General features: G+C 56.5%; 32 protein-coding genes, 2 tRNA genes and 2 rRNA genes. 11 read left to right on the top strand and 25 right to left on the bottom strand.

Annotated features, from left to right (window positions below):
• On the top strand, window positions 1-249 hold a 249-nt coding region (locus tag VI215_05260), incomplete at its 5' end, for a type II toxin-antitoxin system prevent-host-death family antitoxin (protein ID HEY6191722.1).
• 1,535 nt (window positions 250-1,784) lie between these two features.
• Here the strand turns inward: VI215_05260 and thrC are convergent.
• The 15 genes from thrC to VI215_05335 all read right to left on the bottom strand — a co-directional run bounded on the left by thrC (window position 1,785) and on the right by VI215_05335 (window position 19,323).
• Entirely contained in the window at window positions 1,785-3,095 is a 1,311-nt protein-coding gene (gene thrC / locus VI215_05265; GenBank protein HEY6191723.1) for a threonine synthase, read from the bottom strand.
• Window positions 3,096-3,161: 66 nt separating this feature from the next.
• The gene (locus tag VI215_05270) at window positions 3,162-4,103 is read right to left on the bottom strand and encodes a homoserine kinase (GenBank protein HEY6191724.1); all 942 of its coding nucleotides are present in this window, start codon (window positions 4,101-4,103) and stop codon (window positions 3,162-3,164) included.
• 128 nt (window positions 4,104-4,231) lie between these two features.
• Window positions 4,232-6,685 carry a bifunctional aspartate kinase/homoserine dehydrogenase I gene (gene thrA, locus VI215_05275; GenBank protein ID HEY6191725.1) on the bottom strand — a complete coding sequence of 818 codons (2,454 nt, stop codon included), beginning with the start codon at window positions 6,683-6,685 and terminating at the stop codon, window positions 4,232-4,234.
• A gap of 4 nt (window positions 6,686-6,689) precedes the next feature.
• The gene (locus tag VI215_05280; protein ID HEY6191726.1) at window positions 6,690-9,119 is read right to left on the bottom strand and encodes an ATP-binding protein; all 2,430 of its coding nucleotides are present in this window, start codon (window positions 9,117-9,119) and stop codon (window positions 6,690-6,692) included.
• A gap of 3 nt (window positions 9,120-9,122) precedes the next feature.
• Window positions 9,123-10,340, bottom strand: a complete 1,218-nt coding sequence (rodA, locus tag VI215_05285) for a rod shape-determining protein RodA (GenBank protein ID HEY6191727.1) — start codon at window positions 10,338-10,340, stop codon at window positions 9,123-9,125.
• 1 nt (window position 10,341) lies between these two features.
• Complete coding sequence (mrdA, locus tag VI215_05290) at window positions 10,342-12,165, bottom strand: penicillin-binding protein 2 (protein HEY6191728.1); 1,824 nt, start codon at window positions 12,163-12,165, stop codon at window positions 10,342-10,344.
• A gap of 1 nt (window position 12,166) precedes the next feature.
• On the bottom strand, window positions 12,167-12,655 hold the full coding sequence (mreD, locus tag VI215_05295) for a rod shape-determining protein MreD (protein ID HEY6191729.1): 489 nt from the start codon (window positions 12,653-12,655) through the stop codon (window positions 12,167-12,169).
• Window positions 12,652-13,485 carry a rod shape-determining protein MreC gene (gene mreC / locus VI215_05300; protein HEY6191730.1) on the bottom strand — a complete coding sequence of 278 codons (834 nt, stop codon included), beginning with the start codon at window positions 13,483-13,485 and terminating at the stop codon, window positions 12,652-12,654. Before mreC ends, mreD begins: the two co-directional genes overlap by 4 nt.
• 27 nt (window positions 13,486-13,512) lie before the next feature.
• On the bottom strand, window positions 13,513-14,538 hold the full coding sequence (locus VI215_05305; protein HEY6191731.1) for a rod shape-determining protein: 1,026 nt from the start codon (window positions 14,536-14,538) through the stop codon (window positions 13,513-13,515).
• 27 nt (window positions 14,539-14,565) lie between these two features.
• The gene (purH, locus tag VI215_05310) at window positions 14,566-16,119 is read right to left on the bottom strand and encodes a bifunctional phosphoribosylaminoimidazolecarboxamide formyltransferase/IMP cyclohydrolase (GenBank protein ID HEY6191732.1); all 1,554 of its coding nucleotides are present in this window, start codon (window positions 16,117-16,119) and stop codon (window positions 14,566-14,568) included.
• Complete coding sequence (gene purN / locus VI215_05315) at window positions 16,116-16,754, bottom strand: phosphoribosylglycinamide formyltransferase (GenBank protein HEY6191733.1); 639 nt, start codon at window positions 16,752-16,754, stop codon at window positions 16,116-16,118. The genes purH and purN overlap by 4 nt, the downstream gene beginning before the upstream one ends.
• Before the next feature lie 84 nt (window positions 16,755-16,838).
• Window positions 16,839-17,777: an LD-carboxypeptidase gene (locus tag VI215_05320; protein ID HEY6191734.1), complete on the bottom strand. Its 939-nt coding sequence runs from the start codon at window positions 17,775-17,777 to the stop codon at window positions 16,839-16,841.
• A gap of 167 nt (window positions 17,778-17,944) precedes the next feature.
• Window positions 17,945-18,520: a TMEM175 family protein gene (locus VI215_05325; GenBank protein HEY6191735.1), complete on the bottom strand. Its 576-nt coding sequence runs from the start codon at window positions 18,518-18,520 to the stop codon at window positions 17,945-17,947.
• A gap of 324 nt (window positions 18,521-18,844) precedes the next feature.
• Window positions 18,845-18,994 carry a hypothetical protein gene (locus VI215_05330; protein HEY6191736.1) on the bottom strand — a complete coding sequence of 50 codons (150 nt, stop codon included), beginning with the start codon at window positions 18,992-18,994 and terminating at the stop codon, window positions 18,845-18,847.
• A 137-nt stretch (window positions 18,995-19,131) separates the two neighbouring features.
• Window positions 19,132-19,323, bottom strand: coding sequence for a CPXCG motif-containing cysteine-rich protein (locus tag VI215_05335; GenBank protein ID HEY6191737.1), 192 nt, complete (start codon window positions 19,321-19,323; stop codon window positions 19,132-19,134).
• An 18-nt stretch (window positions 19,324-19,341) separates the two neighbouring features.
• On the opposite strand from VI215_05335, the gene VI215_05340 reads away from it, so the two are divergent.
• Entirely contained in the window at window positions 19,342-19,926 is a 585-nt protein-coding gene (locus tag VI215_05340) for a pseudouridine synthase (protein ID HEY6191738.1), read from the top strand.
• A gap of 21 nt (window positions 19,927-19,947) precedes the next feature.
• Here VI215_05340 and VI215_05345 read toward each other — a convergent pair whose 3' ends face one another.
• Together VI215_05345 and VI215_05350 are read right to left on the bottom strand one after the other, a co-directional pair.
• Window positions 19,948-20,457, bottom strand: a complete 510-nt coding sequence (locus tag VI215_05345; protein HEY6191739.1) for a DUF1572 family protein — start codon at window positions 20,455-20,457, stop codon at window positions 19,948-19,950.
• Between the two features lie 6 nt (window positions 20,458-20,463).
• Complete coding sequence (locus VI215_05350) at window positions 20,464-21,768, bottom strand: YCF48-related protein (protein ID HEY6191740.1); 1,305 nt, start codon at window positions 21,766-21,768, stop codon at window positions 20,464-20,466.
• A gap of 48 nt (window positions 21,769-21,816) precedes the next feature.
• On the opposite strand from VI215_05350, the gene pdxH reads away from it, so the two are divergent.
• Window positions 21,817-22,440 (top strand): pyridoxamine 5'-phosphate oxidase, encoded by a 624-nt coding sequence (gene pdxH / locus VI215_05355; GenBank protein ID HEY6191741.1) that lies wholly within the window; start codon window positions 21,817-21,819, stop codon window positions 22,438-22,440.
• A 58-nt stretch (window positions 22,441-22,498) separates the two neighbouring features.
• Here the strand turns inward: pdxH and VI215_05360 are convergent, their stop codons facing one another.
• The 8 genes from VI215_05360 to VI215_05395 all read right to left on the bottom strand — a co-directional run bounded on the left by VI215_05360 (window position 22,499) and on the right by VI215_05395 (window position 31,098).
• On the bottom strand, window positions 22,499-23,374 hold the full coding sequence (locus VI215_05360; GenBank protein ID HEY6191742.1) for a DUF1259 domain-containing protein: 876 nt from the start codon (window positions 23,372-23,374) through the stop codon (window positions 22,499-22,501).
• Window positions 23,375-23,416: 42 nt separating this feature from the next.
• Complete coding sequence (locus tag VI215_05365) at window positions 23,417-24,625, bottom strand: MFS transporter (protein ID HEY6191743.1); 1,209 nt, start codon at window positions 24,623-24,625, stop codon at window positions 23,417-23,419.
• Between the two features lie 37 nt (window positions 24,626-24,662).
• A complete protein-coding gene (thiL, locus tag VI215_05370) occupies window positions 24,663-25,727 on the bottom strand; it encodes a thiamine-phosphate kinase (protein ID HEY6191744.1) in 1,065 nt (354 codons plus the stop codon).
• 73 nt (window positions 25,728-25,800) lie between these two features.
• A complete protein-coding gene (locus VI215_05375) occupies window positions 25,801-26,373 on the bottom strand; it encodes a TlpA disulfide reductase family protein (GenBank protein ID HEY6191745.1) in 573 nt (190 codons plus the stop codon).
• Entirely contained in the window at window positions 26,370-27,209 is an 840-nt protein-coding gene (locus VI215_05380) for a zf-HC2 domain-containing protein (GenBank protein HEY6191746.1), read from the bottom strand. Before VI215_05380 ends, VI215_05375 begins: the two co-directional genes overlap by 4 nt.
• 51 nt (window positions 27,210-27,260) lie before the next feature.
• Window positions 27,261-27,773 carry a sigma-70 family RNA polymerase sigma factor gene (locus VI215_05385; GenBank protein HEY6191747.1) on the bottom strand — a complete coding sequence of 171 codons (513 nt, stop codon included), beginning with the start codon at window positions 27,771-27,773 and terminating at the stop codon, window positions 27,261-27,263.
• Between the two features lie 176 nt (window positions 27,774-27,949).
• Complete coding sequence (locus tag VI215_05390) at window positions 27,950-29,017, bottom strand: N(4)-(beta-N-acetylglucosaminyl)-L-asparaginase (protein HEY6191748.1); 1,068 nt, start codon at window positions 29,015-29,017, stop codon at window positions 27,950-27,952.
• A gap of 251 nt (window positions 29,018-29,268) precedes the next feature.
• Window positions 29,269-31,098 (bottom strand): hypothetical protein, encoded by a 1,830-nt coding sequence (locus VI215_05395; protein HEY6191749.1) that lies wholly within the window; start codon window positions 31,096-31,098, stop codon window positions 29,269-29,271.
• Window positions 31,099-31,302: 204 nt separating this feature from the next.
• Here VI215_05395 and VI215_05400 point away from each other — a divergent pair, with 204 nt between their 5' ends.
• From VI215_05400 to VI215_05435, 8 genes are all read left to right on the top strand, one after another.
• Window positions 31,303-32,958, top strand: coding sequence for an ATP-binding protein (locus tag VI215_05400; GenBank protein HEY6191750.1), 1,656 nt, complete (start codon window positions 31,303-31,305; stop codon window positions 32,956-32,958).
• A 226-nt stretch (window positions 32,959-33,184) separates the two neighbouring features.
• Window positions 33,185-34,255 carry a glycosyltransferase family 9 protein gene (locus VI215_05405; protein HEY6191751.1) on the top strand — a complete coding sequence of 357 codons (1,071 nt, stop codon included), beginning with the start codon at window positions 33,185-33,187 and terminating at the stop codon, window positions 34,253-34,255.
• A 6-nt stretch (window positions 34,256-34,261) separates the two neighbouring features.
• Complete coding sequence (locus tag VI215_05410; GenBank protein HEY6191752.1) at window positions 34,262-35,536, top strand: glycosyltransferase N-terminal domain-containing protein; 1,275 nt, start codon at window positions 34,262-34,264, stop codon at window positions 35,534-35,536.
• 51 nt (window positions 35,537-35,587) lie between these two features.
• Window positions 35,588-36,757, top strand: a complete 1,170-nt coding sequence (gene larC, locus VI215_05415; protein HEY6191753.1) for a nickel pincer cofactor biosynthesis protein LarC — start codon at window positions 35,588-35,590, stop codon at window positions 36,755-36,757.
• 312 nt (window positions 36,758-37,069) lie between these two features.
• Window positions 37,070-38,648: ribosomal RNA gene (locus tag VI215_05420) — 16S ribosomal RNA — on the top strand.
• Between the two features lie 130 nt (window positions 38,649-38,778).
• A tRNA-Ile gene (locus VI215_05425) sits at window positions 38,779-38,852 on the top strand.
• Window positions 38,853-38,886: 34 nt separating this feature from the next.
• Window positions 38,887-38,959 (top strand) — tRNA-Ala (locus VI215_05430).
• Window positions 38,960-39,237: 278 nt separating this feature from the next.
• Window positions 39,238-43,449, top strand: a 23S ribosomal RNA gene (locus VI215_05435).
• The 16S and 23S rRNA genes sit together here with 2 tRNA genes alongside, the layout of an rRNA operon.
• The last annotated feature ends 310 nt before the right edge of the window (window positions 43,450-43,759 follow it).

The raw sequence follows: 43,759 nt of genomic DNA on the forward strand, positions 1-43,759 counted from the left end.
TCAAGCCTTCGAAACCGGACGCGAGAGATTGCTATGATCTGCCACGATCAAGACCAACCCGTCTACTTGACCACTAACGGCGAGGGTGATCTGGTTGTCATGAGTATTGATCATTATGAACGTCTCAAAGCTCAGGTTGAAGTCTTCGAGAAATTGGGTGTAGCGCAGTCGCAATCACGGTCGCGGAAGAAAGGCGTCACACACAAAAAGATGATGGCGAAGCTCCGGGCTCGCATTGATGAGCACTAGGCACGTCCTCCGTTATCTTCCTGCCGCTCAAGATGACCCGCTCGCAATCCTCGACTACATAGCTGAAGATAGTTCCGTTCGGGCAGAAGAGTTCGTTGCGGACCTTGACGATCGCATCGGACTCTTGGAGAAAAGCCCACTGCTGGGCCGAATTCCGCGCCACCCGAGACTTCGAGAATACGGTTACCGTGTACTGATCGTTCAGTCTCACCTGGTCTTCTACATGATACGTGGAAATACCATCGAGATACACAGAGTCGTTCATGGGTCCCGTAATCTCGATCAGCTCATTTGATCGGTCGGCTATTCAGATTCCTGATGGCGCATTTCAGATAACGTGTCGGCAAACAACGCAATACTTTTGTGAGCCTATATTTCTCATTTTAGCGAACAAAAGTATTAAGCGATCTCGATTGCATTCTCGAGTTTCTTTCACCGGCGCCGTTGTTTACAGTGTTAGGCGCTGGCCCGCGGCCAAGTTCGCAACCGACGCCAGAGAGAACTAAGACCCCGGCCGCCGACAAAGAGGCCAACTCCCAAAAGAAGCTGTATCAGACTCAAGATAATCGTGACCCAAGCGTCTCGAACCACTTTTGGGGGAAATAAGCCTTTCTGATTTTCAGCTATTAGGTTAACTAAATATGAAACTCCTAGAAACGAACGTTGAATTCCACCCGCAACTATCAAAGCACCAACAGCCGAAAAAAGTATTGGCTGCAAATCCGGAAGTGTCTCCGACGATTCGATGTGATCCGTCTGAGACGTCCCTAGCATGTAAGTTGAAATCTTAGCCGCGAAAAGGATTAATGAAGTGCCGGAAATCAATAGAATTAAGGTTGCTGAGAGGGATGCCAATAAGAACATAGGATGTTCCTTGCCAGTTATGTCAGTTTCTGCAAATATGGGCGCCAGGTTCTGAAGGGACAGTACCGACTCAACGAGGAAGTAAATGCCTAGAATCCGTAACGAAACCATCGCGAAGGCTCTTGATTGCGTCAATGGTCGCTCCGTTATTTGTCGAACTTAAGTAAGTTAATGATTGAATGTGGCTTGGGACAAGCCGAGACTGCGGGCTTGCCCCTGGACTTCGATCAGATACAGAAGGTATTTCCGAACATCGTCGCTGGTTAAGTCTCGGGGATGCTTCGGATGGAAGTATCTGACGAACGATCGCAGGCAGCTGATGTATGCCTTGATCGTTTTATGGCTGTAGTTTCTTAGCAACAACTCCCGTCGGACCGCCTCAAAAAATCCGACTGCTTTTGTTGTTGTCCCGTCAACTCCTGGCATTGCCGCCTCCCCAAAAAAACAAAAACCCGCAGTTAAGACCCCCCGAGGTCTGATCTTACGGGTTCGTCGATTCTTATAGCTTCAACAGATCGTGACCGAAAGCCCTCCACGCGGGTCCTCTCTGAGGCAGTTCTTAATTCAATTTAATATACACTAAAATCCTCCATTAGGTCAAATGCTATGGAACTTCAAGAGGTGAAGGGATATACGACGTGGCATGGGGAGGCGCAGGTGCTAATCGCCCACTAACCGGCGAGCAAGAGGTCCTTCAAATCGCCGTAATTGGCGCGGATCGGGGTGCTTTGCTTGGGCCGCGCGAGTGCTTCCTTGAGGGCAGCGGGAAGAGGAACGGCTTCCTTTATCGCGCCTTCGACGATCTCGGGAAACTTCGCCGGGTGTGCCGTCGCGGCGACAATGATGGGATTTTGGTTGCCCCCGCGAGCCATTACTTTCCGTGCGGCGGCGACACCGACTGCAGTGTGAGGATCAAGGATATACTTGCTGGATCGGTATGTGGCGCGTATTTCTTCGAGCGTTTCGGGGTCGGAGACCGGAATCGCTTCGATATCCTCGCGCATTCGATCGATGTTATCGTCATAGAGATTCTGAAGTCTCGCGAAGTTGCTTGGGTTGCCGACATCCATCGCGTTCGAGAGTGTACGCAGTGAGGGCTTTGGAGTAAAGACTCCGCTCTGCAGATACTTTGGAACAACGTCATTCGCATTTGTGGCAGCGACAAGTTTACCGATTGGAGCGCCCATCCGTTTCGCATAGGCAGCCGCGGTGAGGTTTCCAAAATTTCCACTAGGTACGACGAGCGTCGGTCTCGCGGCGGAACCATGCTGATTCTGTGCAAGCTGGCTGAGAGCCGAGACATAGTAAACGATCTGTGGCAGAAGGCGCCCCATGTTCATCGAGTTCGCAGTTGTAAGTCCGTGAGCTGCGAGCAGATCCTCATCCACAAGGGCTTGCTTGACGAGGGCCTGGCAGTCGTCGAAGGTCCCCTTGACTTCAAGCGCCCGGATATTCCCGCCAAGGGTTGTCATCTGCTGCTCTTGCAGTTTACTGATCTGGCCCGAAGGGTAAAGGATGTATACTGTGACGTGAGGGACGTTGTGGAAACCATGCGCCACCGCGCTTCCGGTGTCGCCGGAGGTCGCGACGAGGATCGTCAGTTCTTTCTTTTCCTGGGAGAGGAAGTACGATGACGCGTTTGCCATGAACCGCGCGCCGACATCCTTGAATGCGAGTGTCGGGCCATGGAAAAGCTCGAGGAGATAAATCCCGTCCTGAAGCTGCACGAGTGGAATCGGGAAATTCAGGGCCTTGCTTACTATAGTACGGAGATTCGCCGGAGGGATGTCGTCGATATACGGGGTAAGGACCTTTTCGCCGACGGAGTGGAGAGACTCGTCGGCGATCCGATCGAGCAACGTCCTGGGGAGAAAGGGGATCGATTCCGGGACATAGAGTCCGCCGTCGGGTGCGATCCCGCGAAAAAGGGAGTCGCGAAAACTTACAGGCGGGCTTTTCTTCCTAACGCTTTGGAATTTCATAAGGATTCGCTCAGAACGGGGATCGTATGAAGATTACGTCTTGTATCGCCCCCGCGTCGCGTGCAATCACTTCATCCAGATCGCTTTGGTCCCGGCAAGATTTACTTTCGAGATGTACACCTCACTGCGAACATGCGCCGAGCGCCGGAAGGCGGAGGCCATTGCGAGGCCGATCTTCTTCGCCGCCGTCATGGAAGGAGCGACGGCAAAGATCGAAGGTCCGGAACCGGAAATCGAACAACCGAACGCCCCGGCTTTCAAGGCCGCGGTCTTGACATCGCCGAATCCCCGGATCAGGCGAGCGCGGGCCGGCTCAACAATCACGTCCTCGATGCATGTTCCGACGAGATCGAGATTGCCGGCAATCAACCCGGCGGTGAGTCCGCTGACATTTCCCCATTGGCGGACGGCCTTACGCAGGCTGACAGATTCAGGGAGGATATTTCGCGCGTCGCGCGTCTTCACCATAAGGTGGGGATGAACGACCACCCATACGATTGAATTCCTGATAGGGATCGAGACGGCGTCGAGCGGATCATAACTTCTGATCAGCCAGAGGCCGCCCAGAAGGGAGGGTGCGGCATTGTCGGCGTGGGGTGATCCGGCAGCCATTCGCTCTCCCTCGACAACGAATCGAAGCAGTCCGTACTTTTCGAGCGGTTTCGGAAGAAGTTTGTTCACGGCGAAAACCGCCGCCGCGCTGCTCGCCGCGGAACTGCCGAGGCCGGAGCCTACCGGCATTTTCTTGTCCAAAACAAGATCGATTCCAAACGGGGGTTTCGCTTCGTCGAGAAGGAGGGAGGAAACATATGCGGCGACGTTTTTTCCTGGATCCAATGGTATGCCGGGCTGCTCGGTCTTTACGGAGAACTTGAGGCCGGGTTCCTTACGCCGTTTTGCAGTGACGAAGTCACCCGGCCTGTCGATGGCAAGGCCGAGGACGTCGTAGCCGGGTCCAAGGTTTGAGATGGAGGCCGGGGCGAAGGCTCTGATGGATTTAGGGTGCATGCGTAATCATTTGTCGGTGAAGAGAATTAAGATCCCGACCAAAAGCATGTCGGGATGACGAGCGGGGGAGATCCTTCGTTCGCTTCGCTCTCTCAGGATGACACATCGAGAAGGGATGACGACCCAAATTAGTAAGGTAAGTAATGCAACAGCTTCAGGATATCCGAGAACACGCCCATCGCGGTGACGTCTGCGCCGGCCCCGGGGCCCTGAACCACGAGGGGGGTCTGGGAGTATCGGTGCGTCGTGAAGGCGATGACGTTGTCGCTCCCCTTGGTGGCGGCGAGGGGATGATGAGCCGGGATCTCCTTGAGGCCGGCGCTGGCGATTCCGCCTTCCAGTGTTCCGACGTAGCGCACGACCGCGCCGTTCGCCTTCGCTCGCTTCACGCGGCGCTCGAGGAGCCGGTCGAACCGGGTGTACCGTTCGAAAAACTTTTCAGAGAACGAGCCCTTGCGTAGCGGTGGCGGCACAAGATTTTCGACCTGGATCTCCTTGAGTTCCACCTTGAATCCGAGCTGGCGGGCGAGGATGAGGAGTTTTCGGGCGACGTCTTTTCCCGAGAGGTCCTCGCGCGGATCGGGTTCGGTGAATCCCCGTTCGAGTGCCTTGCGGACAAGCGCGCTGAAGGAGCCGCTTCCGTCGTACGTATTAAACAAATAGCTGAGCGTCCCTGATAAAATGCCGTCGATCCTGACGATCGTATCTCCGCTCGCCACCAGATCCTGCAAGGTCGAGATGACCGGCAATCCCGCGCCGACATTTGCTTCATAAAGAAAATGCTTCTGCCTCTGCTGCAGGAGATCTACAAGCGTCGTGTATTGCTTCCAGGGGAGGACGTTCGCTTTCTTGTTCGGCGTGATGACATGCATGTTCGCCCGGACAAAATCGGGGTACGCATCCACGAGGTCGGAACTCGCGGTGCAATCGACAAGCGCGACGTTGACCATTTCCAGATCCGCGATCCGTTGGGCGGCATCGAGAGGGTCGAACCGCTCCTTCGCCCGCTGGAGCGCCTCTTCCCAGCGCTCGAGATCGAGGCCATTCTGTTTCAGGAGGAGGTGCCTGCTATTGGCGATACCGCAGACGCGGAGGTCAAAACCCTTCTTGAGCAAAAATGGCCGCTGCTGCCGGACCTGGCGAAGAAGCGCGCTGCCGATGTTTCCGACGCCGACCACAAAGAGCGAAAGCTGTTTCCGCTTCTCGAAGAACGCCTGATGAATGACGTTGACGGCCCTGACGCCCTGAACGGAGTCGATCACGAAGGAAATGTTGCGCTCGGACGCTCCCTGGGCGATCGCATTGATGTTGATATTGTTCTGGCCGAGCGACTGGAAGACCTTGCCGGAAATTCCGGGAACGCCCTTCATTCCGTCCCCGATGATCGCGACGATCGTTTGTCCCTTCTTATGATCCAGCGATGTGAGCGAATGCTGGAACTCGTACCGGAACTCGTGGGCGATCGCCCTCGATGCGGTCGCGCCGTCCGAGGCTTTGATGGCGAAACAGATCGTATGTTCGGACGACGCCTGGGAGATCAGGATGACGTTCACTTGGTGCGACGCGAGCGCGCGGAAGAGGCGCTCCGCCGTTCCGGGAACGCCGACCATGCTGATTCCCCGGAGGGTCATGAGGCTGATGCCGTCGACGGAGGTGATTCCCTTTGCCACGCGGTCGTCTTCTTTTGGACGCTTGGTGACGAAGCTTCCCGGCGCGGCGGGATTCATGGTATTTTTGATCAGGATCGGTATATTTTTGGCCACTGCGGGGCCGATCGTCGCAGAATGAAGCACCTTCGCCCCGAAGTAGGAGAGTTCCATCGCCTCTTCGTACGAGATGTTCGGAACGACAAACGCAGTCGGGACCACGCCCGGATCGGCGCTGTAGATTCCGTCGACGTCGGTCCATATCTCGATCACCGATGCGCCGAGTGCGGCCCCGAAGATTGCGGCGGAGTAGTCCGAGCCGTTCCTCCCAATTGTCGTTGTCCGGCCGTCTTCCGTCGAGCCGATGAATCCGGTGACGACAGGAATGACCGACTTGGGCCGAAGCTTTTTGAAATGCGCCCGGATGGCGGCATTCGTCCGGTCGAAGATCACACTTGCCTGCGTGAATTGATCGTCCGTCACGACAAGGCCGCGCGCATCGACGAACTCGGCGCGGTGGGTGCGGTTCAGATAGGAAGCCAGGATGAGGGCGGACATCCGTTCGCCGAAACTCCCCGCGACGTCGAACGCCCTCGGGGGGCAATCGCGTAGCAGATAGATTCCGTGGAGAAGATCCCGGAGTTCGCGGAACCATCCGTCCAGGATCTGCGAGGTTCGCCGGTCGACGCGGCCGCCCCGCAACTTCTTCAGCGTGTCGCGGTGACGGTGCTCGATCTGCCGGAGAACACTCCGGTGAGCCGGGTTTCCGGCGGCGGCGAGGCGCGCCGATTCCAGCAACTGGTTCGTGATTCCCTGAAACGCGGAAACGATTACGGCGACGCGCTCTTTCTTCGAAGCCGAAAGGACGATGCGCGCGACATCGCGCATCCGCTCGGGGGTAGAAAGGGAGGAGCCTCCGAACTTAAGAACCTTCATCGGATCAGTCCCTCATCGCGTTCCAGTGGCTCGAGAACTCGGAGAGCTTCCGGTCGACAATTTCGTGGAGGGTGCCTTTTTCGAACGAGCCCCCCTTAAGCTGTCTGCCGGCCCGGTGTCCGGTGAGGATTTCGAGGCCCTCGTCGATGGTGCTGATCGAATGGACATGGAACTTTCCGCGGCGGACCGCGTCGACGACCTCGTGCCTCAACATGAGATCCCTCTCGTTCTGCTTCGGGATGATCACGCCCTGCTTCCCCGTCAGCCCGCGCGCCTTGCAGATCGTAAAGAAGCCTTCAATTTTCTGGTTCACGCCGCCGATAGGCTGAATCTCCCCTTTTTGATTCACCGAACCGGTGACGGCGATATCCTGCCGGAGCGGAACATCCGCGAGACTCGAAAGGATCGCATAAATCTCGGTCGACGAGGCGCTGTCTCCGTCGACTCCCCCGTACGATTGCTCGAACGTAATGCTCGCGTTCATGGTAAGGGGCCGACGCTGGGCGTACATCCCGTGCAGATATCCGCTAATGATCATCACACCCTTGCTGTGGGAGGGGCCGCTCAGGCCGGACTCGCGTTCGATGTTGATAATGCCGCGTCTTCCGATCGACGTCTTGGCAGTGATCCGGGAGGGAATCCCGAACATGTACTCGTGCATGTCGTAGATGGTGAGGCCGTTCACCTGGCCGACGACCGAGTCCGAAGAATCGATCATGATCATTCCTTCCATGATCAGCTCATGCATCTTTTCTTCGGCGAGCTTGATACGTTCGACGCGCTCCTCGATTGCCTTCCGGACGTGCGCATGCGTAACCGGCGTCTTGTTTTCCTTCCCGGCCCAATAATTGGATTCGCGCATCAGGTCGGCAATCAGATTAAACCGCGTCGAAATCTTGTTTTGTCGCCCGGCGAGACGCACGCCGTGTTCGATCACCGCCGCGATCCCCGACCGGTCGAACGGCTTGAGCTTCTCATCGTCGCAGATCATCTTCATGAACGAGACATACCGGTCGATGGAGTCGCGGATCTGGGGCATTTCGGTGTCAAAATCGGACCGCACCTTGAAGATCTTTTTGAAATCGTCGTCCTGCTCGTACAGAAGGAAGTAGATCGACGCGTCGCCGAGCATCACGACTTTCACGTCGATCTCGACGGGCTCGGGCTTGAACGCGGAGCTCGCGCCGAAGAGTCCGGTCTCGAGAGGCTGAATCTCCAACAGCCCGTTCCTCAGCGTCCGTTTGAGGTTCTGCCAGACGCCCTGCTCGATGAGCGCGTCGAGCGCGTTGATGACAAGATACCCTCCGTCGGCTTTCAGGAGCGATCCGGGCTTGATGAGAGTGAAATCCGTTCTCCAGACTCCGTTCCGGTCGACTTCCCGCTCGATCGTGCCGAAAATATTCCTGAACCTGGGGTTGGTCTCGATCACGATCGGGACCCCTTTGGTCTCCGAATTATCCACGACGACATTCACCTGGTATTCCAGAAACGAATCGGGCTCCTGAGGCATTCCCGGCAATCCCATCATGGCGCCCGGCTGTTCGTCCTGGGGCCGGAAACGGTTGAGATCTTCCATGATATGGCGCTGCACATCTTCCAGATACTGGAGCACTTTCTGGTCGGTATAGACCTCCCTGATTTCGTCGATACTCTCCTTCACCAGGGGAAGTATGAAACGTTCGGAGAGCTCGTTCAGAGACTCTTTTAGTTTGCGCTCGATGTTCCGGAGCTCGCGAAGAACCAGCTCCATCTGGCCCTCAAGAACGCCGCGGTCCTTCGTCATCTGCTCGATCTGTTCCTTGGTGATCTGACCCTGCGTCATCAAATTTTCGAGTTGGTCAAAACTCACCGGCTGGCTGTTGACCACGGGTGTGATGTCGGGCCTCATCGCTGGTCCGACCTGCACCTGCACCACCTCGAACCCCTTTTCTTTTACTTTCTTTTCAAAGTCGCTCAGGACGCTATGTTGCCTTTCCTGGAAGTGTTCCATCATCCGCTTCCGTTCCTCTTTATAGCGCTTCCGCTCGAACGCGGCCGGGATGTTCTTCGCAAGGTCCTGGATGAGGTCGGTCATCGTTTGCCGGAACTTCGAACCTTCCCCGGCTTTCAGCGTAATGAGGACCGGCTGATCGTTATTCTTGAAGTTGTGCACGTAACAGCGGTCTCTGAGGGACGCCGATTTCCCCTTGAAGTCGGCGAGCAGGCGCTTGATGGTCGTCATCCTCCCGGTGCCCGAAAAGCCGGTGACGAACACGTTGTAGCCGGGGTACTTCATCTCGAGGCCGAGCTTGAGGGCGCGCAGCGCGCGTTCCTGTCCGATAATCTCTTTCGTCGGCGTCGCGTCGTCGGTGGTCTTCACCCGGATGCTCGAGGGCTTGCAGTGCCACCGGAGACGGTCTGCCGGGAGTTCTTTCGGTTGGGGGCGTTTGGCCATGCCTTAGTACTCTTTTCTGTTCGTATACATGTTCAGGAGCAAACCAGCCATGATCATGTTCGTGAGGAGATTCGAGCCGCCGTAGCTCATGAAGGGGAGCGGGACGCCGATCACCGGCATCACGCCCATCGCCATCCCGATATTGATCAGGATGTGTATCATGAGCGCGCCGACGATTCCGATCGCGACGATGCTCGCGTACCGGCTCTTGACGATCGACGCGGTGCGCACACCCCGGAAGAGAAGGAGAATCAGAAGACTGAGGATGAAAAACGCTCCGACAAATCCGAACTCTTCGGCGGGCACGCAATAAATAAAATCCGTCCATTGCGCGGGGAGGAAATTCAGCTGTGTCTGGGATCCCTGCAGGTATCCCTTTCCGAACAACCCGCCCGATCCGATCGCGATCTTGGACTGGATCACGTTGTAGCCCGATCCGAGGGGGTCGGAGTCGGGGTTGAGGAACGTGATGAGCCGTTTCTGCTGGTATTGGTGGAGTTTCCCGACCACGTACTGAACGGAGACGCCGATCAGCACCGTGCCGGAGAAGACCGTCGCCGATGCGAGACGGTTCTCGCGCAGGTAGAGGAGTACGAGGATCGTCAAGACGAGAACCGAGACGAAGGCGGTGGTTCCAAAGAGACTGGCGATCGCGGATGCGACTGGCGCAAGGAGGGTCAGCATCATGAAATTCGAAGCGCCCGCCCAGTAGACGACGACCAGCAACACGCCGAGGTAGATGAGCGCCGTTCCCATATCGGGTTGAAGGAGGATCAACGCGACGGGAACGAGCACGATACCGAACGTGACCACGACATCTCCCAGCCGCTGCAGGCTCACGTGCCTCTGGGACAGGTACGACGCGAGGGCGAGGATGGTCGTCACTTTGACGATCTCGGAGGGCTGCAGGCCGAATCCCCCCACGCCGAACCAGCTCTTCGACCCGGCAACGACCTTTCCCATGACGAGCACAACCACCAGGATGGCAAGCGATATGCCGTAGAGCGGGTAGGAAAGGAATTGCAGCACCCTGAACGGGATCAGCATGATCGAGAACATGATCAGAAACCCCATCAGCGCCCAGATGAGCTGCCGGTGAAAGTACACCGACGCGCCGGCGTCGTAGGTCGCGCTGTACACAGACGCGATGCTGATCAGGAGGAGGAGGACGACGATCCCGATCGTCTGATAATCGATATGTTCCTTGAACCAGGTTTCCATTCTAGTGCGTGACCGCCTCGCGGGCGCTGCTTTTCGCCGCCATCAGCGACGGGGACTTGGGTAGATTCCGGATCAGCTTTCCGTAGAGGTACTGCTCGATGCACATCCCGGCGATCGGAGCGGCGACCGTTCCCCCGAACCCCGCGTTTTCCGCGAGGACGCAAATCGCTATCTTGGGGTGGTCTACGGGCGCAAAGCCGATAAACCAGGCATGGTCGGCACCGTGAGGGTTCTGCGCGGTGCCGGTCTTGCCGGCGACCGCAACCCCGGCAACTTTTGCGGCAGCGCCCGTTCCGCCTTCTTCGCTGACACACTTGTACATGCCCTCGCGGATCACCTTCCACGCCCGGTCCGATAATTCGATCTTTCTGGTGGCGAACGGAACCGCGCTCATCTCCCCGGTCGCCTTGTCGCGAATTCTCTGAACGACGTGCGGAGTGCGGTAATATCCCATGTTGCCGAGGGCCGCCGCATACGCCGCCATCTGGACAGGCGAGACGCCGACTTCACCCTGCCCGATCGCGAGACTGACGAGATATCCCTGCGTCCAGCGTCCTTCACCGTAAATCCGGTCGAAGTATGCTCCTGAAGGGAGGAGGCCGGAAGTCTCTTCCAGGATGTCGATGCCGGTGGGGGACCCGAAGCCGAATTCCTCGCCGTAATGGGTCCATGCTTCAAATCCGACTTTGAGCATGACCTGGTAGAAATACACATTGCACGACCGCTGGATCGCCTCCATCATGTTGGTGGAGCCGTGGGTCCCGTGGTCCTTGAAGACCCTGGTGCCGAAGCGGAATCCGCCCGTGCAGAAAATCCTCGAGGCGGGGTCGACCACGTTGCCTTCAATTGCCGCGGCGGCAAGAACCATTTTGAACGTCGATCCGGGAGGGTAGCGCGTCATCGTAGCCCGGTTGAAGAGCGGTTTGGTGGAATCGGTGTTGAGGGCGTTCCAGACGTCCGGCGGCGTCACTCCCCCGAAGGAGTTGAGGTCATAGTCGGGCTTGCTGACGAGCGCGATCACTCCGCCGTCATCCGGGTCGATCGCAACCACCGCCCCGCGCCTGTTCGCCAGGAGCGACTCCGCGAGCGCCTGAACGGAGCCGTCGATCGCGAGAAAGAGATCGTTTCCTTCCTGCGCCGCGATATCGTTTCTTCCGTCGTTGTAGGGGCCGAGCATCTGCCCCTTTGCATTGACCGTGATGAATTCGTACCCTTTCTGCCCTCGCAGGAACTCTTCGTATGCCGCTTCCAGTCCGGTCGCTCCGACCAGGTCGCCGGGATGATATTCTTCTCCCCTCGTCGTGAGTTGCTGGTCGGTGATCTCCTTCGTGTAGCCGAACAGGTGAGCCGCCTTCGCGCCGGTGGGATAGTACCGCTTCGATTCGATCTGGTAATCCACGCCGGGTAGCTTGTCCCTGTTTTCTTCAATGGCGGATAGTGTGGGAAAATCGATGTCGCGCTTGATCTTCGCCGGTGCGAACCGGTTGTACATCCTTCCTTTTTGCACGCGTTCCATGATGAATTCGGAATCGACGGCCAGGATCCGGGAGAGCAACGGTATTGCGCTCTGCCGGAATTCCGAGGGGGTGATTGTCACGGAATAGGAGGGACGGTTGTCGACCAGCAGCCGGGCGTTTCGATCGAACATGAATCCGCGGATCGGATCATGGGCGATCGGGCGGATGCTGTTCTCCTCCGATTTTTTTCCGTACACATCCGAATACAACAACTGCAGCTGGACCAGCCTTCCGAGGAGCAGCAGGAAGAGGACTCCCACGAGAATGAAAAACTGGTTTGACCGCTGGGACGGTTCGAATGCTTCCATGCTACCTCAAGGCCTTTCGCGCAAAAGCGAACATCGGGAGGAGGGTCCAGGTCGTGGTGTAGAACGCCGTCGCGAGGCCCACCTGAAGCACCGCGCGCAGGAGGCCGATCTCGCTCCCCTGGGCATAAATGATAAAGTAGAAGGTATTCTGAAGGACGGACACAAGGAGGACGATCAGCAGGAAACGATAACTCGCGAGAGTGGTTGTCGTCTTGTTCTCGTTATAAAAGTATCCCGAGCTGAACCCCGCGATCGTTTTCGTCAGCGCGGAAAGGCCGACGAAACTTCCGGTGGCAAGATCGAAGACCAGCCCGATTGCGAATCCCCAAATTGTGGCGGGGAGCTGTCCCTCCTTGAGGGCGATGTAGACGACCCAGATTGTCAGGATGTCGGGCGAGATTCCTTCGACGGACAGGAGCCGCATCGCCTTCGTCTGAAGGAGGATGAGGACGACCGAGATCAGGCCGTATCGGATGTAGCGGAAGATCATTTGGTCCGCGTCGCCTTCTTCTCGAGGTCCTTGCGTTCCGGATCCTGCGCGGCGGCCACGACGAACACCTGTTCCAGCGACGGGAAATCGACGGTCGAAGTCACCTCGACCTCCTTGAACAGGCTTCCCGGCTTTTCCGAGAGCCTGGAGACGATTCCGATTTTCACCTCGCTCGGGAAGACGCTCGAGTACTCCGAGGTGATGACGAGATCGCCCTCTTTCACGTCCTGGGTCTTGGATACGTTTTTCAGATGAAGGACCTCCCCGCCGTCCCATGCGAGGATCCCGTCGATCCGGGTCCGCTGGATCTTTGCGCTTGCGCGGAAATCCTTGTTCAGCACAAGCTGTGCGATCGAATATTTTTCGCTGGTCGCGATGATCTTTCCGACGAGCCCCGACTCGGAGATGACCGCCATGTCGGTCTTGACGCCCTCGGCCTCGCCGATATCGAGGGTGATCGTGTTTCGCATCAGGAGCAGGCTCTTCCCGACCACGTTGCCGGCCACGAGCTTGAAGGGGCTGTGCTGTTTCAGCCCCGCCAGGCCGCGGAGTTTCAGATTCTCAAGACGGGCCTCGCGAAGCAGGCTCACCTCGTTGGAGAGATTCACGTTGAGTTGCCGCAGTACTTCGTTCTCCCGCTTCAGCTCGACGACATTCGGAATGATCGTCAGCGCATTCTGGAGGAACCCGATCGCTCCGACCGTGTAGGAGCGGATCGCGCGGATCTGGGTGTTGTCGTTGAAACTGAGGAGAACGATTGAAATGATGATAAGGAGAGCGAGGACGACGTACTCTTTGAAATAGAGGACTATGTTGATGAGTCGGTCCATGCGCAGGTTACCACCGGATGGGTGGAATCAATATCTCCTGCTCTTCATGAGGACCTTGGAGTAGTGGCTCAGATGTTCGAGCACCTTCCCGGTGCCGCGCACGACGGCCGTCAACGGATCGTCGGCGACATAGACCGGCAGGCTCGTCTCAAGCCGGAGGCGTTCGTCGAGCTGCTTCAGGAGCGCTCCCCCGCCCGAGAGCATGATCCCCCGGTCGAGGATATCCGCGGAGAGTTCCGGAGGCGTTCGCTCGAGCGTCAGCTTCACGGCGTCGACGATCTGCTGGACCGATTCGTTCAGCGATTCACGGATTTCAACGGAGCTCGCCTCGGTGGTTTTCGGTATGCCGTTGACCAGGTCGCGACCTTTCACCTGGATGGTAATCTCCTCCTTGAGCGGCATCGCCGAGCCGACTTCGCACTTGATCGCTTCCGCGGTCCGTTCGCCGATGAGGATGTTATGGTTCTTTTTGAAAAACTGGATGATCGCATTGTTCATCTCGTCGCCGGCGATGCGGATCGATTCCTCGTTCACGATGCCGGAGAGGGCGATGACTGCGATCTCCGTCGTTCCTCCGCCGATATCGACGATCATGTTCCCCGCGGGGGCGTCGACGTCGAGGCCGATCCCGATGGCGGCGGCCATCGGTTCCGCGATGAGATGGACCTCCTTCGCGCCGGCATGCTCTGCGGAATCGCGCACCGCGCGCTTCTCAACCTCCGTGACACCGCTCGGCACGCAAACGACAATCCGCCGGCTGGGGAGCCAGTTCGAGTGGATCTTTTTGATGAACTCGCGCAGCATCCCTTCCGCGATCTCGAAATCGGCGATGACCCCGTCTTTCATGGGACGGATCGTCCGGATGTCGCGATGCGTCCTGCCCAGCATCTCGCGGGCCTCGTTGCCGATGGCGACGATCTTTTTCGTGTTCCGGTCGAACGCCACGATCGAAGGCTCGTTGAGAACGATCCCCTTGCCCTTCATATGGATAAGGGTGTTCGCCGTGCCGAGATCGATCGCCAGATCAGCCGAGAAGAGTGAAAGAAGGCTCATTGTGCCTCAAATGTTGAATGAATGATATTAATGTTTGAAGTGCCTGATCCCGGTGAAGAGCATCGCGATCCCGTTCGCGTCCGCGGCCGAGATGACCTCCTCGTCGCGAACCGAGCCTCCGGGCTGAATCACGGCCGTGGCGCCCGCCTTGACCGCTTCGATCAACCCGTCTGCAAAGGGGAAAAAGGCGTCGGATGCGACGGAGCTGTTCCGGAGGTCGAGGCCGGCCTCGCCCGCCTTCATGGCGGCAAGGCGCGAGGAATCGAAGCGCGACATCTGACCCGCTCCGATACCGAGTGTCCGGTCCTTCCGGGCGTAGACGATGGCGTTCGACTTCACGTGCTTTGCGACGCGCCAGGCGAATTGCAATCCGCTCTCCTCATCCGGTGTCGGCGCGCGTTTCGTGACAACCTTCAACTTTTCGGGCGCAAGCGTCATGTCGTCGGATGTCTGCACAAGCACTCCACCGGCGACGCTCCTGATCATCCATTCCTTCCCGGATCCGAGCTTCCCCGTTTGCCGGATCAAACGCCGGTCCCGCTTTTTCTTTAATACCTCGAGAACGTCGGCGGGAAAGTCGGGCGCGACAATCACTTCCGTGAAGACTTTGTCGATCAGGAGAGCGGTCGCCATGTCGAGCGGCTTGTTGACGGCGACGATTCCCCCAAACGCCGATTTTGAGTCGGTCGCAAGGGCTTTCTCGTACGCCGCGGCGAGGTTTTCGCCCGAGCCCGCGCCGCAGGGATTCGTGTGCTTGATGATCGCGACGGTGGGCTCGGAGAACTCTTCAGTCAGCCGTGCAGCCGCCTCGATATCGACGATATTATTGTAGGAAAGCTCTTTCCCGTGAAGCTGCCGGAAGAAATTCCTGAACTCTCCATAGAGTGCGGCGGCTTGGTGAGGGTTTTCTCCGTACCGCAACTCTTCGGATTTGGGGAGGACCATGGAAAGAAGCTCGGGGAGCGTATTCTCGCCCGCTCCGCCGGTGCGGTGGCCGAGGTATTCGGCGATCACGCTATCGTACCGGGCGGTATGCCTGAAAACTTCCCGGGCCAGTTCGAACCGGAGTGTTTCAGGGAGCGCGCCGTCGTTTTTTTCCATCTCCGCGATGAGTTCTCCGTACCGGGCCGGGTTCACGAGGGCGGCCTTATACTTGAAATTCTTCGCAGCCGCGCGCAATATCGTCGGGCCGCCGATATCGATCTGCTCGATCGCCTGATCGAGCGAGATGCCGTTATGGGCGACAGTTTTCTCGAAAGGGTAGAGGTTGACGACGACGAGATCGATCGGTGTGATGTCGAGCTCCGCGAGTTGCTCCTGATGGGCCGGATTTTCGGTGACCGCAAGAAGGGCGGCATGGATGGCGGGGTGAAGGGTTTTCACCCGGCCGTCCAGAATCTCGGGGAAACCGGTGACCTCAGAGACGGACCGCGCCGGGATCCCGGCATCCCGGAGGGTTTTCAGAGTCCCCCCAGTGGAGATGATTTCGACCCCGCGGCGGCTCAGGCTCGAGGCTAATTCAACGATGCCGCTCTTGTCCGAAACGCTGATGAGCGCGCGTTTGATCTGGACAAGATTCATGCTTCGCTTTCGGTCAGGGCGTGTCCTTTTCCGATGATGACCTTCCCCTCGGCAATCAACCGGATCGCTTCGGGATAGAGTTCATGCTCGATCGACGAGATCTTCGCGGCGAGCGTGTCGGGGGTTTCGCCAGGATCGAGGGAGATCGATCGCTGCAAGATGATTCTCCCGCGGTCGTATTCTTCGTCGACGACGTGCACCGTGGCACCCGAGAAGCTTACCCCGCTTCTGATCACCGCTTCGTGCACGAACCGCCCGTACATGCCGGGTCCTCCGAATGAGGGAAGAAGGGCGGGGTGAATGTTGATGATGCGGTCCCGGAAGGCCTGGACGATCGCGGCGGGAATCCTTTTCATGTAGCCGGCAAGGACGATGAAATTGACCCGGTGCTCCTCGAGCCGGGAGAGGAGCGTTCGAACGAACGAATCGTCGGAGTCGAACTGCTTTCGGCTGAGGTGGAGGCCGGCTATGGAACGTGACCGGGCGATTTGGAGAGCGCCGGAATCCGAGTTGTTGCTGATTACGAGCGCAATTTGGGCATCCGGAATGAATCCCGAGTCGATTGCGTCCAGAATTGCCTTCAAATTCGATCCTCTTCCCGATGCAAAAACTGCAATGCGTAACTTCCCGGTCAACGTCCGACTCTCTGCCGATTTTTGGACAATTTAACGATATTCCCCTGAAGAGTCAATCAATCCTGAGAGGAGGATCACAAAAATTTACGAAACCGCAGATTCTAAGAACACGATTCTGCCCCTCCCTGCGTCCGCCCTGACCCGGATCCCGACGGGCATCGTGAGGAAGTTTTTCACGTGCCCGTACCGTAATCCCCGGACCACCGGACATCCGCTCTCGCCGAAGGTTTCGTCGAAAATCTGCTGCAGGGTGAGGGACGGCTTCCCCGGGTCCGGCTTGCAGCCGGTGAACCCGCCGAGCACGATCCCTTTTACCTTCGAAAGAATCCCGGCGAGACGGATCTGACGCAACATCCGGTCGACCCGGTAGGGGCGCTCATCGATTTCTTCGAGGAGAAGAAGAGAGGGGGAGATATCCGGAAAGTAGGGGGTCCCGACCGACGCAGCTACCATGGTCAGATTGCCGCCGATCAAGCGGCCTTCGCCCGTCGTGCGACCGCCCCTCCCGGGTTTGCCCGCCTTCCCGGTGCGAATCGACGGAAGCCGTTTCGCGGAAGTCAGACAGCGCCAAAACCAATCTTCGGAATCTCCGCGGAATCCTGATGAGAGCTCCGACGCCACCATGGGTCCTGAAAACGTGAGGAGGCCGGTTCGGGTCAGGAGGGCAAGTTGCAGTGCGGTGAGATCGCTGTACCCGACAAAAATCTTGGGATGTTTTCTGATGAGGCGGTATTCCAGGTATGGCAGGATGCGTTGCGAGCCATACCCGCCCCGCGCCGCTATAATCGCCTTGACCTTCCTGTTTCCGAAGAGCTCGTTTACATCCGCGGCCCGTTGTGTGTCGGTTCCCGCGAGATAGCCGCGCTTGAGGGAAACGTTCTTTCCCAGTTCGACGCGGTAGCCGTTGCCTTCAAGGTATCGTATCCCGCGCGCGAGGGCGTCGTCAGTAGCAGGGGCGCTTGCCGGCGAACAAATGCCGATGACATCCCCCCGTCGCAACGCTCGTGGCTTGATCGTTTTCATGAACGTGCGGAAAGATAGAGAGATTTCGGACGAATATCAACGGAATAGGGTCGCGGGCGGCGGCTGAATTCCAACGGCCGAGCCAAAAAAACGCAGCCTCAAGGCTGCGGCTACCAGGCCCGAGTGACCGGTAGCCGCGACCTTCAGGTCGCGGGGGTGTCCGGGGGTCAATCGACCAGGTTTTTTTCGATCCTCCTGTCCGGGATCAGCCACATAATCGAAACCAGGGAGTACAATGCGAACCCGAACCACGCGTTCACGAAAGTGAGCACGATTCCGGCCGCATAAAACAGAATCGAGATCTTCCCTTTAAAGTCGCTGCCGAGAGCAGTCGCCAGGACGGACTCGCGGCCGTGCAGATGAACCAGAGTTTTTGCCAGGATGAAGTAGGCCACGGCCGCACAGAGAAGGACGACGCCATACAATGCGACGGGCCAGGGTGCAAAGCTATTTTCACCCATCCACGCGGTCACGAACGGAGTCAGCGATAGCCAGAACAGAAGGTGCGCATTAGCCCAGAGAACGCGGCCGTTGACGTGCTTGACCGCCTGGAGCATATGATGGTGGTTGTTCCAATAGATCCCGAGGAAAAGAAAGCTGAAGGCATAGCAGAGAAAGGGAGGTATCAGGGGGCGGAGCACGGAAAGAGTCGCATCCTGGGGCACTTTGAATTCAAGGACCATGATGGTAATGATGATGGCGATGACTCCATCGCTGAACGCCTCCATCCGGCCTTTGGACATGATTACTCCCTCTCACTGAATCTTGATGGCAAAATATACAGAGGAAGGTGCTCCGATGCAACCCGAGGGGAAGGAGGTCAGAGGGGGTTACTTCCGGGGGAAAATAAAAAAGGGCGGCCTGAGCCGCCCCCAGTCGCCCCCAAGAAAATGGCGTTAAATCAAACTTTCCTGATCCGAGATAAAATCGTCGATGGTGTACCGCTGATCCGAGCTCAGGGTCTCAATCGCCGCGTGGTGTTTCAGACGGCGCAGAAACAGTGGAACGAGAAGAAGTCCGGTAAGAAAAGCAGCAAGTGTCCAATGTTTCATGGGCGGCCCTTCGGTTCAGTGGATGCAGATGAAACTTTCGGATTTCCACAATTCAAGAAACACGATTCCGTACCAGGATTGCTTCTCCATCTCGTGGAGGAGTACGCACTCCATATACAACCGCTGTTCGCGGGTAAGCACCTGGAGCTGATATCGACGTTTCATGCACTGATCTCCTGAATTAAAATCACTCCGCTAATTAAATAACAAAGCAAGGAGGAGACTGTGCGTATGGTCACGGGTTGTGGGGGAGGTCACCGGGTAGGGAGGCGCGGAAGGGGCAATCGGCCCAGGTGAGGGATTTATCCCTCCTGTTCGGCACGGATTGAGATATTTTCTCCCCCGGAAATTGTAATGTGGATCACATTCGGCCGGCAGCAGACCGAGCAATCCTCAGTATACGACTGCCTGGGTCCGCCGGAAGGATCGACAGAAATTTCGTTTTCTTCTCCGCAATATGCACATTGGTAGGAACCCGATATGAGGTCTTGCATCGCGTCCAAAAGCGCTTATTGAACGAATTTCATTACATACTCCTCAACAAACCCTACGGCACTCTGTGCCAGTTCACAGGAAACGACGACAGAGAGACGCTTGCCTGGTACGGGCCGTTTCCCACGGACGTCTACCCGGCCGGGCGGCTCGATGCCGACAGCGAGGGGCTCATACTCCTTACGAACGACGGCCGGCTCAAACACAAGCTCCTCGACCCGAAGTTCAGGCATCCGCGCACGTACCTCGTCCAGATCGAAGGTTTGCCTTCTCCCGATGCGCTCGCCCGGTTGGCCAAAGGCGTGACACTCGAGGGCCGGAAGACTCTTCCGGCGGAAGTCAAAAAGCTCGGAGCGGAACCCCCGATCGCCCCCCGCTCCACGCCGATCCGATATCGCAAGAACATACCGGTCACATGGATTCAGATTACATTGAGGGAGGGGAGAAACCGCCAGGTGAGGAAAATGACCGCGGCAGTGGGACATCCTACTCTCCGCCTTGTGCGCATACGCATCGGACGGCTTGAAATCGGAGGTCTGCGCCCGGGTGAACATCGGGCGCTCACGAAGCCGGAAATCGAGAGCCTCCGAAAGGATCTGTTGTAGTACGGGCTCCCGGGGCCCCCCTCAGAGATTGAAAAACTTCAGGTCCTTCCCGGTCCGCAATTTCGTAATATAAATAATCTGCCCCAGGTGCTCCGCGAAATGCTCCACGATGTGCGAGATGGCGTAGAGACAGGTGTGGTCCCATTTCTGAAAGTGTCTCACCTCCAGGAGCCGGGAGAGATCAAATTCCATCAGCACCCGGTCCGCATCGTTGAGCGTCGCTTCGATTCGTTGCAGCAGTTCCGCTTTCGGGATCGGTCCGCGTTCCGAGAATTCTCCGGGACGATCGCGCGCGTAGGTTTCCCCTCCTAATCCCGAAACGATCCATTGCCGGATATTTCCCGAGAGATGAAGGATAAGATTGCCGATGCTGTTGTCCGTCTCATGGGCCCGCCACCAGACGTCGGGTTCATCGAGCGCTTCGAGACAGACCCGGACCCTCGGGAGGAATTCCTTCAGGAGGATCTTGCGGCAATGAGCGATGTGCTCGGCGCCTACCTCCGGGGGTGAAGATCCTTTAATGGGAGTCATAGCAGGTCACTTGAGCAATAGGAATTTTCTGGTCAGGGAAGAATTCGGGCCGGCCGGGTTGCCGGCCGCATTGAGCCTGTAATAATAGACGCCGCTTGCCAGGTTGCTTCCGTCGAAAGTCCTGGTGTAACTCCCGGGGCTCATCTCTCCATCCACGAGCGTTGCGATTTCCCTCCCCAGGAGATCGTACACCTTGAGGGTGACATTGCTGCCCGCTCCTATCTCAAAGGTGATCGTAGTCAGGGGGTTAAACGGATTGGGAAAATTCTGCCGGAGGTCGAAGCGCCCGGGCAGATCCGCCGCCGGGCCCTTTACTCCCGTTACAACCCGGCCTGTATCGGTCAGGAGAACGATGGTACCGTTCCCGCCTACCGCTATTGCCCGGTTCGTGTCCGTAAACGAAACCGCATAGAGATTCTGTCCAGTGCCGCTCGGAATGATCGTCCAATCGTTTCCACCGTCCGTCGTCCGCTTAATGATCCCGCCGCTGCCCACCGCAAATCCGGTATTTGCATCGCTGAAGGAGACAGCATAAAAATAGCTCAGAGTGCCGCTTGTCTGGGGAGACCAGATTGCTCCCCCGTTTGTGGTGCGAAGAATTGTTCCCATCGTCCCGACCGAGGTTCCGTGATTCGGGTCGCTGAAGGAGACGCCATAAAGATAATTCAGCACTCCGCTCGATTGGCCTGGCCAGGTGGCGCCGCCGTCGGTGGTATGGAGGATCGTTCCCCCGCCGCCGACAGCCGTTCCGTTGAGCCCGTCGGTAAATGCGACACCGAGAAGCGGATAGGCTTTGCCGCTGTCCTGTTGGATCCAGGTGGCGCCGCCGTCGGTGGTATGACAGATAAACCCGTGATCTCCGACGGCTGTCCCGGTGGAAGTATCGACGAACGAGACCGCAAACAGCGCGTCCTTTGTCCCGCTTGTCTGGGGAGTCCAGGTCACCCCGGCATCTATTGTCTTCAGTATGGTGCCGTTCGCGCCGACCGCCGTCGCTGTGAGGCTGTCCACATACGAAACCGCAAGGAGGATGTTCGAGGTGCCGCCCGCCTGATACTGCGTTTCCCAGGTGTAGCCGCCGTCCTCGCTCTTTTTGATCACACCAGCGTCTCCGACCGCCAGAGCCGTATCACGATGCAGGATCTCGACCCCCCAGAGGTTGATCACGCCCGGCGTGAGAGGGATCTCGCCCGGCAATTGGATTATTTCGCCGGCAACGGCTGACGGGTGTATTGATTGCGCAGTCGCATTGTGAACCGGAAGGATCGTGAGAGCAGCAATCACGGAGACGATCGAGCCAAATTTTTTCATTATTCAAAAATACACAATTAATCAGTATATTGCCAGAGAATGAACGCAATGAAAGGCGAAATGAACACAAACGGTTTGGATGAACGGACGATCGATCGCAATCCGATCAATCAGTTCAAGGAATGGTACGCGGACGCGCTTCGCTCGAAAGAATCCTTTGCCGACGCGATGGCTTTTGCGACGGCGACACCCGATGGAAAGCCCGCCGTCCGTATCGTGTTGCTCAAGGAGGTCGACGACCGGGGATTCGTTTTCTACACAAACTATTCCAGCCGGAAAGGCGAAGAGCTGGAGAGAAACCCCCTCGGAGCGCTCGTCTTCTTCTGGCGGGAACTCCACCGCCAGGTCCGGATTGAAGGCTCCCTCACCATGGTAACGGCAGAGGAGTCGAACGAGTACTTTGCGTCGAGACCGCGCGAAAGCCAGGTCGGCGCCCTTGCTTCGCCGCAGAGTAAGGTCATCCCCGATCGGGAGACGCTCGAGAAAGCCTTTCAAGAATTTGACCGCCGCTACCGCGATACCCCGGTTCCGCGTCCGCCGCACTGGGGAGGGTACCGGCTGAGCCCGTCGAGAATCGAGTTCTGGGAGGGGAGGGACGCCCGGCTTCATGATCGTATCGAGTATTTGCTGGAACAGGACGGGTCGTGGAGCATTCGGAGGCTCGCTCCCTGATCTCCCACCGATAAGAACGCCAACGCCCGGACCGGCGATGTGACCGGCCCTCCCCGCCTCATCTCTTCCGCGCCAGATTCACCTTGTCAAGCGCGGCTCTCAATCCCCTCGCAAGATTCCTGGGATCGTCGACTCCCCAAAAATGCATGAACAATAGCCGCGGGGATTCATCAAGCATGTGACTATGTAACGCCGTCACCGCAATTCCATGAGCGGTGAGGGCCTTCAGAACCGGATTTACTTCACCGGCAGTTAACACGAAATCTCCCGTCGTCGCAGCGGTCGTTCCCAGGCTCTGAATGTTGATCGCGATGGCCATTCCCATCGCGGGGGAAATCACCATCCCGTTTTCGATGATGGTATCTCCGCGGGGGATTCCGAACTGGAGCAATCTGCCGTTGCGATTCCCCTTATAGCCGATGATCGAATCCACACCGGGCCATTCGGGGATGCTCAAGGGTTCGGGGCGGAGAGGGGGTGGGCCCGTGGGAGTGCCGGTTTTCGTGAGGACATCCTTGATGGCTTCGGCGAGTGTTACCGGATCACCCATCCCGCCGAAATGCATGTACATGACGGGAGGCTGCTCGGCGAGAACGTGGTTGTGGAGGGCGGTCACCTCCAACCCGTGTGCGACTAATGCATCCATGGACGGCTTGACTTCGGATTCCAGGAGGACAAGATCGCCCATCATCATTGTTGCGCCTTCCATCGGGCTGAACCCAACCCAGGAGGTAAGAGCCAGGCCGGGTTCGACCGCGACCTCTCCGATCTTCACGTGCAGGTCGGATCGCGGAAACGTTACTTTGAGGATACTGCCGGAGACGGATCCCTTCCGGCCGAAAATCTGCTCCACCTTTCCCCAGTCGGGCGATTGTGAGAGAGCGACACAATAATGGATACATGCTGCGGTTACAATAAGACAAAGCCATTTCATGCGGATGTTCCTTTCTCTGTTCTCATGAGAAGCCGATCTCTCTTACGTGAGACTCTCCTGCATTTCGATCTTCGGCGGCGGGGCGAACCGGCTGAGGGCGGCGAACAGAAGTACGCCGCAGCCTCCCGCGAGAAATGCAACGAAGAACGGGAGGCGGGGATTGAGGTTCCACAACCATGCGCCCGCGAGGGAAGCGGGGAACACGCACATGCCGCGCAGAAAATAGTACAACCCCACCACACGGCCCCGCGATCCCTGCGTCGCGAAGTCGACGATCATCGCTTTCCTCGCCGGCTCGCCGATTTCCCTCAATCCGCCCACCACGAATGCGAGGAGCGTGAACACGTATCCGCCCGCGGCGAGAATCGAGAGGGGATAGAGCGCGAAGAACACGAATGTGAGCAGCACGTACGGAAACCGGTTTCTTCTGTCCGAAAGCTTTGCAATCGGGATGTAAAGCGCTATGGATGTCAGCATCTGAATGCTGATGAACGTCCCGAACTGCAGGGCGTCGTACCGGAGTACATTGATGGCGTAGAGGACGATGAAGACATCCGGAATCCCTTCGGCCCACCGGGCAAAACAATCGGCGACGAGCAATCGTTTCAGACGGGAGTCGAATCCCCGCCAGACCTGCATGGGTGAAGTGCTGCCGGGGGGTGTGGCGGGGGCGTCTCTATAATAGAGATGGATGATGAGAACGGCGACGCCGGCAAGAACGAGCGAAATTGCAAACCCGAGCTTCATCCCGGTTCCGAGGCCAAAGCGCACGATACACCACCCTCCGAGGACCGGAGCGACCACGACCGGGATGCGTTTCAGGATCGATTGGACTCCAAATCCGATCGAACGGCGGGTTGCCGGGAGATTATCCCCGATGACGGCGAAGATCGCGGGCTGGGCGGAACTCCCCCAGGCCATGATGAAAACCATTCCGACAAGGATCAACCCCCAACCCTGGCTCAGCATGAGAATGCCGTATCCCGCTCCGGCGAGAAGCGCGAAGACCATCAACGACCGGCGGTGTCCGAGCCGGTCCGCGAGCCATCCTCCCGGATATTGATAGAGAGCGTCCAGCAGATCTCTCACGGTTCCAAACACGCCGACGATCCCGATCCCGGCACCGAGGGTCTCCAGATATTTTGGCATGAAGCGCGACCACAATTCCTCGCCGAGACCAAGCGCGAAGACTCCGGCAAGCATCACAAGGATGTTCCGGCGGAGTCCGAGGAAATCGCCGATATTTTTCATGCGTTGCCGGAGAGGAGCGGAATATTTGTTTGGATCTCTACTTCGGAAAGTGGTTCCAGCCGGCGGCCCGGAGGGGCTCGCTCTCCCCCTGCTCCCGTACGACGACGATTCCGTCCCCAGCCTTCGTAATCCTTCCGATGATCGAAACGTCGTTCGTCAAAATCTCAAGTTTCTTATACTCTTCTTCGTCGATCGTGAAGAGTAATTCGTACTCCTCACCGCCGTAGAGAGCGTAATCCGTGACAGGAGCCGAAAACTCCTCCGCGATCCGTTGCGTGACCGAATCGATCGGCAAATTGTGCTCGTAGACAGATGCGCCCACACCGCCGGCCGCGCAGAGATGGTGTATCTCCGAGGCGAGACCGTCGCTGATATCGATCATGGAATGAACCTTGACCCTCGACGTGAGGATTTTCGAGATATCGAACCGGGGTTTCGGCATGAGATGCTTTTCGATGACCGTTTTGTACGGCTCAAGGTCGGGTTGGAATGTTCCGGTGTCGCGAGCGGCGAGGAACCGGCTCTTCTCCCTCTGCAGGACTTTCAAACCCGCGATGGACGCCCCGAGATGCCCGGTGACGCAGACATAGTCGCCGGCCTTCGCCCCCTTCCTATAGATGAGCGCGGTCTCAGGCGCCTCGCCGACCACGGTCGAAGAGACCATCAGGTTCGCGGGTGAGCTGGAGGTGTCCCCGCCGACGATCAGGCAGGAATACTTTTTGCAGGCGAATGAAGCGCCGCCGTAGAATTCCTCAACCATCTCGACGGAGATCTTCGCGGGGAGTGAGAGTGTCAGAAGGACATACCGGGGGAGGCCGCCCATCGCGGCGATGTCGCTGAGACTCGCGGCGACCGCCTTCCATCCGAGATGGCGGAACGACGTATAGGTAAGATCGAAGTGAACGCCCTCGAGAAACGTGTCGATCGTGATCAGTTCGACCGTTCCCTGCGTGGGGCGGTAGACCGCGGCGTCGTCTCCGATTCCCTGCACCAGGTGTTCACGCAGCCGCACCCCTTCGCCGGGGGATTGAGTCAGCTGCCGGATGCGTTCGATCAATCCGAACTCGCCGACGGAAGATATCTCCGTGCGTTTTTGATCCATCAGTGGTAAAGAGCCCTGCGGGGGAAGGAACAGGTCAGGTGCGCGGAAACGCCATCCCGGAGAGACAGGACCGTCATTTAAGGACGGCAGTGATCGCGTCTGTGAGAGCTTTTTTCGACTGCAGGCCGACGATTGTCTTGGCAATCTTTCCGTCGGCATCGACGATGAAGGAGGTGGGAATCGCGCGGGGACTTCCGAACGCTTCTTCCAGGTCGTCGTTCGAGATGACGATCGGGTAGGGGATCCCCTGCTCGGTGACGAAAGAACGGACGTCCTCAATGATGTTCGGCCCCCGGTCGGTGGAAACTCCGATGAACCTGACATCGCGGCTCGCAAGTTCCCTGCTGAGAGCGACAAGATCGGGGAGCTCCTTCTTGCACGGACCGCACCAGGTCGCCCAGAAGTTAATAAACGTCACCTTGCCGTGGAAGGAGTCAAAATCGATCGTCTTTCCGGCGCTATCCTTCCAGGAAAAGTTCGGGGCGTGTTCGGGGCGCTTGACGACGTTCATCACGTCGGCGACTGTGCCGCCCGTCGCCGGAGGCTGTGTCCCGGCGGTGCGGGCTTCCCGTCTGGCACAACCGGAAATGAGTACGAAGAGTAGAACGAAAGTGAAGACAACACTGCGGAGGTGGATGCGCATCATTCCCCGTCCTTGAGGAAGGCGAGGAGGTTGTCCTGGCTCATATCCGCGATCGCGCAACAAACCGTCGAGTCGACGAGCCAGATTGCCAGCGTGCAATCGGGCTGGTGGTTCTCGACATACCAGCCGGTAGTCCGAAGCTGGCTCAGCGCCTCCGGGGGGAGGTTCAGATGCGCGCCGTTGGCAACGCACCGGTAATTTGCTTCGTAGAGGTAAATGATATCCCTCCCTTTTTTATAGACGACGTTGGCGACGGGCTCGTTGTTGTACTTTGAACAGCCCCCTCCGACCAGCTTAAAGCGCTTGTGCTTCGGGCAATTGACGTTGAAATTCACACGGGAGGCGAAAAAATTCCTGATCACCGCCGGATCGTCGGACGAAACCTGGGGGGAGAGTGTCCCGGCCAGCAACCCGTCAAAATTGTTGTATGCCTGGTGGATGATGTTCGCGTCATCCGGGGAAGTGTGAAGGTGCCGGGGTTTCGAAGGGGTAACCATCAGGAGGATCAGAATGACGGCCAGCGCCGACCCGAGAGCCAGGGTTACCCGTGACGAGCGCCGCGCGGTGAGTTGACCGAACCACTCGAGCCAATCCCGGAAGCCCGTTCCGGAGGGGGACATCGCCGCGAGTTCTGTGGTGATTTGTTGCCGGAGGAGGGACGGGGTTTCGGCGCGCTGGAGGCGGCGTCTGAGAAACGCTTTCGTAGAGAGTTCGAGCTCGTACTCCGCCTTGCACTTCGGGCAGATGCTGAGATGTTCCCGAAGCGGGGCCTTTGATTCTTCCGCGAGCTCCCCGTCGATCTCCGCGGTGATCAGATCTTGAATTTCGTTGCAATCCACGTTGGTTTAGTACCTTCTATCAATGATCGATAAGTGAGTTCCGAAAGTGAGTCAGTCGTGCGGCACGTAGCCGCGTTTTTTCGCATACTCGAACAACTTCGCTCTCAACATGTGGCGGCCGCGGTGGAGGCGGGAACGTACTGTGCCGATGGGGCAGTTGACGAATTCGGCGATCTCTTCGTAACTCAATCCTTCGATGTCGCAGAGAATAACGACGGTGCGGAAATCCTCGGGAAGCGATTCAAGCGCGCGGGCGACATCGTCTTCCAAAAGGCCTCCGAAGATCTTTTCCTGGAGATCGTTCGGATCGGAAGACTCGTATCTGATCGTGTGATAAAAATTCTGGATGTCATTGTAATCGACTGTTTCCGGTTCCTTGGTCTCTTTCCGGTAACGGTTGATGTACGAATTCTTCATTATACGGAACAGCCATGCCCGTATATTAGTTCCCTTTTCGTATTTATCCCAGAAGCGGTAAGCCTTCAGAAAAGTTTCCTGGACGAGGTCTTTCGCATCGTCCGGGTTCGATGTCATCCGGAGGGCGTAGTTGTAGAGCACGTCCATATGTGGGACCGCTTCCTTCTCAAACTCCTCGTGTTTTGTAGGAGTTTTCGCCTGTACTGAAAGCGGGGAAATCGGGAAGATCATCGGTTTGGAGTCTGTGATGGCCTTTTCAAGAGAATAATAAACAAAACCGTGTTGAGTCGCAAGGGATCCGTCGCCACGGAGTAAGCAAACCGCTACTTCTGCTTGAAGAGGTAGGGGAATTCCACCTTATGCATTGTCGTCCCGTCGTGCACAAGATAGTCGCCGCCGCTCCAGATCGAGCAGCCACCGTGTTCACCCCTTCTGTTGAAAGCGAAGAACTTGACGTCGTAATTCACCCTGCCCTGGTTGTCCTGGAACCTTTTTTCGCGCGTGCGGTCGTTAATGCGTTTGCACGCGAGAAGGCACGCCTCATCCGGCGATTTTCCCTGCCGCATCCATTCGACAATCATAACGGAGCTGCAGTTTAAGAGGTTTGCCTCGCCCCGCCCCGTCGAACCGGCTGAGCCGACCTCGTTGTCGCAGTAAAGTCCGGCTCCGATGATGGCGGAATCCCCGACCCTTCCCGGGATCTTAAACGCGAGCCCGCTCGTGGTCGTGACGCAAGAGATATTTCCCTTCTGATCGATCGCGCCGCAATGGATTGTTCCATAATGCCTTGCGCTGGCCTCATGCAGAGCTCCGATCTCACGGTCTTCGATCGAATGGGGCGGAAGCCAGTCGTCTTTGGAGCTCAGATTCTCCTTCCACTTCAGCCATGCCTCGCGAGACTTGTCAGTCAGCAGATTATCTTCCTGAAATCCGTGCGCCCTTGCGAATTTCAACGCTCCCTCTCCGACGAGGAGGACATGGTTCGAGCGCTCCATCACGGCGCGTGCGACGATCGAGGGGGTCTTGATATTCCGGATCGCAGCGACGGCTCCTCCCCGGTAGGACGGCCCGTGCAATACGGCGGCATCCAGCTCAACCACACCCTCTTCGTTCGGCAGCCCGCCGTACCCCACGCTCGTATCCTCGGGGTCGTTCTCGACAATATTGACTCCCGCGATGACGGCATCGAGGGCGTCGTTCCCCTGGTGGATCACCTCCATCACCTTCTCGATCGCCTTGACGCCGTTGCCGCTGCAGATCGCGAACGGTTTCGGGAGAGGAGGGCTGGAAGGCCCGGCGAAGAGAGACTTGTTCAACGCCGCGGCGCCGAGAGCGCCGGCGCCCGTGAGCGCCGATTGCTTGAGAAATGTCCTCCGATCGATACCGTTCATTTGTATTCTCCTCGAGTGTGGCGACTGGGTTGCTGTGCGAGTGCGCGAGGAAATGTAGAAAGAACGTGTCGAAAAGTCAACGGGTTCATACGTACTGGCTCAGTTTCGTCGCCTCATCGTTCGCGACCTGAAGGTCGCGGCTACCAGGCCCCGGGCATCGGTAGCCGCAGCCTTTAGGCTGCATTTTATCTGTTCAAAAAAGGAAAACTTACTTCCAGGAAACGCTGCGGTAGAAAGGAGCGATAAGGTTCTTATTGTTCTTTGTAGAGGGTTATCCCCCACATGGTGGGGTCGTCGGGAGGGTCGGTGTTCCAGTGGTCGTAGGAGTGAGAATCGTCCGAAACATAGTGCAGTTTGTAATCGCCTTTGTCCAGCAGCAGGGTCGTGTTCACCATCCGGTTTTTTCTTCCGCCGCCCGCGTGGAATGTCATCGAATAGGTCATTTCCCAGATGACTTTTCCGTTGTTTGCATCCTCGATGTATCCATAATCGTTCATTTCGTTGTTTTGACCTTCGCCGATGGCATAGATGCGGACATGCGTCGGCTTGTCGAGCCGGAAATGTTCGGTCAGCTTGGCGTTGTCTTCGACGCGGATGATCTGGGATATGACACCGGCCTGCTTCGGACTGACGTTCGTTTCCACATTATGCATGCTGAAGTTCTCGCCTTCGCCGGATATCGTGATGCCCCAGTGTTCGGGGTCGAAGGGGGGCGGCGCATTCCACTCATTGTAGGCGTGGGAGTCATCCGTCTGGTAGTAGACGGTATAGGTCCCCTTGGGAAGCTTGATGACCTCGTCGATCATCCGGTTCTTCTCGCCCCCGCCCGCGTGCTCTGTTTCGTCGACATCCATCGTCCAGACCTTCTCGCGGGTGTTCGCGTTGATGATCCATCCGAAGTCCGCCATCTGCCGGCTCGAATTTCCGCGCTCCCCCAGAACATAGACGCGAAGTTCTGCCGGAGCGTTCAGCGTGAAACTCGCCGAGCGTTTTTCATCGTTTCCGACCCTGGTCAGCTGAACCACGATATTCCGTTCCTTCTTCGGCTCGGAGAGCTTAAACGCCGTTTTATCGGCCTCATTGAGAGAGAGGAGAGTCACTCCGTAGTTGAAGGGGTCTTCCGGGGGGGCCGCATTCCAGTCGACGAACGAGTGCGAATCGTCCGTATTATAATAGAGGATGAAATCTCCCGCCGGGAGCTTGACGTTTCCGTCAAATTTCACGTTCTTTTCGTCGCCGCCTGCGGGGTTGAGATTGGTACGCTCCATATCCCAGACGCGCTTGTGCGTCTGCGCATCGACGATCCAGCCGAAATCGACCGGGTCGTTCCCCTGCTGCATCTCGCCGAGGGCGTAAATGCGGAGCGAGACCGGCCTGCTGAGAGAAAAGTCCTGCCGGATGTGTTCGTTTTCACCGAGGCGGATCGCCCGGAACAGCGTCCTGGGGAATTCGCTGGGAGGGTTATACATCGTCACCTCCGGACCGCCGTCGGGCGCGTAGAGCTCGAGCCCCCAGTTCTTCGAGCGGCGTTTCCACTCTTTGTCGAAATCCCCGCCGAACAGTTCATGGAACCAGCCGAAAAAGCCCCGTTTCTTATCCGGATCGAGCGAATGATTGTCTTTACGGCGATCGATATTAATCGTGATGTTGAAAAACGGAGAGTGCGCGCTGAATGCATACGCGGAGTAGTAAACCTCGTAACTCCCTTTCCTCAGGGAGATCTCCGAGTCGAAGAGCCTGTCTTCCTTCTCGCGCGAAGTGTTATCGCGGTCCATCCTCCAGACGAGGGCGCGCGTGTTCGCGTCGATAATCCATCCGTAGGCAAAGAGATCGCCGCCGGATTTCTTGTAGCGTTTCTCGTCGCCGGCCCCGAGCCCGCGGATGTGGATATGCGCGTCGTTTTGAAGCGTAAACGCGGCCGCCTTGAGCTCGGTCTGGTCGAAATCCTTGAGCTGAATAATGAGGTGTTCACCGGCAAGCACGTATGCCGGCGTGATCAAAAGCAGGAGAATAAACGCAAACAAGATCAGGGATGGACGGTAGCCATCGGACCGGGGAAAAAGATGCAAAATGGTTTTCATTAAATAGAACGCTCTCTTTATAGTGGAATACGGAGCAAAAGGCCCGATGTTTCACCGTCCTCAATCTTTCCTTGAGGGAGAGGCCCCTAAACGCAGAAATCTCTTACCCCCTTGATTCTCAGAACGCCATTTTATATTTTGCCCGTACGTATGCGAGAACGCAGGTTCAAGGAAGATCACCGAAAGAGCGGAGGGGATGTCTGAATGGGGACGGGCGTTTCCCTGCTGAATAAGATCCGTTACAACCTCCTCTTCGAGTCTGTCGATGATGCCCTCTTGAACGCCGCGGCCAAATCTCTCAGCGAAGTTCAGTATGGCGCCGGCGAGATGATCTTCAAAGACGGAAGCGAGGGCGATTGTCTCTATCTCCTCGTCGCCGGGAGCGTCCGGATCTCGAAGTTGACGTCGTCGGGCGAAGAAATCGTCATCGGGACGCTCAACGCCAACGATTCCTTCGGGGAGCTCGACCTGATCGATGAACGGCTCCGCTCCGCATCCGCCATCGCCGCTTCGACCTGCACCGTTATCCGCCTTCCCGTCGCCGAGTTTCGCAAACTCCTCGATCAGAGCCCGGCATTTTGCTCGAACCTTCTCCGCATGCTCGCGCTGCGTGTGCGGGGCGGAAACTCGGCCTATGTAGGGCGGGAGGAATCGAATCTCAGCGAGCTCCGGCTACAATTGAACAAGGTCCACAGGCTCGTGGAAGCGACGAAGATCGTGAACTCCACGCTCGATACCGACCGCCTTCTCGAACTGATCCTCAGCGCGGCCGCGTCGACGGTTCAGGCCGACCGGGGGACGCTCTACCTCCTCGACGAGGAGAAGAACGAGCTCTGGTCGAAAGTCACGCAGGGGGCTTCCAGAATTGAAATCCGTCTGCCAATGGGGAAGGGAATCGCCGGGTACGTTGCGGTCACCGGGGAGACGATCAACATCCCCGACGCCTACGCCGATCCGAGGTTCAACGCCGAGATCGACCGGAGGACGGGATACCGGACAAAAACGATCCTGTCCATGCCGATGAAGAACAAGGAGGGGACGATCATCGGCGTCTTTCAGCTCCTGAACAAATCCGGCGGGGCGTTCACGCGGGAGGATGAGGAATTTATCGACGGACTTTCGATCCACGCGGCGATCGCGGTGGAGAACGCCATGCTTGCGCAGACGATGGTCCAGAACGAGGCGCTCTCTGCCGTGGGCAAAATGGCGAGCACGATCATCCACGACATCAAAAACCCCATGGGCGTCTTGCGCCTTTCCGCGCAGGTGATGAAGCGGAAATCCACCGACAAGGAGACAGGGAAGCTTGCCGACGAAATGATCCGGCAGGTCGACCGGTTTGTGAATATGACGCAGGAGATCCTCGATTTTTCCCGGGGCGTCAGCACGATGAACCTGAACGACGTGGATGTGGGCGAACTTATGGAAGGGACGCTTGCCTTCATCGAAAAAGATTTCGCAAAGCGGAAGGTCAAATTGTCGACGCACATGCGGTTTTCAGGCACCATCCGCGCCGATCAGGACAAGCTCATGCGGGTGTTCCATAATATTGCGGGGAACGCGGCGGACGCCATGCCCGAGGGCGGCACGTTGAACGTCAGCACGCGCCGCGAGGGGGAGGCGATTCTGATCGAATTCGCCGACAACGGAAGCGGAATGCCGCCCGAAGTCCTTGAGAAGATATTCGAGCCGTTCATGACATACGGCAAGAGTCACGGCACCGGCCTGGGAATGGCGATCGTCAAAAAGATAGTTGAGGATCACAAGGGACGGATCGAGATTGAGAGCGTGCTCCAAAAGGGAACGACGGTAAGACTTTCCCTGCCGCTCAACGGGGGATCAACGCAGAGTCCGGGTTAGCGCTCGGCGGGGCTGGTGCTGGCTGAATTTCGTGGCCATCTCGTTACGCGACCTGAAGGTCGCGCCTACCGACGCCTCGGGCCTGGTCGCGGCTTCCGATGTTTCGGACCTGGTAGCCGCAGCCTTCAGGCTGCGTCTGTTCGGTTCGGCAATTGAACTGCAGCCACCGCCCCAACCCCAGTTCCTTGCAACTCCTTTCAAAAAGTGGTAAGTTTCTGCGACCACCATGCGCAATCTCAACAAAATTCTCCTGATCCGTTTCGGATCGTTGGGAGACGTCGTTCTCGCCACCTCCCTCATCAGGATGCTTCGCACCGCCTACCCGGTGGCGCAGATCGATTTCATGGTGAAGCGCGAATATGCGGAATTGCTCAAGTGTAATCCCCACCTCTCCTCGGTGATCGAGTTACGATCCGACGACCGGGATGAGCTGAAGGTGTTGAAGGAGGGCATTCGGCGGGAACGCTACGATGCGATCGTCGATCTCCATAACAGTCTCAGGAGCAGATACCTTCGCGCGTTCTCCGGAGCCCGGTACGTGCGTGTCGTAAACAAGAGAGTGGGGGAACGCTCTTTCCTTGTGCGATTTAAACTCAATTTCTATCACGGGATGGTCCCTGTGGCAGAGCGGTACCTCGAGACAGTGCGGAAGTTCGGGGTCAGGGACGACGGGGGCGGATCGGAAATATACGTGCCCGAGGAGATCGTGCAATCGGTCTCCGTCCTGTTGGGTAAATACAAGCTCGAACGGCATGGCACCGTCATCGGTGTGGCGCCCATGGCGAAACATTTCACGAAACGATGGTTGCCGGAGCGCTTCGTCGAATTCGGCGTAAGGGCTGCGAAGGAGACGGGGGCGAAAATTCTGGTCCTTGGAAGCAGGGAGGAGACCGATGTGTGCGGTGACATCGCCCAGATGATCAATGCGGGGGCGGGAACAAACGCTGCCGATAGCCTCGCCGGGAGAATATCGTTGATTGAAACAGCCGCAGTGCTCGACCACTGTACGCTCGTTCTTTCCAATGACACCGGCATCATGCATATCGCCGCGGCCCGGCGGAAGAAAGTTGTGGCGATCTTCGGCTCGACGGTGCGTGAATTCGGGTTCTATCCCTACCGCACGGAGAGCATCGTCCTGGAAAAAGCCGGACTGCCCTGCCGCCCCTGTTCGCCAATCGGCCTTGAGCGCTGCCCGCAGGGTCATTTCAAATGCATGAGGGAGATCGGCGTGGAGGAGGTTCTCCACGCGACACGAACCCTGCTCGCCCGCGAGCGACAATCCCAACCCGCCGGCTGACCCGGCATGCTCTGGCCGATCATCTACCGGTATGTTGCGATCCCGCTTGCCTGGTTCGCCTTCCATCTCCTCGGCCTTTTTGACAAGAAAGCCGCACGCGGTATCCGGGGGCGCAAGGGGTTGCTCGACCGTCTTCAGGAACAGGTGACGCATCTCAAGCCGGGGAGCAAGCGGATCTGGTTCCACTCTTCGTCGATGGGCGAGTTCGAGCAGGCGAAGCCGATCATCGCCGAGTTGAAAAAGCGCCGTCCCGACGTTGAAATCATCGCGACATTCTTTTCTCCCTCCGGGTACGAGCATTCCCGCACGTACAAGCTCGCGAATATCACCGCTTACATCCCATTCGACTCGAAGGCAAACGCCCGGCGCTTTATCGAGTTAGTCCGCCCGACCGCGGCGGTGATCGTGCGGTACGACATATGGCCCAACCATCTCTGGGCGTTGAGAAGTGCGGGAGTGTCGACCTTCATCGCGAACGCCACCCTTCGCCGGAATTCCACACGGAGGTGGCCGCTCCTGAGGCAATTCCACTGCGCCGTGTATAACTCGCTCGATTATATCCTGACAGTCTCACCGGAGGACCGTGAAACGTTTGAGACATTCCGGCTTGACCATCCCGTTCTCGAGGCGATCGGAGATACGCGCTACGATCAGGTGTGGCAGCGGAGCACGGAATCCCGCACCCGCCAGGTCATCGAACCGAAGGTGCTCGCGGGGAAAAAGGTCCTGGTGATCGGCAGCAGCTGGAAGGCGGATGAAGACGTCCTCATTCCGGCATGCCTGCGCCTCTTCGGCGAGCACCCGGAATTTCGCGTCGTGCTGGTGCCCCACGAACCGACTCTTGAGACCCTGGAGCGGATCGAATATGAGCTGAACGGGAGGATCCCGTCCATCCGGTTCTCGAACCTGAGCCAGTATCGCGACGAGAAGCTGATTCTCATCGACGTGGTCGGGATCCTCATGACCCTGTACCGCTCCGCAAGCGTCGCGTATGTCGGGGGGAGTTTCAGCAGCGGGGTGCACAACGTTCTCGAACCGGCGGCCTACGGCATTCCGATTCTGTTCGGCCCTGTTCATCAGAACTCACAGGAAGCCGCCGGGCTCGTCGTCGAGAAAGCCGCCTTTGTCGGAGAGAACCCGGACGATTTTTACCGCCATCTTCGGATGCTGCTCGACGACGACAAGCTGAGGACGGAGGCGGGGGCGAAGGCGCTTGCGACCGTCTGCCGTAATACCGGCGCCACCGGCCGCTTCCTTTCCTATCTGGAGAAAGTTTTGTAGATTGACGCGAGGCGCCATCCTGAAACGCTCTTCCATCATCGGTCGTTTGTCATGAGAATCGCATACTTCGATACGGTTGCCGGCGTGAGCGGCGATATGACGCTTGCCGCATTCGTGAGCGCGGGGCTGCCCGTCGACGACCTCGCCGGAGAGATCGCGAAGCTCGGCCTCCAGGGTGTGGAGCTCGTAGGATCGCATCTCCAGAGAAACGGAATCACCGCGGTCAGGATGGATGTGGCGATCTCCGCCCCCTCCGGGCACGGCCGCCACCTCCGGGATATCCTTGAGTTGATTGACCGTAGTCCGTTGTCCGCGCGCGTGAAGGAGGATGCCGGGAAAATCTTCCGGGTCGTGGCAGATGCCGAGGCGAAGATCCACGATTCCACGCCGGAGAAAATTCATTTTCATGAGGTCGGCGCGCTCGATTCGATCGTCGACATTGTCGGCGCCGCCATCTGTCTCGAGAAATTCGGGATCGAAGCGGTCTATTCCTCTCCGGTAAAACTGGGCAGCGGAGGATTCGTCAAGACGGAACACGGCACGCTCCCGCTTCCGGGCCCCGCGGCAACCGAGATCCTCAGAGGGTACCCCACCGTCCTGACCGACATACCGTACGAACTTACCACCCCGACCGGGGCGGCGATCATCAAGGCGATGTCTTCAGGCGTGCTCTCGAGCGAACGGCTCCGGGTCGAGACGATCGGCTACGGCGCCGGGACGCGAGACATTCCGCAGGTGCCGAACCTCCTGAGGATCATGGTCGGCGATCTGCTCCCTCTGAATCAGGAGGAAGAGCTTGTCGTCGTCGAGACCAACATCGACGACATGAACCCCGAGATTTATCCGTTCATCCTGGAGGAGCTGCTCTCTCACGGCGCGAAGGACGCGTACCTCACGCCGCTCATCATGAAGAAGGGAAGGCCGGGCGTTCTTCTCTCGGCATTGGCTGCCCGCTCGAATCTGGACGCGATTGCGGAGATTTTTTTCGCGCAGACGACGACCCTCGGGATCCGGATCCATCCGGTTGAGCGCAGGACGCTCGTCCGGACTCAGCGCGAGATCGAGACCCGGCTCGGATCCGTAAGGGTAAAAGCGATCACCCTGAAGGGCAAGGAACGCCTCGTTCCCGAGTATGAGGAGTGCCGGAGGCTCGCAATCGAGAAAAGGATTCCGTTGGTGGAAGTCTACCGGATTTTGGAGCGGGAACTTCAAAATCGCTGATTTTCCGCTTAAAGGGATGAAAAAGAAGGCCTATTTACGACATATTTGTCGAATAATTCTTTTCAAAAAGGGACTCTAATTTCTTGACACGAAGCTAGAAAATTAGTATATTTGACCCTCGATTATTCCGGTCCCGAGTACCTTCTGGATCGGGATTTTTTTCTCAAGTGTTCTTTGAAAATAGAGTGCATAGCTCTTAAGTCAGCCTTAGCAGAGCTTCAACAACCCATCCCTTTTCCTATTCTTCTCACGAAGTCGGGAGAGGGGTGAGATCAGATCAGGCTCGAAAATTGTATCTGAGATTGATCATTTACAACGGAGAGTTTGATCCTGGCTCAGGACGAACGCTGGCGGCGTGCCTAACACATGCAAGTCAGGGAGAAAAGGGTAGCAATATCCTGAGTAAACCGGCGAACGGGTGAGTAACACGTAGGCAACCTACCTCGCGAACGGGAATAACCCCGGGAAACCGGGACTAATGCCCGATGATGTTTTGCGGTGGCATCACCGCAAAATCAAAGGTCTCGGTGCAAATCGAGATGTCACGAGATGGGCCTGCGTCCCATTAGATAGTTGGCGGGGTAATGGCCCACCAAGTCTACGATGGGTAGCTGGTCTGAGAGGACGATCAGCCACACTGGAACTGCGACACGGTCCAGACTTCTACGGAAGGCAGCAGTGAGGAATATTGCTCAATGGGCGAAAGCCTGAAGCAGCGACGCCGCGTGAAGGACGAAATCCGTTAGGATGTAAACTTCTTTTACAGGGGAAGAATGTTCCGACTTGTCGGAATTGACGGTACCCTGTGAATAAGCACCGGCCAACTACGTGCCAGCAGCCGCGGTAATACGTAGGGTGCAAGCGTTGTCCGGAATTACTGGGTGTAAAGGGTCCGCAGGCGGGCGAGCAAGTCGGTGGTGAAAGTCTTTGGCTCAACCAAAGAATTGCCTTCGATACTGCTCGTCTTGAGTTCGAGAGAGGATAATGGAATTCATGGTGTAGCGGTGAAATGCGTAGAGATCATGAAGAACACCAGTAGCGAAGGCGGTTATCTGGCTCGATACTGACGCTCAGGGACGAAAGCGTGGGGAGCAAACAGGATTAGATACCCTGGTAGTCCACGCCCTAAACGATGGATGTTCGGTGTCGGTCCCGCTGAGTACTTGTTCGCAAGTACTGAGCGGGATCGGTGCCTGAGCTAACGCGTTAAACATCCCACCTGGGGAGTACGATCGCAAGGTTGAAACTCAAAGGAATTGACGGGGGCCCGCACAAGCAGTGGAGCATGTGGTTCAATTCGATGCAACGCGAAGAACCTTACCTGGGTTTGAAAGGCAAGTGACAGGCGATGAAAGTCGCTCTCCCCGCAAGGGGCACTTGTACAGGTGCTGCATGGCTGTCGTCAGCTCGTGCCGTGAGGTGTTAGGTTAAGTCCTGCAACGAGCGCAACCCCTGCACTTAGTTGCCATCAGGTAATGCTGGGCACTCTAAGTGGACTGCCTACGCAAGTAGTGAGGAAGGTGGGGATGACGTCAAGTCCTCATGGCCCTTATACCCAGGGCCACACACGTGCTACAATGGGTGATACAAAGGGTTGCCAAGCCGCAAGGTGGAGCCAATCCCAAAAAATCATCCTCAGTTCGGATTGGGGTCTGCAACTCGACCCCATGAAGCTGGAATTGCTAGTAATCGCGGATCAGCACGCCGCGGTGAATACGTTCCCGGGCCTTGTACACACCGCCCGTCAAGCCATGGAAACTAGGGGTACCCGAAAACGCTGCGCTAATCCCGCCGTAAGGTGGGAAGGTAGGCGTCTAAGGTAAAACTAGCGACTGGGGCTAAGTCGTAACAAGGTAGCCGTACCGGAAGGTGCGGCTGGATCACCTCCTTTCTAAGGAGCCTACGTCGGCCAAAAGCCGGCGAACTGCTCAATAGACGCTCTGCTGAGATGACTTTTCTATGCGCTCTATTTTCTTATTTATCGTACGTTCTTTGCCATCCGTGAAACCAAGTGGTATCACGGGCCTGTAGCTCAGGTGGTTAGAGCGCACGCCTGATAAGCGTGAGGTCGGTCGTTCAACTCGACCCAGGCCCACACCGGCGTGAGTTCTAATCTCGAACCGTGCTACGGGGCTGTAGCTCAGTTGGGAGAGCACCTGGTTTGCAACCAGGGGGTCGAGGGTTCGAATCCCTTCAGCTCCACGAGCAAGTGGCGCAAGGAATTCAGGGAGCCGGGTCGTACCGGCGCTTTTGATTGTGCCAGTGTTCTTTGACAACCTAGAAGAAGAGTCTGTCTGACAGTAGATGTCAGTAGTTATCCATGCCCTTCCGCCTTACAGCGGAAATGCCTCCGGATGAACAAACGCATCGAACCCAGACTACTAAAATCCAATTAAATGTTCTTTCCAAAAATATTGATGCACTGAAGAATAGCCCGTCAAAGGCGGGTGACATCTAACTGTGAGTCAATAAAGATTTTTGGTTAAGTTACAAAGGGCATACGGTGGATGCCTTGGCACTAGAAGGCGATGAAGGACGTGGTTACCTGCGATAAGCGTCGGATAGGTGGGAGCTACCTTTAACCCGGCGATGTCCGAATGGGGCAACCCTCTCAGGGTAATGCCTGAGAACTCCCTGCTGAATTCATAGGCGGGGTAGAGCTAACGGGGGGAAGTGAAATATCTCAGTACCCCTAGGAAGAAAAAGTAAGCCAACGATTCCGTTAGTAGCGACGAGCGAAAACGGAACAGCCTAAACCGTCTGACACATTAAAGGGTGCAACCGTTGTGTCAGAGGTGTTGCGGGGCGTTTGCGGTCCGAATTGCAAATAGGACGGAGAGTAAAAAACCATATTGTTAGCTGAATCGCTTGGAACAGCGAATCACAGAAGGTGAAAATCCTGTAAGCGAAAACAGTATGGCTCTCTGGCAAGCGTTCCCAAGTACCACGGAATAAGTGGAAGTCTGTGGGAATCCGGAGGAACCATCCTCTAAGGCTAAATACTCTCTAGTGACCGATAGTGTACAAGTACCGTGAGGGAAAGGTGAAAAGCACTCCTAACAGGAGGGTGAAATAGTACCTGAAACCGTATGCTTGCAAACGGTCGGAGCAATTCAGTCCCGGCTTGCCGGGATTGATGAGTGACGGCGTGCCTTTTGCTTAATGAGCCTACGACTTACTCGTACGTAGCGAGGCTAATGAACTCAGTTCAGCAGCCGTAGCGAAAGCAAGTCTGAATAGGGCGATTCAGTTACGTGCGGTAGACGCGAAATCCGGTGATCTATCCTTGACCAGGATGAAGTGGGGGTAAAACCTCATGGAGGTCCGAACCAGTGAGGGTTGAAAACTTCTTGGATGAGTTGAGGATAGGAGTGAAAAGCTAATCGAACCGGGTGATAGCTCGTACTCCCCGAAATAGCTTTAGGGCTAGCCTCGGGTAATAATGTTTCGGAGGTAGAGCACTGATTGGGCTAGGGTCGTCACAACGATACCAAACCCAGACAAACTCCGAATTCCGATAACATGTTTCCCGGGAGTCAGGCGACGACGGATAAGCGCCGACGCCGAGAGGAGAACAATCCAGATCACCAGCTAAGGTCCCCAAGTCGAGGTTAACAGACAAAGGATGTTGAGTTGCAGAGACAACTAGGAGGTTGGCTTAGAAGCAGCCATTCCTTGAAAGAGTGCGTAATAGCTCACTAGTCAAGCGACTCGGCGTCGATAATTCTCGGGACTAAACCTCGCACCGAAGCTGTGAATTCCAGACGCAAGTTTGGAGTGGTAGGGGAGCATTCTATTCTGCGATCCGGGTGGACCGGATCCGCCGCAAGGTGGAGAAGGTGTGCAGCGATGCATGCTGGAGCGAATAGAAACGCAGATGTAGGCATGAGTAACGATAAGGCAGGTGGTAATCCTGCCCACCGAAAATCTAAGGTTTCCTGAGCAACGTTCATCGTCTCAGGGTTAGTCGGATCCTAAGCCGAGGCCGAAAGGCGTAAGCGATGGAAAACAGGTTCAATATTCCTGTACCTGTTTGCAATCGTCCGACCATAAGGAGTGACGCAGGAGTGAACGATCAGCCGTCTGCTGGCTTAGACGGTCTAAGGAGGTAGGTGTGGGGTGTTGGCAAATCCGCATCCCAGTTATCACCGAGACCCGAACGGGATCCCGCAAGGGAACAAACTGATCTTAATCCGACTGCCGAGAAAAACTTCGTATGGGAGATTGCAGGCAGACCGTACCGTAAACCGACACAGGTAGATGAGAAGAGTATTCTAAGGTGCTCGAGTGAGCCATGGTCAAGGAACTCGGCAAACTAGCCGCGTAACTTCGGGATAAGCGGTGTCTCGAGTGGTTAAGGGATTTACTCCCTGAAGCCATCCGGGATCGCAGTGAAATGGGCCAAGCGACTGTTTAACAAAAACACATCACTCTGCTAACACGTCAAGTGGACGTATAGGGTGTGACACCTGCCCGGTGCTGGAAGGTTAAGGAAGGGGGTCATAGCGCCGCAAGGCGTTAGAAGCTTCCGACTGAAGCCCCAGTAAACGGCGGCCGTAACTATAACGGTCCTAAGGTTGAATAACGCAGCCTTAGTAAAATTTGGCTATATGCTGGAAAGTCCGTCGTATCTCATTCTACTCGTAGCGCGCCCTGCGCTGCAGTAACAATGGATGAGCGGTTTCCGATCCGGTACATCGGGGAGGGATAACGGATAATCAGCAGGAAAGATTGCCTCAGTACGCAATATCCTCAGAGACTATACGCCAGATTCTGATCCCAATCAGAAAAGATATAGTCCGAGCTCTGCAGCGATGCAGAGAGGCTGACAGAAATGATCAGCCCCCATTTGTACAATGGAGTAACAAGTCTGAGCGAAATTCCTTGTCGGGTAAGACATTCTTGCCCTAGAACGAAGCGATTCGTTCTGATTCTCTCCAGCTCATATCGGTGGAGCCCTACCCCGCCAGAAAAGCGGGCGGGTAATACCGAGGGAAGTCTTTAGTTTATGACCCCGTAACGACTGCTCTCAACGCAGATGCTTTGTGTTGGGACGGTGGTGTCTCCTGCTCCAAATTCATCTGGAACAAATCTATGAGCGCCACAACACGCTGGTATCTGAATTAGAACCATGGACGAACAATCGTATTTGTCTGGATACACGGATGGAGAAGGCTGTTTCTGTGTGACTTTCAACAAGAGTCGGCGTCACAGATTCGGTTGGGATATCCGACCGAGCTTTTCCATAAGTCAGAATGGTGATCGTGCTGAAGTTCTGAAATTGTTTATGAAGAATTTTCAGTGCGGCACAATTCGTCCGGACAGATCAGACAAAACTCTCAAGTACGAAGTTCGAAGCGTTGCTCAACTGGCGGTAAATGTGATACCGCATTTCATGCAGTATCCACTGCTTTCGAGTAAACGTGAGGATTTTGAGATGTTTGCCGCGATCGTACAACTGATGTACAAACGCGAACATCTCGAGGAAGAGGGTTTTGCCCAGGTCGTCCAACTTGCCGAACAACTGAATAAGTCCGGTAAGAAAAAATATGTTCGAAGTCAGATAAAGGTATAGTCTATGCCACTGGAAACAGTGGGTAAAACATGAAGTTCCGACCTGCACGAATGGTGTAACGATTTGGTCACTGTCTCGACCATGGGCTCGGTGAAATTGTGGTACCGGTGAAGACGCCGGTTACCCGCATATGGACGGAAAGACCCCGTGAAGCTTTACTATACCTTGGCATTGGATTCGGACAAAGCATGTGTAGCATAGGTGGGAGACTTTGAAGCCGGGGCGCTAGCCTCGGTGGAGTCACCAGTGAAATACCACCCTTGTTCTGTTTGAACTCTAACCTCTTGCCGTGAATCCGGCAAAGGGACACTGCCAGGCGGGTAGTTTGACTGGGGCGGTCGCCTCGACCGCGATATAAATTAGGGGCTTTCGTATGGTGACATACGAACCCACATCTGGCTGTATGCTGGAACATCCGTTCACACACGATATCTTCTCTCCGTTTGAGATGTTGTGAGGTGATGCAGTATCTGATGGGACGATTCTTTGAAATCAAAGGACGTGAAACTTCATCAGTGCGGACAATCAGCAGGGAAGACCTCAAAGAGGTCCCCTCAACGACTATACGCCGGATCCCTCGGAGATAATCTGAGGGAATGATATAGTCTGATCTTCGCAGCGATGCGAAGTCCCGATTCGGGAATCAGGTCAACTAAAATGTTCCAAGTTGTTCAGTTGACGTGACAACATAAATGCCTAAATTGTAACGGAGGCTCTCAATGGTACCCTCAGCATGGTTGGTAATCATGCGTCGAGTGTAAAGGCATAAGGGTGCCTAACTGCGAGACCTACAAGTCGAGCAGGTGCGAAAGCAGGACTTAGCGACCCGACGAATCTTCATAGGAAGGTCGGAGACAACGGCTAAAAGTTACTCCGGGGATAACAGGCTAGTGGAGTCCGAGAGTCCCTATCGACGACTCCGCTCGGCACCTCGATGTCGGCTCACCACATCCCGGGACTGGAGAAGGCCCCAAGGGTTTGGCTGTTCGCCAATTAAAGTGGTACGTGAGCTGGGTTCAGACCGTTTAGCTCGTGAAGCATGAATTACGAATCATGGATCATGGGTTGAACGGTCTGAATAAAACATCGCAAGTTATCTATATAAAGGTTTTTTCGTTAAATAATTAAAGTCAAACAATCAATCAAATCACGGCGGTCATCTGCAGTAATGCAGAATGAACAAGCTGACTAATATCGGTGAAACCCGGCATGGGCAATACCGAGGGAATGGTTCGTCGCTCACTGCGAGCGAATAGAATTTTACCCGTAGAGACTGAACGTCAGCAGTCCTTGAATGCAAGGACGAAGTTACAGTCCAATGCACACAGTAATGTGTGAAACCATGCGTGAGACAGGTTGGTCTCTATCTACTGTCGTCGTTGATACTTGAGGGAAGTCGGCCCTAGTACGAGAGGACCGGGCTGAAC

The sequence above is a fragment of the Bacteroidota bacterium genome, from assembly GCA_036522515.1.
Classification (GTDB): domain Bacteria; phylum Bacteroidota; class Ignavibacteria; order UBA10030; family SZUA-254; genus VBOC01.

What these genes read in the sequence shown, in the direction of transcription:
- thrC (HEY6191723.1), bottom strand. Translation starts at nt 3,095, where the DNA reads ATGAAATTCCAAAGCGTTAGGAAGAAAAGCCCGCCTGTAAGTTTTCGC.
- VI215_05270 (HEY6191724.1), bottom strand. Translation starts at nt 4,103, where the DNA reads ATGCACCCTAAATCCATCAGAGCCTTCGCCCCGGCCTCCATCTCAAAC.
- thrA (HEY6191725.1), bottom strand. Translation starts at nt 6,685, where the DNA reads ATGAAGGTTCTTAAGTTCGGAGGCTCCTCCCTTTCTACCCCCGAGCGG.
- VI215_05280 (HEY6191726.1), bottom strand. Translation starts at nt 9,119, where the DNA reads ATGGCCAAACGCCCCCAACCGAAAGAACTCCCGGCAGACCGTCTCCGG.
- rodA (HEY6191727.1), bottom strand. Translation starts at nt 10,340, where the DNA reads ATGGAAACCTGGTTCAAGGAACATATCGATTATCAGACGATCGGGATC.
- mrdA (HEY6191728.1), bottom strand. Translation starts at nt 12,165, where the DNA reads ATGGAAGCATTCGAACCGTCCCAGCGGTCAAACCAGTTTTTCATTCTC.
- mreD (HEY6191729.1), bottom strand. Translation starts at nt 12,655, where the DNA reads ATGATCTTCCGCTACATCCGATACGGCCTGATCTCGGTCGTCCTCATC.
- mreC (HEY6191730.1), bottom strand. Translation starts at nt 13,485, where the DNA reads ATGGACCGACTCATCAACATAGTCCTCTATTTCAAAGAGTACGTCGTC.
- VI215_05305 (HEY6191731.1), bottom strand. Translation starts at nt 14,538, where the DNA reads ATGAGCCTTCTTTCACTCTTCTCGGCTGATCTGGCGATCGATCTCGGC.
- purH (HEY6191732.1), bottom strand. Translation starts at nt 16,119, where the DNA reads ATGAATCTTGTCCAGATCAAACGCGCGCTCATCAGCGTTTCGGACAAG.
- VI215_05320 (HEY6191734.1), bottom strand. Translation starts at nt 17,777, where the DNA reads ATGAAAACGATCAAGCCACGAGCGTTGCGACGGGGGGATGTCATCGGC.
- VI215_05325 (HEY6191735.1), bottom strand. Translation starts at nt 18,520, where the DNA reads ATGTCCAAAGGCCGGATGGAGGCGTTCAGCGATGGAGTCATCGCCATC.
- VI215_05330 (HEY6191736.1), bottom strand. Translation starts at nt 18,994, where the DNA reads ATGAAACGTCGATATCAGCTCCAGGTGCTTACCCGCGAACAGCGGTTG.
- VI215_05335 (HEY6191737.1), bottom strand. Translation starts at nt 19,323, where the DNA reads ATGCAAGACCTCATATCGGGTTCCTACCAATGTGCATATTGCGGAGAA.
- VI215_05345 (HEY6191739.1), bottom strand. Translation starts at nt 20,457, where the DNA reads ATGACTCCCATTAAAGGATCTTCACCCCCGGAGGTAGGCGCCGAGCAC.
- VI215_05350 (HEY6191740.1), bottom strand. Translation starts at nt 21,768, where the DNA reads ATGAAAAAATTTGGCTCGATCGTCTCCGTGATTGCTGCTCTCACGATC.
- pdxH (HEY6191741.1), top strand. Translation starts at nt 21,817, where the DNA reads ATGAAAGGCGAAATGAACACAAACGGTTTGGATGAACGGACGATCGAT.
- VI215_05360 (HEY6191742.1), bottom strand. Translation starts at nt 23,374, where the DNA reads ATGAAATGGCTTTGTCTTATTGTAACCGCAGCATGTATCCATTATTGT.
- VI215_05365 (HEY6191743.1), bottom strand. Translation starts at nt 24,625, where the DNA reads ATGAAAAATATCGGCGATTTCCTCGGACTCCGCCGGAACATCCTTGTG.
- thiL (HEY6191744.1), bottom strand. Translation starts at nt 25,727, where the DNA reads ATGGATCAAAAACGCACGGAGATATCTTCCGTCGGCGAGTTCGGATTG.
- VI215_05375 (HEY6191745.1), bottom strand. Translation starts at nt 26,373, where the DNA reads ATGATGCGCATCCACCTCCGCAGTGTTGTCTTCACTTTCGTTCTACTC.
- VI215_05385 (HEY6191747.1), bottom strand. Translation starts at nt 27,773, where the DNA reads ATGGACGTGCTCTACAACTACGCCCTCCGGATGACATCGAACCCGGAC.
- VI215_05390 (HEY6191748.1), bottom strand. Translation starts at nt 29,017, where the DNA reads ATGAACGGTATCGATCGGAGGACATTTCTCAAGCAATCGGCGCTCACG.
- VI215_05395 (HEY6191749.1), bottom strand. Translation starts at nt 31,098, where the DNA reads ATGAAAACCATTTTGCATCTTTTTCCCCGGTCCGATGGCTACCGTCCA.
- VI215_05400 (HEY6191750.1), top strand. Translation starts at nt 31,303, where the DNA reads ATGGGGACGGGCGTTTCCCTGCTGAATAAGATCCGTTACAACCTCCTC.
- VI215_05405 (HEY6191751.1), top strand. Translation starts at nt 33,185, where the DNA reads ATGCGCAATCTCAACAAAATTCTCCTGATCCGTTTCGGATCGTTGGGA.
- VI215_05410 (HEY6191752.1), top strand. Translation starts at nt 34,262, where the DNA reads ATGCTCTGGCCGATCATCTACCGGTATGTTGCGATCCCGCTTGCCTGG.
- larC (HEY6191753.1), top strand. Translation starts at nt 35,588, where the DNA reads ATGAGAATCGCATACTTCGATACGGTTGCCGGCGTGAGCGGCGATATG.